This is a genomic window from Bartonella sp. AD24XZML (genome assembly GCF_042196485.1).
Classification (GTDB): Bacteria; Pseudomonadota; Alphaproteobacteria; order Rhizobiales; family Rhizobiaceae; genus Bartonella.
In genome coordinates this window covers 1-40,932 of sequence record NZ_JBHIQH010000041.1, presented here as the reverse complement: position 1 = coordinate 40,932, position 40,932 = coordinate 1, and the positions used below count along the sequence as shown (strand labels likewise).

34 protein-coding genes and 1 pseudogene are annotated in these 40,932 nt (G+C 36.9%); 28 read left to right on the top strand and 7 right to left on the bottom strand.

The window, feature by feature from the left end; translation table 11 throughout:
- Positions 1-332 precede the first annotated feature (332 nt).
- Positions 333-755 (top strand): nucleoside-diphosphate kinase, encoded by a 423-nt coding sequence (ndk, locus tag ACFIMX_RS03690; RefSeq protein WP_375617673.1) that lies wholly within the window; start codon positions 333-335, stop codon positions 753-755.
- 335 nt (positions 756-1,090) lie between these two features.
- Here the strand turns inward: ndk and pgsA are convergent, their stop codons facing one another.
- From pgsA to ACFIMX_RS03675, 3 genes are all read right to left on the bottom strand, one after another.
- Positions 1,091-1,672: a CDP-diacylglycerol--glycerol-3-phosphate 3-phosphatidyltransferase gene (gene pgsA / locus ACFIMX_RS03685; RefSeq protein WP_273723320.1), complete on the bottom strand. Its 582-nt coding sequence runs from the start codon at positions 1,670-1,672 to the stop codon at positions 1,091-1,093.
- Between the two features lie 72 nt (positions 1,673-1,744).
- Positions 1,745-3,724: an excinuclease ABC subunit UvrC gene (gene uvrC, locus ACFIMX_RS03680; RefSeq protein ID WP_375617675.1), complete on the bottom strand. Its 1,980-nt coding sequence runs from the start codon at positions 3,722-3,724 to the stop codon at positions 1,745-1,747.
- Positions 3,725-4,106: 382 nt separating this feature from the next.
- On the bottom strand, positions 4,107-4,970 hold the full coding sequence (locus tag ACFIMX_RS03675; protein ID WP_375639420.1) for a 23S rRNA (adenine(2030)-N(6))-methyltransferase RlmJ: 864 nt from the start codon (positions 4,968-4,970) through the stop codon (positions 4,107-4,109).
- Between the two features lie 1,634 nt (positions 4,971-6,604).
- Here ACFIMX_RS03675 and tatA point away from each other — a divergent pair.
- The 9 genes from tatA to ACFIMX_RS03630 all read left to right on the top strand — a co-directional run bounded on the left by tatA (position 6,605) and on the right by ACFIMX_RS03630 (position 15,372).
- Positions 6,605-6,907, top strand: coding sequence for a twin-arginine translocase TatA/TatE family subunit (gene tatA, locus ACFIMX_RS03670; RefSeq protein ID WP_375617677.1), 303 nt, complete (start codon positions 6,605-6,607; stop codon positions 6,905-6,907).
- Positions 6,908-6,962: 55 nt separating this feature from the next.
- On the top strand, positions 6,963-7,403 hold the full coding sequence (locus ACFIMX_RS03665; protein ID WP_375639421.1) for a twin-arginine translocase subunit TatB: 441 nt from the start codon (positions 6,963-6,965) through the stop codon (positions 7,401-7,403).
- Positions 7,400-8,182, top strand: coding sequence for a twin-arginine translocase subunit TatC (gene tatC, locus ACFIMX_RS03660; protein WP_375617679.1), 783 nt, complete (start codon positions 7,400-7,402; stop codon positions 8,180-8,182). Before ACFIMX_RS03665 ends, tatC begins: the two co-directional genes overlap by 4 nt.
- Before the next feature lie 61 nt (positions 8,183-8,243).
- Entirely contained in the window at positions 8,244-9,521 is a 1,278-nt protein-coding gene (gene serS, locus ACFIMX_RS03655) for a serine--tRNA ligase (RefSeq protein ID WP_375617680.1), read from the top strand.
- A gap of 133 nt (positions 9,522-9,654) precedes the next feature.
- The gene (locus tag ACFIMX_RS03650; protein ID WP_273791164.1) at positions 9,655-10,314 is read left to right on the top strand and encodes a protein-L-isoaspartate(D-aspartate) O-methyltransferase; all 660 of its coding nucleotides are present in this window, start codon (positions 9,655-9,657) and stop codon (positions 10,312-10,314) included.
- Positions 10,315-10,469: 155 nt separating this feature from the next.
- Complete coding sequence (locus ACFIMX_RS03645; RefSeq protein WP_375617681.1) at positions 10,470-11,651, top strand: peptidoglycan DD-metalloendopeptidase family protein; 1,182 nt, start codon at positions 10,470-10,472, stop codon at positions 11,649-11,651.
- Between the two features lie 684 nt (positions 11,652-12,335).
- A complete protein-coding gene (gene yajC / locus ACFIMX_RS03640) occupies positions 12,336-12,788 on the top strand; it encodes a preprotein translocase subunit YajC (protein WP_375633099.1) in 453 nt (150 codons plus the stop codon).
- 461 nt (positions 12,789-13,249) lie between these two features.
- A complete protein-coding gene (locus ACFIMX_RS03635) occupies positions 13,250-13,636 on the top strand; it encodes an Mth938-like domain-containing protein (protein WP_375617683.1) in 387 nt (128 codons plus the stop codon).
- Positions 13,637-14,511: 875 nt separating this feature from the next.
- Positions 14,512-15,372: a phytoene/squalene synthase family protein gene (locus ACFIMX_RS03630; RefSeq protein WP_375611260.1), complete on the top strand. Its 861-nt coding sequence runs from the start codon at positions 14,512-14,514 to the stop codon at positions 15,370-15,372.
- A gap of 833 nt (positions 15,373-16,205) precedes the next feature.
- On the opposite strand, the gene ACFIMX_RS03625 is transcribed toward ACFIMX_RS03630, so the two are convergent.
- Positions 16,206-18,095, bottom strand: coding sequence for a peptidyl-prolyl cis-trans isomerase (locus ACFIMX_RS03625; RefSeq protein ID WP_375694043.1), 1,890 nt, complete (start codon positions 18,093-18,095; stop codon positions 16,206-16,208).
- A gap of 154 nt (positions 18,096-18,249) precedes the next feature.
- Here ACFIMX_RS03625 and tpiA point away from each other — a divergent pair, with 154 nt between their 5' ends.
- The 14 genes from tpiA to ACFIMX_RS03555 all read left to right on the top strand — a co-directional run bounded on the left by tpiA (position 18,250) and on the right by ACFIMX_RS03555 (position 32,172).
- Positions 18,250-19,014: a triose-phosphate isomerase gene (gene tpiA, locus ACFIMX_RS03620; protein ID WP_375612907.1), complete on the top strand. Its 765-nt coding sequence runs from the start codon at positions 18,250-18,252 to the stop codon at positions 19,012-19,014.
- An 82-nt stretch (positions 19,015-19,096) separates the two neighbouring features.
- Positions 19,097-19,549, top strand: coding sequence for a preprotein translocase subunit SecG (gene secG / locus ACFIMX_RS03615; protein WP_375617686.1), 453 nt, complete (start codon positions 19,097-19,099; stop codon positions 19,547-19,549).
- A gap of 129 nt (positions 19,550-19,678) precedes the next feature.
- The gene (locus ACFIMX_RS03610) at positions 19,679-21,307 is read left to right on the top strand and encodes a CTP synthase (protein ID WP_375617687.1); all 1,629 of its coding nucleotides are present in this window, start codon (positions 19,679-19,681) and stop codon (positions 21,305-21,307) included.
- Positions 21,308-21,343: 36 nt separating this feature from the next.
- A complete protein-coding gene (kdsA, locus tag ACFIMX_RS03605; protein WP_375617688.1) occupies positions 21,344-22,180 on the top strand; it encodes a 3-deoxy-8-phosphooctulonate synthase in 837 nt (278 codons plus the stop codon).
- 71 nt (positions 22,181-22,251) lie between these two features.
- A complete protein-coding gene (eno, locus tag ACFIMX_RS03600) occupies positions 22,252-23,523 on the top strand; it encodes a phosphopyruvate hydratase (protein ID WP_375639425.1) in 1,272 nt (423 codons plus the stop codon).
- Positions 23,524-23,635: 112 nt separating this feature from the next.
- On the top strand, positions 23,636-24,043 hold the full coding sequence (locus ACFIMX_RS03595; RefSeq protein WP_375617690.1) for a TM2 domain-containing protein: 408 nt from the start codon (positions 23,636-23,638) through the stop codon (positions 24,041-24,043).
- Positions 24,044-24,414: 371 nt separating this feature from the next.
- Positions 24,415-24,540 (top strand): hypothetical protein, encoded by a 126-nt coding sequence (locus ACFIMX_RS03590; protein WP_375617691.1) that lies wholly within the window; start codon positions 24,415-24,417, stop codon positions 24,538-24,540.
- Between the two features lie 226 nt (positions 24,541-24,766).
- A complete protein-coding gene (locus tag ACFIMX_RS03585) occupies positions 24,767-25,078 on the top strand; it encodes a septum formation initiator family protein (protein ID WP_375617692.1) in 312 nt (103 codons plus the stop codon).
- Between the two features lie 135 nt (positions 25,079-25,213).
- Entirely contained in the window at positions 25,214-26,254 is a 1,041-nt protein-coding gene (pdhA, locus tag ACFIMX_RS03580; protein ID WP_375617693.1) for a pyruvate dehydrogenase (acetyl-transferring) E1 component subunit alpha, read from the top strand.
- Between the two features lie 16 nt (positions 26,255-26,270).
- Entirely contained in the window at positions 26,271-27,638 is a 1,368-nt protein-coding gene (locus tag ACFIMX_RS03575; protein WP_375639426.1) for a pyruvate dehydrogenase complex E1 component subunit beta, read from the top strand.
- Between the two features lie 14 nt (positions 27,639-27,652).
- Positions 27,653-28,996, top strand: coding sequence for a pyruvate dehydrogenase complex dihydrolipoamide acetyltransferase (locus tag ACFIMX_RS03570; protein WP_375639427.1), 1,344 nt, complete (start codon positions 27,653-27,655; stop codon positions 28,994-28,996).
- Between the two features lie 221 nt (positions 28,997-29,217).
- Complete coding sequence (lpdA, locus tag ACFIMX_RS03565; RefSeq protein ID WP_375639428.1) at positions 29,218-30,678, top strand: dihydrolipoyl dehydrogenase; 1,461 nt, start codon at positions 29,218-29,220, stop codon at positions 30,676-30,678.
- A gap of 67 nt (positions 30,679-30,745) precedes the next feature.
- The gene (lipA, locus tag ACFIMX_RS03560; protein WP_375639429.1) at positions 30,746-31,708 is read left to right on the top strand and encodes a lipoyl synthase; all 963 of its coding nucleotides are present in this window, start codon (positions 30,746-30,748) and stop codon (positions 31,706-31,708) included.
- Between the two features lie 2 nt (positions 31,709-31,710).
- The gene (locus ACFIMX_RS03555; protein ID WP_273791149.1) at positions 31,711-32,172 is read left to right on the top strand and encodes a type II toxin-antitoxin system RatA family toxin; all 462 of its coding nucleotides are present in this window, start codon (positions 31,711-31,713) and stop codon (positions 32,170-32,172) included.
- A 600-nt stretch (positions 32,173-32,772) separates the two neighbouring features.
- On the opposite strand, the gene ACFIMX_RS03550 is transcribed toward ACFIMX_RS03555, so the two are convergent.
- From ACFIMX_RS03550 to rirA, 3 genes are read right to left on the bottom strand one after another with little or no spacing between them, the layout of a single operon-like run.
- A complete protein-coding gene (locus ACFIMX_RS03550) occupies positions 32,773-33,261 on the bottom strand; it encodes a CinA family protein (RefSeq protein WP_375617698.1) in 489 nt (162 codons plus the stop codon).
- On the bottom strand, positions 33,258-34,448 hold the full coding sequence (locus tag ACFIMX_RS03545; RefSeq protein ID WP_375639435.1) for a bifunctional 2-C-methyl-D-erythritol 4-phosphate cytidylyltransferase/2-C-methyl-D-erythritol 2,4-cyclodiphosphate synthase: 1,191 nt from the start codon (positions 34,446-34,448) through the stop codon (positions 33,258-33,260). Before ACFIMX_RS03545 ends, ACFIMX_RS03550 begins: the two co-directional genes overlap by 4 nt.
- Positions 34,449-34,450: 2 nt before the next feature.
- Complete coding sequence (gene rirA / locus ACFIMX_RS03540) at positions 34,451-34,915, bottom strand: iron-responsive transcriptional regulator RirA (protein WP_375639430.1); 465 nt, start codon at positions 34,913-34,915, stop codon at positions 34,451-34,453.
- Between the two features lie 173 nt (positions 34,916-35,088).
- Between rirA and ACFIMX_RS03535 the strand changes: the two genes are divergently transcribed.
- The 4 genes and pseudogenes from ACFIMX_RS03535 (at position 35,089) to ACFIMX_RS03520 (ending at position 40,903) form a co-directional block, all read left to right on the top strand.
- Positions 35,089-37,356, top strand: a complete 2,268-nt coding sequence (locus ACFIMX_RS03535) for an ATP-binding protein (protein WP_375617699.1) — start codon at positions 35,089-35,091, stop codon at positions 37,354-37,356.
- Position 37,357: 1 nt separating this feature from the next.
- Entirely contained in the window at positions 37,358-38,716 is a 1,359-nt protein-coding gene (locus tag ACFIMX_RS03530) for a sigma-54-dependent transcriptional regulator (RefSeq protein ID WP_375617700.1), read from the top strand.
- A 4-nt stretch (positions 38,717-38,720) separates the two neighbouring features.
- Positions 38,721-40,097, top strand: a complete 1,377-nt coding sequence (trkA, locus tag ACFIMX_RS03525; RefSeq protein ID WP_375611279.1) for a Trk system potassium transporter TrkA — start codon at positions 38,721-38,723, stop codon at positions 40,095-40,097.
- Between the two features lie 10 nt (positions 40,098-40,107).
- Positions 40,108-40,903 (top strand): annotated as a pseudogene (locus ACFIMX_RS03520) (hypothetical protein).
- Positions 40,904-40,932 lie beyond the last annotated feature (29 nt).

Sequence of the window (40,932 nt, the reverse complement as noted above, 5' to 3'; positions counted from 1 at the left end):
TATTAAAGGGCGTAAAACAAAACAGTCCCTTCAGGGTATTTTAGGTGTACGCTATAGTTTCTAATTATATGGTTATTTTTTGATTGATTTCAATGATAATTTTGATAGGAAGCATTTAAGATTGTGAAAGAGGATTCAATATTTATTGAGATTCGGTAGCGCATCTTTATGATGGGATAAGCAATTGCAGGTATTTTTATTAAAGTTTTCTTTATAATTTATTCTATGTTTATGAGAATTTGTGTAGATTTTTGCAGAGTCACTTGGCAAAGGGCTCCTTGCTCGCTATAGAAATGGCTAGAGAATATTATAAATGAAATAAAGGTGGTTAAATGGCTTTAGAGCGTACTTTTTCGATGATTAAACCAGACGCAACCCGTCGTAATTTGACTGGCGCAATTACTAAAATGCTTGAGGATGCGGAGCTACGTGTTATTGCGTCTAAACGTGTCTGGATGAGCAGACGTGAGGCTGAAAAATTTTATGCTGTTCATAAAAAACGTCCTTTTTTTAGTGAATTGGTTGAATTCATGTCTTCTGGTCCAACCGTTGTACAAGTTTTGGAAGGTGAAAATGCAATAGCTAAAAACCGTGAAGTAATGGGGGCTACGAATCCTAGTGATGCAGAAGAAGGGACAATTCGTAAGGTTCATGCTTTATCGATTGGCGAAAATTCTGTCCATGGATCCGATAGTGCTGAAACGGCAAAAACAGAAATCGCCTTTTGGTTTCCTGAGGTAGAAATTGTTGGTTAATAAAGCGTTTATAATAATAAAGCGTATATAAGAAGCAAAAATCCGAAACACTATATTTCGGTTTTTTGCTTATGAGATTATAGGTTTTTTTGAAAGCATATGGAGCATTAATCGTTTTTTTTAGCTTTTAATATTGCAGCTGCTTTTACGAAAATATAAAGCCTATTTACTGTTTTCTGAAGAGTTTTTATCTACACGCTACCCTTACTTGTAATGTGCAAAAAAGTGTTTTATTGATTTATCATTAATAGATTTAAAATAAATCAATCTTATGCTATTCTCATCTCTTATTTAAGTACAAAAAGATAAATCATCATTATAAAATTCCATACTATTCATAGGATAACGTGTTTTAAACCTGCACGAAAATAATCCCACCCTGTCCACAATGTAAGGAGGGCAGAAATCCACAGCATAGTAATGCCAAACTCTACTGTGTAAGGGAAAATTTTATTACCGGCTGGTCCAGCTAAAAGAAATACAATAGCGATCATCTGTACAAAAGTTTTCCATTTTGCAAGACGAGAGACAGGAACACTAACTTTTAACTCAGCCAAATATTCACGTAATCCTGATACAAGAATTTCTCTGCAAAGAATGATAATAGCTGCCCATAGTGTCCACCCAGCGATGGTACTGTCTGCGGCAAGCAAGAGCAGACAAGCAGAGACGAGAAGTTTATCGGCGATTGGATCTAACATGCGACCAATATTGGATGTTTGTTCCCAAATACGAGCAAGGTAACCGTCAAGAAAGTCAGTAATGGATGCAACGATAAAAATGGAAACAGCAATCCAGCGAGTGATATCACTTGATTGTAGTCGCCCTTCTAAAAAAAAGCATGCAACAACCATTGGGACTGCAACAATTCGTGCATAAGTTAAAATATTTGGAAAAGAAAAAGTATGATTTTTCATGGAGCCATTTTTAATTCTTGTGAAAGAGAATATATTTCCTAAACGTAACAAGGCGAAGGTTATGAAACAAGCCTATTTTTCATGAAAATGGTTATGAATTTTTTGTGCAATTGTCATAGAGATTCCCGTAACTTTTTTTAAATCTTCAAATGAGGCACTAGCAACAGCTTTGGCACTTCCAAAATGATGAAGCAACGCACGCTTTCTTGTCGGACCGATATTTTCGATTTCATCAAGTGGGTTTTTGAATGTTGCTTTTTTTCGTTTTATCCTATGAGTTCCAATCGCAAAACGGTGTGCTTCATCACGCAGACGTTGCAAAAAATAGAGAATAGGATCACGTGGAGGAAGTGTAAAGGGGGAAATACCTTTTATAAAAAATCTTTCACGTCCCGCATGACGGTCAACACCTTTGGCGATTCCAACAACTGTGAAGAGATCATTTAATTGTAACTCAGCAAGTATTTCATGTACGCTGTTGATTTGTCCTTCACCACCATCGATTAAGATAAGGTCAGGCCAAATGGGAAAAAGATCATCATCTTTTATGTCATGACTTCTATTTGGCAGATCATACTCTTTGATAAGGCGTGAAAATCTTCGTTTAATCACTTCTTTCATCATGCCAAAATCATCGCCAGGCGTGATATCTGTTGAGCGAATGTTGAATTTTCGATATTGATTTTTAATAAATCCCATTTGACCAGCGACAATCATAGCCCCTACAGCATTTGTTCCCATGATATGAGAATTGTCATAGACTTCTATCCGGCGTGGACGAAAAGGTAGTTGGAATGTTTTAGCAAGACCTTGAAGCAATTTTGTATGGGTGGCTGTTTCAGAAAGCTTATGTTCAAGTGCTTCATGAGCATTGAGATAGGCACGATTAACAAGAGTTTTCCGTTCACCTTGTTTGGGTAAAGAGAGGGATACTTTGTGGTTTGCTTTGAGACTAAATGCTTCTGTAAGAAGTGCTTTTTCTTCAATTTCTTCAGATAAAAGGATACTTTTGGGAAGTGGTTTATTATCGTAAAATTGGGCAAGAAAACTCGCTAAAATTTCAGTGCGGGAAAAAGAGGGATCTGCTTTAGGAAAATAGGCACGGTTTCCCCAATTTTGCCCCATGCGAAAAAAGAACACTTGAATACAAGTCATTCCTTCTTTTTGCGCAATTGCAAATACATCCGCTTCTTTTATCGTTTGAGGATTAATACCTTGATGGCTTTGTATGTGAGAAAGGGCTGATAAGCGGTCACGATAGGAAGCTGCTTGTTCAAAATCAAGATTTTCTGCGGCTTTATGCATAGCTTGAACCATATCGCTTTTAATAGATTGATCTTTTCCCGAAAGGAACGCTTTTGCTCCTTTCACCAGTTCTTTATAATCACTGTCACTAATTTCATGAGTACAAGGTGCAGAACATCGCTTAATTTGATAAAGCAAACAGGGGCGTGTACGGTTTTCAAAAACTGAATCAGTACAGGTTCGTAATAAAAAGGCGCGTTGTAAAACATGAACTGTTTGTGTCACTGCACCAGCAGAAGCAAAAGGACCAAAATAGTGAGCTTTTCGTGTTCGAGCACCACGATGTTTGTAAAGTGCAGGCACTCGATGATCATCTGTAATCATAATATAAGGGAAACTTTTATCATCACGCAGGAGTACATTAAAATGTGGATGCAATCTTTTGATGAGATTGGCTTCTAAAAGGAGTGCTTCTGTTTCTGTATGGGTGACGATAAATTCCATATGATATGTTGCACGAATCATGCGGGTAATACGATTATTGTGTCCTTGTTCACGTGTATAGTTTGAAACACGTTTTTTGAGATTACGGGCTTTGCCAACATAAAGAATATCACCATTTTCACCAATCATCCGGTAAACCCCAGGCTTATGCGGAAGGTGTCTAACAAACTCTTGTATGAACTTGATACCCTGGAATTGATTTTTCTCATTGCTTTGATTGGCATTATGCCATGTAATATTAGAGAGAAAAGAAAGATTTTCCCGTTTATTTTGCGGATAATTTGTATTATTTTTCAGGACCATTCCGTTTATTACGAATATGTTGTTTGTTTAATATATGAAATATTCTTTTTTATTAAATAATGATTATTCATGTCTTTATAATTTTTTTCTATAAATAATATCTTATAACATAAGAGTATGATTTTAGAGAGCCGATCTTTCATAAAAAATATGAGAGTTGTTATTCTAAAACAGCTTTATGAATTTGCCTAATTTATCCATTAAAATGATTGAAATAAAAAATCCATGATGTAAGAGGATAGGCTTTCTAAAAAAATAATTCACGCTGATCGTTATTAGCTTACTACTATAATATGTTGGTATTATTCAAAGAACTTTATCATTCAAAGTCTTTATATCTTACAACATGATATTTGATTTAAGAAAAATATCAGAGAAAGATCTAAAATAATAGATGTTCTTTTTGAAGCCACTTATGAGTTATTTTGGTATTTTCATCTTGTCCAAGACGGTTGATAAGAAAGGGGCTGAGTTTTTTCATTTCTTCTTCCAAAAGGTAGGGAGGGTTAATAATAATCATACCACTTCCATTCATTGTCGGTGGACTTGAACTTTTTCGGATACGCATTTCAAGCTGTAGAATCTTAGGAATTCCGGTTTGATAAAGCGCGTGAAGAAAACTTTCAATTTCTTTGTCATATTTAACAGGATACCATAAAGCGTAGATCCCTCCAGAAAAGCGACGATAGGCTTTCGTTAATCCCTCAATAAGGCGGGAAAACTCTCCAGCTTTTTCAAAGGGAGGGTCAACAAGGATAAACCCACGTTTTTCTTTTGGTGGTACATGAGCATTTAAGGAAAGCCAACCATCTAAATGCAGAATTTTTGTCTGATAATCTCCTGCAAAGTTTTTTGCTAAAATATGATAATCTTCATTGTGCAATTCTATTGCGGTGAGGCGATCTTGTTTCCGTAATAATTGACGAATAAGAACAGGAGATCCAGGATAAAATACAATTTCTTTTTCCCCTTTATTGAGGGCATCAATGATATCACACCATGGACAAAGGAGTGTTCTTAAATCTTCTGGGATAGGAGTTGAAAAAAGTCGTTGGACACCTTCGCGCCACTCTCCTGTTTTATGTGCTTCTAAAGAAGAAAGGTCATAAATACCGATTCCAGCATGCGTATCTATAACGCGAAAAGCTTTTTCTTTGCGTTTGAGATATTCTACAATGCGAGTGACAATAATGTGTTTAAAAACATCAGCAAAATTGCCAGCATGATAAATATGCCGATAATTCATGGAGTAAACTCTATCATTATGTATAACTGTACCGGATTATTAGCATAGAATAATAGAATTGATATCCATAAAAATACTCTTGTAGAAATCAAACAATGCCCTCACCTCCCAATTATACACTACAGAAAAAATATTAATGTCATGGGAGCATTTATTCACAGAGCTATTTTTATATAATGAGATTAATCGTTAAAATTTTAATTTTTTATATGAAAGATAGACAAGAAGAGATCAAACATTTCAATAGAGATATTTATGTTGTAAGAGAATTTTTTATGATCGCGGACTCTTTTAGGAAAACTATAAAAACACTCAATTAACGAGAATATTAGTGAAGTTTGTTGAAAAATTGAAGGGTAAATTCATTCATAAATTTGCTTGTTTAAAGATTAAAGAATTTCAAATGCTTGATAAAAACATTGTTACATTGATCAGTTTTTTAGCGAGCGTAAAATTATGGAGAGAGCAATAAAGTGCTGGTGTTATAGTGATAGATTTTTGTAAAAGTATGAATGAATCTCATTGCTTTAAGTGGAGCCAAAGCTTTACATTATACACGCTAAATGGCTAGGTTATTGTGTATGACGCTAAAATAAAACTTTTGAAAATTGATATGCACTCTGCAAGCTATTTCAATAAAATGAGAATTTTAAACTAAAGTAAATAGGTTTATTTATCTCTAACACTGTATTATCGAGCGGCTTTATAAGGAAATCTTATAAAAAAGGCGAGGATAAGAAATTCTTTTTACATGAATTATGCTTCGATGCCATGCTTTTGATTGAATGTAATTTTCTATTAATGCCGATTCTGGTTTCAATACTGAGATAGGTTAAACACATGATATTATGAGAACGCATGCCCAGAATCCGGATACTTGTAATAGTTAGAGCATGCCGTGGCTTAGAGAGCTGGTTATATGGAGGTATTTTACTGAATAAAGGCACAAGCTGGTACCTTTTTTATTTTTTAGCAGTATTGCCATACCTCTTGGCACTTGAGTTGGTTCATAAAGTACATTTTTACTCTTTCCGCTAATAGTTTTTATTTACACGACAGATAGTTAACTGAATACAATGATGGCTCATATTTCGTATTGTATATGGAATAATGGATGATAAAATTCCCACCCCAACGCAAAGAATAAATGTTGTGCGTAAGATGATCGTTTTTGAAGAGACCGATGATGTGTTAAGAAAGTTTTTTAGAGATTTTTCTTTCTAATTTTTTTAATTGAATACGTAAAATGTTTTACAGCATGTTATGATTTTTATCAGTAAAGGATAATTTGGCGGAAATGTTTGTAATGATACGTACAACATTGTTTAAAAGGAAAGACATTGGCTATAATATTTACAGGAAGATGAGTAACCTAAGAGATCAGATGAAGTTATTTTAGAAAAGTTTTTAAGTGTTTTGAATTTTGTATGAAGTGGTTTATCATTTTTGAATGGTTTGTGTTATAATACGCTAAAAAAGGATGAGAGGATAAAAAGTTCTTTTTGCAATAAAAGCGTGTAATTGCTTTTAAGTTAAGAAGAAAATATATAAGTAAGATATTATATTTGATACATTCTTCAGAGGAAGCATGAATAAATGAAATCAAATTTAAAAGCATAAAGTTAGAGAGAATAATGGGTAATATTTTTTCACCAACGCATTTAATTATAATTTTATTGATTATCTTTGTGCTTTTCGGTCGCGGTAAAATTTCTGAATTAATGGGCGATGTTGCTAAAGGAATTAAAACCTTCAAAAAAAATATGAAGGAAGAAGATGATAGCATTGAGGATAAAGTTGAAATGGCTCCTACTTCCCAAATGATTGATGTAGAATCTCAACAATCTCAGCCGTTATCAGTAAAACATGCAACAGCGCGCAAAAAGGTTTCTTCTGCTTCTAAAAAAAGCAAAACATCTGTTGCTAAAAAACAGTAACAAAAACGCAATCATCATTATGCAATATTTTTTGATGAGAAAGTCGAATTAAGAGATGTTTGGGATTGACGGACCAGAGTTTATCGTAATCTTACTTGTTCTCATCATTGTCGTTGGACCAAAAGATTTACCTAAAATATTAAAGACAGTAGCAAAGATAAGAGCGTATGTGTATTCAACAGCAAATGAATTTCGTCATCAGTTTGATGATGTAATAAAACAAATCGAGCGCGATGATTTGCAAAAAGTATGTTCGGATATTAGCGATTCAAGCAAGAAATTGGCAGAAACTTTTGATCCCACTCAAAATATATTAGAGGATATCCACGATAATTGGGATGTTAAGGAAACACATCATAAATCAAAAAAAGATAAAGAAATTTTGGAATGTGATCAAAAGGTAATCAAGAAAGATATGACAGTTTCTATAGCTTTTCATCATTCTGAAAACATTTTTGTTTCTCCTAAAGATAAAGAAAAAGAAGATGTGTCATGAATGTAAAAAAAGATGAAGTTGATGCTAATATGACTCCACTTTTAGAACATTTAATTGAACTTCGTCAGCGAATTATTTCTGCTTTGGTTGCATTTATGATCGCTTTTATGATGTGTTTTCTTGTTAAAGATTATATCTTAAATTTTTTACTATGGCCATATCAGTGGGCAATGAAAATAGCAGGGGGTAACCCTGAGGGTATTCGTTTGCAATCAACGCAAGTATGGGAAACTTTTTTAACGAAGATGAAGCTTTCTGCTTTTGGGGGAATTATTTTATCTTTTCCCTATACGGCTTTTCAGTTTTATAGTTTTATTGCACCAGGGCTTTATAAAAATGAGCGGATGGCTTTTTTACCATTTCTCATTGGGGGGCCTATTTTATTTTGTATTGGGGGAGCGTTTGTTTATGGTCTATTAGCGCCAATAATACTATGGTTTAGCCTTTCTCAACAATTTCTTCCAGATGTTCATTTAAAAATAGAGTTTATAGTGCGTATTTCTGATTATTTGGGCTTTATGACATCATTTATCCTAATTTTTGGTTTGATTTTTCAATTACCTCTTGTCATCATTCTTTTAACAAAAATCGGATTTTTAACGTCTCATGATTTGGTGTCTAAACGAAAATGGGCTATTTTACTCTCTTTTATCATTGCGGCAATCATAACGCCGTCGGATTTTTTTACGATGTTTGCAGTGGCTTTACCAACGATAGCACTTTACGAGATTTCAATTTTAATTGCTTACAGTATAGAAAAGAGAAGAAAATCCGCTTAAGAAAAGTGTATAATCTTATGCGATAAGGAATGAATAAAAACAATATAAATGAGGAATTTTTATGCTTGATATTAAGTGGATTCGTGACAATCCTGAGAAATTAGATAAAGCACTCGTAAGTAGAGGTCTTGAGCCACAAGCTGAAAGGTTAATACAACTTGATCTTGCACGTCGGTCGCATATTGCTAAGGTGCAATTGGCGCAGGAACGTCGCAATGCTGTTTCAAAGGAAATAGGACAGGCTTTAGCGGTATCGGATCAGCAAATGGCTGAACGTCTTAGAGCTGAAGTTGAAGAGATTAAAGCTTTTCTTTCCTCTGCAACAGTGGAAGAAAAACAGCTGACGGAGAGTCTTGAGAAAATTCTTTCAGCACTTCCAAATATTCCATTAGATGATGTTCCAGAAGGTAAAGATGAAAGTGATAATGTCGTCATTCGACATTTTGGTACACCTCCAACATTTAATTTTACACCAAAGGAACATTTTGATCTTGGTCAAGATCTCAAACAGATGAATTTTGAACGAGCTAGTCGTTTGTCTGGAACACGTTTTACAGTACTTTCAGGGGCGTTAGCACGGCTAGAACGAGCATTAGGCCAATTTATGCTTGATGTGCATGTCAATGAGAATGGTTACACAGAAGTCTCAACACCTCTTCTTGTTCGTGATGAGATTGTTTACGGAGCAGCACAATTACCGAAATTTGCTGAAGACCTTTTTCGTACAACAGATGGTCGATGGCTTATTTCCACAGCAGAAGTGCCATTAACCAATTTGGTCAACGATGAAATTCTTGAAATATCAGATTTACCACTGCGATTTTCTTCTTTATCTCCCTGTTTTCGTTTAGAGGCGGGAGCAGCCGGTCGTGATACGCGCGGTATGTTGCGTCAGCATCAATTTTGGAAAGTTGAAATGGTCTCGATTACCAGTGAAGAGCAGTCTTTAATTGAATTGGAACGTATGACGGAATGTGCAGAAGATATATTAAAACGGCTTGGTTTGCCTTTTCGCACAGTGGTTCTTTCTACGGGTGATATGGGGTTTGCAGCGCGTAAAACCTATGACATCGAGGTTTGGCTTCCTGGTCAAGAATGTTATCGTGAAATTTCTAGCTGTTCAGTTTGTGGAGATTTTCAAGGTCGTCGTATGAATGCGCGCTATCGTAAAGACGGCGATAAAAAATTGCATTTTGTTCATAGCCTTAATGGTTCTGGTACGGCTGTTGGACGTTGTCTTATTGCCGTACTTGAAAATTATCAACAGGCTGATGGATCAATTATTATTCCAGATGTTTTACAACCTTATATGGGAGGCATGCGCTGTATTACTGCTTAATTTTACGAAAGGAGAGACAATATGCGTTTATTGCCAAGAGGTGATGATACACAGACGCAAGTTTTTGCCATTTTAAAAGAAGCAGTTTGTCAGTATGATAAAAGTGCACCTCCATTGGAGATTGAATGATATTATGGGGCAAAAGGGTATTTTACAATTTCGTGAGGAGTTAGCCGCTCTTGTACTGAAAATGCGTAGCAAAGGCATTGATGACGTGCGATTTTTTTCGGCATTAGAGAAAATTCCGCGTCAACAGTTTGTTGCTGCTCCTTGGTTCAATAGTGCTTATGATAATAAAGTTATTCCCCTTGAGTGTGGTGAATATATGGAACGTTTGGAAGAACAACTCTTAATTCTTTCGGCATTATCTTTGAAAAAAAGGCATCGTGTCTTAGAAATTGGTACAGGATCTGGTTTTTGTACTGCTCTTATGGCATGTCTGAGTGACCGTGTGACAACGATTGATCGTTATAAAACGCTTGTTGATTTAGCACGCCAAAAATTTCAAACTTTAGGAATTGAAAATATTGTTATACGGCAGATTGATGGAAGTCATAGTGTGACAGGCTTAGGATCATTTGATCGCATTCTTATTTGGCCATCACGTTTTGATGAACCAAAGGAATTTTTAGAACTTTTAGCTGAAAATGGAATTCTCATTCAGGCGATAGGACCTGACGAAGGGGTACAAACGGTGACGCGCTATACAAAAATTGGTAGTCGATTTGAGTGTTTAGAACTGTTCCAAGTGCGTTACCAACCTTTTATTAAAGGCATTGCAGAGATACTTTAATTTTTAAAAGCTAAGAAATTTCTGCAAATTGTCTACATTAAATTCATTTTGATCTTATATAAAGATATTTATGAATAAAACATCTCATTTTAACTCTTCGGTAATTTAAAAAAGCTTTAATGGAGTGAGTTGATTATTGATGAGTGAGCAAAACGATGTGTCTAAAAGCTTTGGATAATATTTTCCAGCATAATTTTCAGAGAATAACTTTTTTAGCGGTGGTAACTATTGTTGCTGGTTGTAGTTCTGGTACACAGCGTTTTTCCAATACGTTCTCTCATCGTGCGGTATCATCTCAATCAAATATATCAAGCACTATGTATACAGATCCGCGAATGCTATCATACGGTAGTGGTATGATACAAAGCACTGAATTGCCACCTGTGGAATCAAGCGATGATTCGTGGGGAGATGATAATTCCCTCTATAATTTTCCACATCAAGGTAGGATAACTTCTTCTGATGGTCGCGTTATGGGCGCCCCTCCACGTAATCTTGGAACACTTTCTCGTTCACAAATGGATAAATCTCCTATTTTTCGGCGGAGTTCTTATATTGTCCAGAGTGGAGATACACTGCTCAGTATTGCACGACAAGTAGGGGTTAGTGTTGAGGCATTAAAATTAGCAAATGGTATAAACAGCAATTCCATTTATATCGGTCAGGTCCTTGTTGTTCCAAGCAGGCGTACATTAGCAGCTTCAAATGCACACAATAATAACGATTGGGCAGTGTCAACAACAGAATCTGCATCCCAATCTCAAGTGATGTCCTCTATAAAAAACAAGAAGTCCTCTCCTATATATAAAGCTCCTGTAATAATGCCACCCTCTGCAAAGATGAACAAATCAAGCTCTGAGAAAAATTTTTCTAAACAGATGACGCAATTGAAACATGAGACTGGTTTGTCAAGTACTGTTACGAATACAGATAATATGACGACTCCGCAAGCCACAGGAATTTCTAAGATGCGTTGGCCAGTACGAGGGCGTTTATTAAGCCAGTTCGGTCAAAAAAAGGGAACAGTAATGAATCGAGGAATAGATATTGCAGTGCCTGAAGGGTCTTCGGTAAAGGCGGCAGAAAATGGTGTGGTTATTTATGCGGGAGATGGACTAAAAGAGCTTGGTAATGTTGTGATGATTCGACATGAAAATGATATTATCACTATTTATGGATGTAATAGTAAGCTTGTTGTTAACAAAGGACAAAGGATAAGGCGCGGTGATGAGATTGCTAAATCTGGTGTTTCAGGAAATGTTAAAACGCCACGTGTCTATTTTGAGATGCGTAAGAATTCATTACCTGTTGATCCCCTTAAATATTTAGAAAACTAATTTATTGATGACTTTTACATTTGAATAGTCTTACAGTTTATAGAAAATTCATGAAAAATAATTGATTTTCTTAAATCAATGACATTGCAGCAAAAAATCATTGGTTTTAGGAAAGTAGTTCGTTGGGGTCGGTAGATATTACCATTTTTGTATTTATGAAAGTGTAAGACAATAGTATCATACTATTTGTCAGCTTTGAGTGTTTCAATTGCTCTTGCATTTGAGAGAAGCATGAAAAAAGATATTTTCACCCCTTTCTTAAAAAGTTTTTATCTACAGGCTCATTTCATATGTGTGACGTGCAAGAAAATCGTTTTGATTAATTCAGGGTTTGAAATGAGAGCGTTTTATTGTATTTAGATCTGTCATTTGATATCAAAAACGATAAATTATCTATATAAATTAAGTTTATTCATTAGAAAAATTATCTTGTATAATTTATTGAGTTAGTGAAAAGATTTGTATTGTAGGATATACAATAGGGGAAAGTGAATCTATTTTTTAAGATTTTTCTCATTGTATTTTGGTATTCTGCCTCTTAAGGATTTATTGTATTTTTGTAAAGCTGTGATTAGATTATGTAGTTATTGCTTTTTATGATAAATTCTTTAGGAATTTTTTCTGTATCGGAATTTCATTTTAATAGAGTGGGAAATACCTGAGGTTTAACTATAGGAGATAAAAATGTTTATTACGAACGCTTATGCTCAAGTTGCAGGCGATGTTTCCGGTGGAATTTCATTTGCTAGCGCTGTCCCATTCATTTTAATTTTTGCAATTATGTATTTTTTTATCATTCGTCCACAGCGTGCCCAAATGAAAAAACGCCAAGAAATGCTTAATGCAGTACGTCGTGGTGATACAGTTATAACGGGTGGTGGTATTATCGGCAAGGTTACGAAGGTTCACGACGAGAGTGGTGAATTAGAGGTTGAAATTGGTGAGAGTATGAATATTCGTGTTATTCGCTCAACATTAGCTGATGTGCGCGTTAAAGGTGAGCCGATTGCAGAAAAAAAATCAAAACTTAATGCTAAAGCAAAAAGACCACAAAAGTCTAAATCTAAAACGACAACGAAAGAAGATATGAGTATCTCTAAAGAGAAAAAAGCTATATCAAAGGAAAATGCATCTTAAGGTGTAATGGCAGTTTATTACATTTTTTAAGCATTTTTATAAAAAGCTTGGCAAGATCAAGACAATTTCATTGAAAAAGGGGCTTTTATAGTGGCTACAGAAAATGGAGTTTTTGTTTTCTTTAGATGATTAAAATAGTTGTTTTATTTATGGAATATTACGCAATTTTTTCTGTTTTTTAAACAAGATCATTGTTTTTATAAAAAGCAATTTGTGAGTAAATAAGCTGAGGAAACTTTTTAAAAGATAGATTTATTTAAGCAGGTATAGCATTTTACTGCGGTTTATTCCAAAATTTTCATATATTTGTTGTATGAGAAGATTAGGGCATTATATAAAAATTTTCACTTCAATACTAGGCTATGTTTAACATATCAATGTTTATATCAGCCTTACTTTAATTTTTATGGTGAGAAGAAGCAAAGACAATTGGATTATTCAAAAATAAAAGGTGCATATTCATGTTCGATGCAATTCAAATTCGTGAAGCACATTTTCCAAGTCGCGCACCTATTGATGCTTATGGAAATGGTGGGTTTCGTTTTGCTGATATGTCTCATAGAGGTTCTATTATTTGTGTACCATCAGGTATTTATGGCATTGAGATGGCAGGGCCTGTTCCCACTCAAGGGGATATATCTCGTATTTTAGAAGAAGCTTCTGAAATCGAAGTTTTATTAATAGGTACTGGAATTGAATTATTACGATTACCTGAAGAGTTACGGGTGCTTTTATGGGAAAAACGTATTTCATCAGATACAATGAGTACGGGAGCGGCGGTGCGTACATTTAATGTTTTATTAGCTGAAGATCGCGCTGTTGCGGCGTTATTATTTGCGGTAGACTAGAGTATTGTTTAATAAAACAAAGGCTCTGGTCTAGCATGAAAGACTTGTGTGATTATTTTCTGCGCTGTAAAATACTGTCGTTTAAGGCGGTTATATAAGGGTATAGAATATACATAACTTAACACATTAAGTGTTTTTAAATACAGCAGCAAGTATTCAGGACAAAGTTTGCTCATAGTTCCTAATGAATCATATGAGTGATCAGCTCTTGGCACTTAAGACAGTTCATAAGAGGCATTTTAATTCTTTCTTATACAGTTTTACCTACAAGCCAGTTCCGCTTGTGACGTGCAAGGGAATAGTTTTTATTGATGTAATATGGAATTGGTTTGAAATGAAAGCATATCTACGATATTTGGGATTCTAATTTAACATACAAAACACAAAATTATCATTATAAATCAATGCGTTTATAGTAACAGAAATGCACCGAGAGCAATTGGATTTTTTACAAATTGGTGTTGGTAAGAACCTTTGTCTTTTAGGATGGGGAGGAGGTCAATGATTGATGAAGTTTTTGTGATCAGTGCATTTTTTATAAAATAACATTGTCATCTATCCACTGAAAAAGTGTTTTGCGTTGTTTGTTGTTCAAGTTTTACTATGCATGTTACGATTGGTTTTTAGCTTTTTTATTGCAAATGAAAACTTGAAGTGCGATAAGATAAGTTTTATCAGAAAAATTATTTATTTAATTTTTTTCTTTCTAAAACGAAAAGGGACTAGAAAAGAAATTTTAATTCATAATACAGTTAAGAGACACATTTAAAAATCTTATTTTCTGAACTGTATTTGCTTATCATTCATTTTTTAATATGAATAAAAAGAGGGTATTAATTTAATTGCTAAAAAAGGGACGTTAATAGGTTCATAGAATGATAGGCTCTCTTCCTTATTGTCTTGATATTTTACGTACCATAGATCGTGATCGCTATATATCGGTTTTATTTGCACCTAAAAAAAAGCGCCAAGCATTGGCTGCTCTTTATGTATTTAATGCTGAAGTTTCTCGTATCCGCGAAAGTGTACATGATCCACTCATAGGAGAAATACGGTTACGTTGGTGGTATGATGCTATTGCTCATGGTGAAATGCAAACGAGTGGAAACAATCCGATTTTGAATGATTTATTAAAAGCAATCACTCTTTTTAATTTACCTAAGACAGCTTTTTTACGTTATTGTGATGCGCAAATTTTAGATCTTTATCACAATCCAATAGAAACACTTCATGATCTAGAGCATTATTGTGGTGAGACAGCAGGCATAATTTTACAGCTTTCTTGTCAGATATTAGATCCTGAAACTGCACAAGAGTTTACAGATATCTATGAACACGGAGGGATTTCTCAAGGATTAAGCGGTGTATTGCGTCTTTTATCATTCATGCAATCACGATATCAATATTATTTACCCACTGATATATTAAAGGCTGTAGGAGTGAATAGGGAAGATTTGGAATCTCATCGTCTCAGCGATCAACAAAAGGGTTGTATTGTTGAAGCTATGGTAGCATTATCGCGCGATCATTATACCCAATTTTACGAGTATTCTTGTACTTTACCTAGAGTTCTTAAGCCAGCTTTTCTTCCATTGGTCATTGTACCAGCTTCTCTTCAAAAAGCTATACAGCTGGGGGCAGCAATTTTTCAAGAGAGTGCAACTTTGCCATTGATGTATCGCTATTGGTTGATAACAAGGGCAGCAATAAGCGGCAATTTTCCAAAGATATTGTAAAAGAATATTACTATGTTGGAATGCGTAACATGTAGACTGATTTTCTCATAGGAAGATAAAGGAGCTATTGTGATTCCAAACCATTTTTTTATTATAAAAAATGTTGATGTTTTGGTTGTTATGAACGCAAAAGAATAAGAAATTTTGTGATCTTGAAAATACGGTATATTTCTTCATCAGTAATATGTTTTATTCAGTGTATTGGATGGGTGAGATGCAGAGAAAGAAAAACATGAGGTAAAATTTCTATTTTATGAGAGAAGTTATCTTAGCAGTCTATAAGTCTATAAAAAACTCTTATTTTTGAGAAAATTATAACATCATAATTGATGACTGTTATGATTGATTAATATATTGATTTATAATGATAATTCGTTTTTTCTCATATTGAATGAGAGTCTTGAATAGAAAAAGATTTCTCCATTTTTATAATGAATTTTAAAAATAGTTTTTTTTATCTATTATAAGTTGGGTGTGTAAATGAAATCATTTAAGGAAGAAGCAATACGCTCCCTATAAATGAATATTAAGAGTAGCAAAATATGATGAGCTATGAATGAATGACGATAGGGATGATATTTATAGCTTAATGGGCGGCAACCTTTACAACCTTTGGATGGGTAATGTTTCTTAATGCATTGCAAAAACGATTCTACATTCCATTGACTATTTTCTCGCAAATCCATACATGCACTGTTTTGCGAGAAAATGAATCATTATACAAACGCTGATCCTAAGATATGCAGACAAGAAACCCGTCTTACCTCTTCAACTATAGACGAAGAGCTGATGAAAACTTTATCAATAAGTTCTTAAAATTATGCACAATCTTTTTATTGGAGAGCGTTAAAGATCTGATTATAATTTGTGCTATTAATTTCCAAAGGATGTTCTTTATTGGCAACTTGTAGCATTTCTAGCTTGAGATCTTCTCTTATCATCATATCTATATTGGCGCGGACCTCAGTTGAAAGAGTATGAGACGTGATATCTTTAGGCATGGTTACAGTCTTTATTTGATAAATGATACGGTTTGTTGCAACTGGACCTTTTATGATGCCATAATGGCCTTTGGGAGCAGAAAATAATGCTTTAATCCCTTCAACGCCAAGAGGGTCAGATGAGTCTTGACGCCGGAGGGCGGGTGTTGTTTGTTTTGTAACACCAAGGGCATGAGCAAGAGCAACAAGACTTTTTCCTTCCGTGAGCTGTTTGAGAGCATTTTGGGCTTTTTCATCAAGAAGACGTTGGATTTCTTCATTTTTCCATTGAGAAAGAACATCTAGCTTAGCCTCTTCAAGTGTTTTATCGCGGGCAGGAATAATTTTATCGACCTTGTACCAGAGATATCCACCATTTTGAAAAGAGAGAGGATCAAGATCGACTCCTTCGTTTGATTGATAGATGGCATTCAGTAAAATATCTTTTTGAGGTAAATCCGTGAGTATTGCACCTTCAAGCGTTTTTCCCGTTTTATCAATAGTAATTGTGCGCAAAGATAACTTGTATTGGTCAGCTAACTCTTTGAGAGAAGCACCCTCAAAACGAGCATTTTCAATGGCTACATAATTGTTACGGATATCATCAGTAGCACGATTTTTGGCAAGTATTTGGCGAATATTTTCTTCTACACTTTCAAAAGGAAGAGAGCTTGAAGGTTCAATATGCGTAACGCGAATGAGAACAGGTCCCTGTAAGTCATTTATCACAGGACTGACTTGGCCTTGTTGAAGTTCAAAAATTTCAGATGTCAGATGATTAGGGAGTTCATTTTCTGCGAGAGGTCCTTTTTTTATGTCATTAAGAGTCTTTTTTTCAGCTTTTACCAGTTCATCAAAACTCAATCCATCAGCTATTTTTTTTGCTGCATTATCGGCTTCTTCGCGTGAGGGGAATCGCAGTTCTTCGAATGTACGCTTTTCAGGCGTTACAAAACGTGAAGCATTTTGTGTATAATAGGCTTTCGCCTCATCTGTTGAGATATCTTTAGGTTTTACAAAATCATTAAGTTCCATAGATAGCAAAGAGACAGTACGGTATTCTGGAGCACGAAATTGACTTTGATGTGTTTCAAACCATTTTTGTAATGTTTCGTAATCAGGATCAGCAATTGTTTTCTTTTCTTTTAGATCAATAACGAGATAATCAGCAATACGCATTTCTCCTTGATAAAGAGCAAGTGCTTTATAAAAGAGATTTGGTGCCTTCATATCAGAAAGTAAAGCAGCAATCAGCTGATTACGCTTTTCTTGTTTGGTGTAATAATTAAGAAAAGCACTTTCACTAATACGTAAATGCTGAAGATAGTTATAAAACAAGTTTTTATCAAAAGTGCCATTTACCTGGAACATTTTATCAGAACCAATCGTATGAGCTATTGTATCTTTTGAAAGACTTATTTTCATTTTACGTGCTTGTTCATCAAGCAGTACATTTTGTTGTAATTGATTAAATACAAAAGCAGGAATTTGGTATTGCTGCATTTCATTTGTTGTAAACATTCGTCCAAGATGAGCAGCATATGCTAAACGTGCGCTTTGATCGGCGAGTGCAAGACGATAATCATCGACAGTTACTGTGGACTTTCCAGAAGTAATAAGATCTCTTTCACTTTTTTTGTGTAACTGCGGTACCCCCCATAAAAGAATGAAGCATAAGAGTAAAATAGCAAGGAAAATTCTAAAAATCCAAGAATTTGTAGCATTTCTTAAGATGTCAAGCATTGTTCAAGTCCATTTTTAATGTGAGTTATTATCAAAGCTGTAATGGAATTTGCAATAAAGAGATGAAAGATGCAAGCTTTAAAGACTTGCTTTCATTTTATAATTTGGTAACTACAGATAAACAATGTATTGTAAGAGCTCTTGAGGTGAAAATATGTCTCAAAATATTCGGCCTTTTCTTGCTGGAAATTGGAAAATGAATGGAACGAGTGAATCGCTTGGAGAGTTGCGTGCTATTGCTACAGGCGTTAGCTCTGATCTAGGTCATCTATTTGAAGCCCTAATTTGTGTTCCAGCAACGCTTTTATCGCGTGCTTCTAATACGCTGAATGGTGAAAATCTCCTTTTGGGAGGACAAAATTGTCACTTTGATGATCATGGTCCTTATACTGGAGATATTTCAGCTTTTATGCTTAAAGAAGCGGGAGCAAGTCATGTTATTATTGGGCATTCAGAACGTCGTACAGTGTACCAGGAAAATGATGCGATTGTCTGTGCCAAAGTGCAAGCTGCGTGGCGAGCAGGTCTTGTGGCTCTTGTATGTATTGGTGAAACATTGGAGGAGCGTAATAATAATAAAGTACTGGATATTCTCACGCAGCAGCTTGAAGAATCTCTCCCAGATGATGCAACAGCAGAGAATACCATTATCGCTTATGAACCAGTTTGGGCGATAGGCACCGGCAATACAGCGACTCCAGAAGATATTGCAAAAGTACATCATTTCATTCGTGATAGGGTGCGCTCTCGTTTTGGTGATGAAGGTAATAAGATACGTTTGCTTTATGGTGGATCCGTAAAGCCATCCAATGCATTTGAGCTTTTAAGCATTGCTCATGTTAATGGTGCTTTGATAGGTGGAGCAAGCTTAAAAGCGATTGATTTTTTAACAATTTGCGATGTTTGTCGTAAACTATAGCAGAGAAATTTGAGTTTCCCCTTGGATTGTGCGTTATTTATGTGTAAATAGCTATTAAAGAGTTATTTGAAGAGCAGGGTTTATGCAAACAGTACTTATAGTTATTCATTTTTTGATTGTGATTACTTTGGTTGGTATTATATTAATTCAACCTTCAGAAGGTGGTGGGTTAGGTGTGAGTAATAGCTCAGGGTTGATGAAAACTCGTGGATCTAGAAATCCTTTAACACGTTTGACTGCTATTTTAGCCTGTTGTTTTTTTGTTGTGTCTATTGGACTTACCGTGGTGAGTAATATATCAAATTCTAGTTCTGATATTTTAAAGCGTATACCGGTTAATTCAGAGCAGAATTCTACCAATAAAGACTCAGGATCAGTCCCATCATCAGATGGTGAGTCTTCCCCTTCTATTCTTGAACAGCTAGGAGGCACTTCGAATTCTCCGCAGGAACAGAAACAGTCCACAAATCCTGAAGCAGAAAGTCCAGTTCCTCAGGTTTTTGAAAATACAGTTCCGGATAACAGTACAAAATAGTTTTTTAAGAAAACATAGACTTTTTAAAAAAGGTGATTTTTTTCGCCTTTTTTATTTTAGAAGAAAAATTGTTTCTTTTTGCATTTTTTGCTGGAAAAATCATTATAAATTGCTTATCACCATAAGCCCATGGCACGTTATGTTTTTATTACTGGTGGTGTGGTTTCTTCCCTTGGAAAAGGCATCGCAGCGGCGGCGTTAGCAGCGTTATTACAGGCTCGTGGCTATCGCGTACGTCTTCGCAAACTTGATCCTTATTTAAATGTTGATCCAGGTACGATGTCACCTTATCAACATGGCGAAGTATTTGTGACCGATGATGGTGCAGAAACGGATCTTGATCTTGGTCATTATGAGCGTTTTACTGGGCGTTCTGCAAATAGCCAAGATAATATTACAACAGGGCGTATTTATCGCAATATCATTGAACGAGAGCGGCGTGGTGATTATTTGGGGGCAACAGTCCAAGTTATTCCTCATGTTACAGATGAAATTAAGAGATTCATTACGATGGAAAATGAAGAATTTGATTTTGTTTTGTGTGAGATAGGTGGAACGGTTGGTGATATTGAAGCAATGCCTTTTCTAGAAGCGATTCGTCAGCTTCGCAATGAGCTACCGAGACAAAATGTCGTTTATGTCCATCTCACATTAATGCCTTATATTCCTTCAGCAGGTGAATTAAAAACGAAACCAACACAACATTCTGTCAAAGAATTGCAAGCAGTTGGTATTTCTCCTGATATTTTGCTTGTACGTGCAGATCGATCTATTCCAGAAACAGAACGGTGCAAATTATCACTTTTTTGCAATGTTCGCTCCAATGCGGTCATTCAGGCATTAGATATGCCAACAATTTATGATGTTCCTATGGCATACCATAAGGAGGGTTTGGACTCTGAAGTTCTTTGCGCTTTTGGAATCGATTCGGCACCTTCCCCCAAGATGGATCGTTGGGAAGATATTACGCATCGTATTCACCATCCTGAAGGAGAAGTTACGATTGCTGTTGTAGGAAAATATACGGGCTTAAAGGATGCTTATAAATCTCTTATTGAAGCGATTGCACATGGTGGTTTAGCGAATAGAGTGAAGGTTAATATTGAGTGGATTGATTCGGAGCTTTTTGAAAAAGAAGATTCTGTTTCAACTTTACAAAAAGCCCATGGAATTTTGGTTCCAGGTGCTTTTGGGGCACGAGGGGCAGAAGGGAAGATTCGAGCAATTCAATTTGCACGAGAGCGTAAAGTTCCATTTTTAGGGATTTGTTTTGGGATGCAATTAGCTTGTATAGAAGCTGCGCGCAATATTGCACAGATTGAGAATGCTTCATCAAGTGAGTTTTGCGAAACAGACAATCCAATTGTAGGTTTAATGACAGAATGGCTTAAAGGAGACGTTCTTGAAAAACGTACAAGAAATGCTGATCTCGGCGGTTCAATGCGCCTTGGTGCTTTTGCTGCTGAATTAAAAGAAGAGAGTCATATTGCTCAAATTTATGGGATGACCAAGATTGTCGAGCGACATCGTCATCGTTATGAGGTCAATATTGATTATAAGGATAAGTTAGAACAGTGTGGTTTGATTTTTTCTGGGATGTCTCCTGATGGTATTTTACCAGAAACGATAGAATATGTAGATCATCCATGGTTTATTGGTGTTCAATATCATCCAGAATTAAAATCTCGTCCTTTTGATCCACATCCGCTTTTTTCTTCTTTTATTGAAGCCGCTGTAGAACAAAGTCGATTAGTTTAATGCGTAAATTGGATTACTTTGCTTTTGAGGGATAAAATGACTAAACCAAATGCCCGTGTGAAAGTTGGAAATATGATTTTTTCAAATGAAATGCCTCTTTCATTAATTGCAGGGCCGTGTCAGATGGAAAGTCGTGATCATGCTTTTGAAATGGCTGGTCGTATTAAAACAATTACCGATCAGCTTGGTATCAGGTTTGTTTATAAATCAAGTTACGATAAAGCCAACAGAACCTCTTTGAGTGCGGCACGTGGCATTGGTCTTGAAAAAGCAATGGCTATTTTTTCTGATTTAAAAAAAGAGTTTGATTGTCCCATATTAACTGATGTGCATACAGAAGAGCAATGTACAATTGTTTCTTCTACAGTTGATATTTTACAAATACCGGCTTTTTTATGTCGTCAAACAGATCTTTTGGTAGCAGCCGCCAAAACAGAATGTGTTATTAACATTAAAAAAGGTCAGTTTTTAGCGCCGTGGGATATGGAGAATGTTTTAAAAAAGGTTGTTTACAGTGGTAATCCGAATGTTATGCTTTGTGAGCGAGGCACGTCATTTGGTTACAACCGACTTATTTCTGATATGCGTTCGTTGCCTATTTTACGTTCATTTGGAGCTCCTGTTATTTTTGATGCAACGCATTCTGTTCAAGAACCTGGGGGGCAGGGGGCTTCATCTGGTGGACAGCGTCAATTTGTTGAAATTTTAGCGCGTGCAGCTGTTTCTGTTGGGGTAGCTGGTATTTTTTTAGAAACACATCAAGATCCAGATAATGCACCTTCTGATGGACCCAATATGGTTAAAGTTGATGATTTACAAAGATTGCTTGAGACTTTAATGGAATTTGATTATCTGTCAAAAAAGTTGAGTTGAGAAGAGAAAAAATATTTCATTAATAGGGCATTATAAATGAATCGAGACTTTTATTGGATAAGGAAACACATATGACTATAATTGTCGATATCATTGGGCGTGAAGTTCTTGATAGCCGTGGTAATCCAACGGTAGAAGTTGATGTTCATTTGGAGAATGGAGCTTTTGGTCGCGCTCTGGTTCCTTCGGGAGCTTCAACAGGAGCACACGAGGCTATAGAGCTTCGTGATGGTGGTTTGCGCTATCAAGGGAAAGGTGTTGAAAAAGCGGTTGCTGCAGTTAATGGCGAAATTCTTGAAGAACTTGGTGGGCGGGATGCAACAAATCAAATTGCTATTGATCAAGCAATGATTGCTTTGGATGGAACGCCAAACAAAGCCCGTCTTGGTGCCAATGCACTTCTTGGTGTTTCATTAGCTGTTGCAAAAGCAGCTGCGGATTCATTAAATTTACCTTTGTATCGTTATATTGGTGGTACACAAGCGCATATTCTTCCAACCCCCATGATGAATATTATTAATGGTGGCGTTCATGCTGATAATTTGATTGATTTTCAAGAGTTTATGATTATTCCTATAGGAGCTCCTACTATAAGAGAAGCGATCCGTTATGGCGCTGAGATTTTCCATGCATTGAAAAAGCGTTTAAAAGATGCGGGTTATAATACCAATGTTGGTGATGAAGGTGGTTTTGCACCTCAATTTAAAAGTGCTGATCAAGCAATTGATTTTATTATGGAATCTATCATGATATGTGGCTATAAACCAGGTGAACAAATTGCCATTGGTTTAGACTGTGCTTCAACCGAATTTTATAAAAATGGTTCGTATTTTTATAAAGGTGAGGGGAAATGCCGTGACACCCAAGAGCAGGTAAATTATTTAGCGCAGCTTGTGAAAAATTATCCTATTATTACAATTGAAGATGGAATGGCAGAGGATGATTGGGAAGGTTGGAAGCTACTTACTGACACAATTGGAGAAAAATGTCAGCTTGTTGGCGATGATTTGTTTGTAACAAATTCAGCACGTTTGCGTGATGGTATCAAAATGGGGGTAGGCAATTCTATTCTCATAAAAGTTAATCAAATCGGTACATTGAGTGAAACACTTGATGCTGTAGAAGTAGCACATAAAGCAGGTTATCGTGCCATTATATCTCATCGTTCCGGCGAGACAGAGGATTCTTTCATTGCAGATCTTGCTGTTGCAACGAATTGTGGACAAATTAAAACAGGTTCTTTTGCACGTTCGGATAGATTAGCAAAATACAATCAACTTATCCGTATTGAAGAAATGCTAGGAGCCCAAGCGCATTATGCTGGTGATTTATATCGTGTATAGTTGTGAGCAAAAAATATGAAAGTATAAGATCATTTAGATTATGAAATTGAGATTTCTTATCAAAGGCATATGCATAGTAATTTTATAGGTATTTAAATTTATAGGGATTAAGATGAGAGGTGTGATTATTACTCAAGATCAAGGAATGTATCTCGTTTCGGGTGATGACGGTAAGCGTTATCAGTTTGCGACTTGGGATTGGTTGGGAAAGAAACCACCAAGGATTGGTGATACTATTGATTTTGTCTATGAAGGCGGTGTGGTTAGTTCTGTTTTTCCATTGTTGAGACCAGGTACAGAGAACTCAAAGATAATGTTCGCACTCCTTTGTTGGTGTGCAGGTATCTTTGGTGTCCATCGTTTTATGGTTGGTAAAGTTAGGACTGGTGCTTTAATGCTGGTTCTATCTTTATCATTGTTTGGATTGATAATTACCGGAATTTGGGCAGTTGTTGATTTTATAGTCATTCTTGGAGGAAGATTTACGGATAAAGATGGGAATCAGATTACAGATTTTTAAAAATTTTATAATAAAGAGAAAGTAATTCAGTTCGCTTTTTATTTTTATAAATAATTAAGTTGCATCATGCAAAATTATTGTACTATATTTATTTAATATGAGATATTAAAAAACATGTACAGCTAAGTAAAAGTATTGAAAAAGACAATGCTATTTTATACGGGTAAAGCAAAGACGCAAATTAATTAAGGCGTGCATTGTTTTTCTGCTTATGGCAGTGGATAGCATTAGATTATTGGAGGCTCCAAACTATCCTAATTTCACGTTTATTACGGCTGCTATAAATTGTATTTACACCGTGAGGTTAATCCGCATATTATCAAATTAAAAATAATCTCTTTATGAATAACACATAAGGAGCGTGGGTAAGGATGAAGGGTGAAATTATTGTTCAAAATCAAGGGGTTTATCTCGTTTTGGGAGGTGATGATAAGCGTTATCAATTTGAGGATTGGAATTGGTTAGGAAAAACCACCAAGCATAGGGGATACCGTTGATTTTATCTTTATTTTAATAGGAAATTTTAGGAAAAGCTACAAATTAGAGGATATCCAATATTTATAATATAAAAGTAGGTCATTCAGCTTACTTTGATTGTATTAAGGGGGATAAATTGAAAATAACAAATTATTTAGTGTAGATTTGGTAATGAGGTATTAATCAAAATCATGCATAGTTGGGCAAAATATTAAGAAATTTGTGCTGTAAAGACTGTGCTATTTTATGTGGACAAAGCAGAAACGTCGATCAATCAAAGTACGCTTTGTACTACCTCTTATGACGGTGGGAGTCTTAAGCTATTTCAGTTATCACATTTATCATGGTGAGTATGGATTGTATTCACGCAGTGAAGTTAATCAGCATATTAGCGAATTAGAAAAGGAGCTTCATAAAATAGAAGCTGAGCGGATATTCATGGAAAAGCGTATTTCTCTTTTACGCAACGGGCATATAGAAAAAGATATGTTGGATGAGTATGTCCGAAAGAACTTGAACTTCTCTAAGTCAAATGAACTGACAATCTTAATACCTTGAAATGATACTAAAGGTAAATGAAAAATCACTTAATTTAAACAACAATCAGCAATGATATTGTTTAAGCCGATTGATAAGGCTTGTAACTTTTGTTCGTAAAGGTTATTCCTAAATAATCATAAAAGGGAGTTTAATATGGCAGAACGACTTAAAAAAAATTCTGCGTCGGTGGCGCGCACTGCATTATCAAGCACCACAAAGAAAGCACCAATAGCAGATTTTACAAAAGAAGAAGAAATTGATGCTTATCGTGAAATGCTTTTAATTCGCCGTTTTGAAGAAAAAGCAGGACAACTTTATGGTATGGGGCTTATAGGGGGATTTTGTCACCTTTATATTGGTCAGGAAGCCGTTGTTATAGGAACATTGAAAGCGGCAAAAGAAGGTGATCAGGTTATTACGTCTTACCGTGATCATGGACATATGTTAGCGGTTGGGATGAGTCCGCGTGGTGTTATGGCAGAATTAACGGGACGTCAAGGTGGCTTTTCCAAAGGGAAAGGTGGCTCGATGCATATGTTCTCTAAAGAAAAGAACTTTTATGGGGGACATGGTATTGTTGGTGCGCAGGTTCCAATTGGTTCAGGTTTGGCATTTTCGAATCAGTATCTTGGTAAAGATAATGTGACATTGGTTTATTTTGGTGATGGTGCTGCAAATCAGGGGCAGGTTTACGAGAGTTTTAATATGGCTTCACTTTGGAAGCTTCCTGTTGTTTATATTATTGAAAACAATCAGTATGCTATGGGAACGTCAGTTTCACGTGCATCTGCAGAAACTGATTTTTCCCGACGTGGTCTTTCTTTTGAAATTCCAGGTATTGTTGTTGATGGTATGGATGTTCGATCAGTAAAAGGAGCTGCTGATGAAGCAATTTCTTGGGCACGCTCAGGTAAAGGACCGATCATTCTTGATATGCAGACCTATCGCTATCGTGGTCATTCCATGTCTGACCCAGCAAAATATCGTTCAAAGGAAGAAGTCCAAAAAATAAAAGAGGAGCACGATCCGATTGATCAAGTAAAAAGTCGGATTCTTAAAAAAAATTGGGCGAGCGAAGATGATTTAAAATCTATTGAGAAAGAGGTCCGTGCAATTGTTGCTGATGCGGTAGATTTTGCACAAAGTGATCAAGAGCCAGATGCTTCTGAGCTCTATACTGATATTTTAGTTTGATGCGAGGGAAGCAAGTATGTCTATTGATATTTTGATGCCGGCGCTTTCACCAACTATGGAAGAAGGTAAACTGTCTAAATGGCTCAAGAAAGAAGGTGATAAGGTTAGCTCTGGCGATGTTATTGCTGAAATTGAAACGGATAAGGCTACAATGGAAGTAGAGGCCGTTGATGAAGGTACTCTTGGTAAGATTTTTGTGCCTGAAGGTTCGGAAGGCGTAAAGGTTAACACTGTTATTGCGATTTTGTTAGAAGAAGGTGAGCGTGCTGAGGATATTTCGCAACCTACTGATACAGCACAAAAACCTAAGGAAACTTCTCTTTCTCTGCCTTTGTCAGTTCCGCAGGCTGCTCCTACTTTTGATATATCTCCTAATTTTGATATTCCGGCGGGAACACAAATGGTTACAATGACAGTTCGTGAAGCGCTTAATCAGGCTTTGGCTGAAGAAATGCGGCGTGATGAAACAGTTTTTCTTATGGGGGAAGAAGTCGCGCAATATCAAGGTGCCTATAAGGTTAGTCAAGGTTTGTTGGAAGAATTCGGAGAACGCCGAGTTATTGATACCCCAATTACAGAGCACGGCTTTGCTGGACTGGCTGTCGGGGCTGCTTTTGGAGGGTTACGTCCTATTGTCGAGTTTATGACATTTAATTTTGCGATGCAGGCGATGGACCAAATTATTAACTCAGCAGCCAAAACACGTTATATGTCTGGTGGACAAATGACCGCTCCTATGGTTTTCCGAGGTCCCAATGGCGCGGCTACCCGTGTTGGTGCTCAACATTCTCAATGTTATGCTGCATGGTATAGTCATGTACCAGGTCTGAAAGTTGTCATGCCTTATAGTGCTGCAGATGCAAAAGGTTTGCTGAAAGCTGCTATTCGTGATGATAATCCTGTTATTTTCCTTGAAAATGAGATTTTGTATGGGTATCAATTTGATGTTCCTCAACTGGATGATTTTCTTTTGCCTATTGGTAAGGCACGTATTCATAAGTCTGGACAAGATGTGACGATTGTTGCATGTGGAATTGGGATGCATTATGCTGTTCAAGCGTTACCAGAAATTGAAAAACTTGGTATTGATGTTGAATTGATTGATTTACGAACCATTCGCCCGATGGATCTTCCAACAATTCTTTCGTCAGTTAAAAAAACAGGTCGTTTGGTAACAATTGAAGAGGGATTTCCTCAGTCATCTGTGGGAACTGAAATAGCAACGCGTGTTATGCAGCAGGCTTTTGACTATCTTGATGCGCCAATTGCTACGATTTCTGGCAAAGATGTTCCGATGCCTTATGCCGCTAATCTTGAGAAGTTGGCTTTGCCTAATACTGCTGAAATTATTGAGGCCGTTAAGGCTGTGACATACAGAGCATAACGGAGGAAAGCATAATGCCCATTAAAATTACAATGCCAGCGCTTTCCCCTACGATGGAAGAGGGAAATTTAACAAAATGGAATATTAAGGAGGGAGATAAGGTTTCCTCGGGTGATGTTATTGCTGAGATTGAGACGGATAAAGCGACAATGGAAGTCGAAGCCGTTGATGAAGGTAGGGTTGCTAAAATTGTTGTTCCTGCTGGAACACAAGGCGTTAAAGTAAATGCTTTAATTGTTGTTTTAGCAGAAGAAGGTGAAGATTTAGCTGAAGCTGCAAAAGTTACAGAAGAAATCTCTTCTTCTACAAGACAAAAACCAGAGGGCATCAAACAGACAGATTCTCTGAAACAAACGGACTCAAAGGGAATAAAAATGTCTCATGAATCATCAACTGGGCAATTAATACAGCAAGATAAAAAGGAAGTTCGTCTTTTTGTCTCTCCCTTAGCGCGGCGATTAGCATCTCAGGCAGGTCTTGATTTATCCCTTATTTCTGGAAGTGGTCCGCATGGGCGTATTATTAAGCGCGATGTAGAAAAAGCTGTGAGCAGCGATATGTCTAAAGTGTCTTATTCCTCACCGATAGGGGAGCTAATAGCTACAGGTGCTTCGGACAAACAGATATTGAAACTCTTCAAAGAGGATGAATATAGCTTCGCTCCCCATAATAATATGCGTAAAACAATCGCGACACGTTTGGTGGAATCAAAACAGAGAGTCCCACATTTCTATGTAACGGTAGATTGTGAACTTGATGCGCTATTAGCACTGCGTACACAACTAAATGCTGCTGCTCCAATGGTTAAGGGGCAGGAAGAAACTCAGCCTACTTATAAGCTTTCTGTTAATGATATGGTGATCAAAGCTGTCGCACTTTCTTTGAAAGCGATTCCTGATGCGAATGTTTCTTGGCTTGAAGGCGGGATGCTTCATCATAAACATTGTGATGTTGGGGTTGCTGTTTCTATTCCCAATGGATTAATTACACCGATTATTCGCCATGCAGAGGAAAAGCCGTTATCACTTATTTCCAAAGAGATGAAGGATTTTGCAAAGCGTGCGCGCGAGGGCAAGTTAAAAATGGAAGAATATCAGGGTGGAACAACAGCTGTATCAAATATGGGGATGTATGGTATAAAAAGTTTTTCGGCTATTCTTAATCCACCGCATGCGACGATTTTTGCGATTGGTGCAGGGGAGCAACGCGCCGTTGTTAAAAATGGTGCATTAGTTGTTGCGACAGTTATGTCAGTTACGCTTTCTGCGGATCATCGTGTTGTCGATGGTGCTTTAGCAGCAGAGCTTGCGCGGACTTTTAAGAAGATGATTGAAAATCCATTAGCAATGTTGGTTTGAACTGTTTAACAGTTCTTCACGTAAATTGTGAGAAAGCGTGTTAAGAGAATAGAAACAAATTTAAAGAGTTTAAAGAGCAATGTTATTGCTATTTCTGGTTTGGATAAAGCATTTGCGTGAAGTTTAAAGCAAAAGACATAAGATAATTCTGTCATGTTTTTTTACAGACTTAAGTTCAAAAAATGCATATCCATTTTATATATATCCATGGAGGAATTACTGTGGTAAATCTTTATGATGTAATTGTGATTGGATCAGGTCCAGGCGGATATGTAACCGCAATTCGTGCAGCACAATGTGGCTTTAAGACTGCGATTGTTGAACGTGAACATTTGGGAGGGATCTGTTTAAATTGGGGATGTATTCCAACAAAGGCCCTTCTCCGTTCAGCGGAAATGAAACATTTTGCTGAACATGCGACAAATTATGGATTAAAAATTAATGGTTCAATTGAGACAAACATCAAAGATGTTGTGGCACGTTCACGGGGTGTTTCAGCACGTTTAAATGCTGGTGTTGGTTTTTTAATGAAAAAAAACAAAATTGATATTATCTGGGGTGAAGCAAAGCTTACTAAAGAAGCAAAGGGAAGCCTTCCTGCGGAAATTATGGTTTCTTCATCCTCCAAACCGATTATGCAACCGCAAAATCCAGTCCCTAAAGGGACGTTAGGGGAGGGAACTTATCAAGCAAAGCATATCATTATTGCAACGGGCGCACGTCCTCGTGTCCTTCCTGGTATTGAGCCAGATGGAAAACTCATTTGGACTTATTTCGAAGCTATGATACCGCCAGCAATGCCAAAATCGCTTTTGGTTATAGGGTCTGGGGCTATTGGCATTGAATTTGCTTCTTTTTATCATGATATGGGGGCGACAGTAACTGTTGTTGAAATGATGCCCCATATCATGCCTGCTGAAGATATTGAAATTTCAACGTTTGCTCGTAAACAGTTAGAGAAAAAAGGTTTACGCATTCTTCGTCAAGCAAAAGTAACAAAGGTTGAAAAATCTTCCGATTCTGTAAGTGTACATATTGATGTTCTAGGTAAAATAGAGTCAATGACTGTTAACCGGTTGATTTCCGCTGTTGGGGTGCAAGGTAATATTGAGAATCTTGGTTTAGAAGCTTTGGGAATAAAAACCGATCGCGGGTGCATTGTAACTGATGAATGGAGTTGGACGGGGGTGGAAGGCATTTATGCTATTGGTGATGTAGCAGGTCCTCCTATGTTGGCCCATAAAGCAGAAGAAGAAGGTGTGATATGTATTGAGCATCTTGCAGGTTTGAAGAGTGCTCATCCGCTTGATAAAAGAAAAATTCCAGGGTGTACATATTGTACACCACAGGTTGCCTCTGTAGGGCTTTCAGAAGCGGCTGCAAAAGAAGCAGGTTATGATATACGTATTGGTCGTTATTCTTTTGCTGCGAATGGTAAAGCGATTGCTTTGGGTGAAGATCAGGGGTTAGTAAAAACGATTTTTGATAAAAAAACAGGACAGCTTCTCGGGGCCCATATGGTAGGGGCTGAGGTAACAGAATTGATACAGGGTTTTGTTATTGCTATGAATCTTGAAACAACAGAAGAAGAATTAATGCATACTGTCTTTCCACATCCGACCTTATCGGAAATGATGAAAGAAAGTGTATTGGATGCTTATGGTCAAGTTTTAAACGCTTGATGACTGGATTGTATGAAAAATTTTATATTTTTGATTGTTACTTCGTATTTATAAGGCAAAGGCTTAAATGGTTACGGTTGTTGATAGAGTTGCAAATAGACGATTGCGTCATCCTGAAAAAGCACATCGTCCTGATACAAGCGTTCAAAAAAAGCCAGATTGGATTCGTGTAAAAGCGCCAACATCACCAATTTATAAGGAAACACATGGTATTGTACGTACGCATAAGTTAGTGACTGTATGTGAAGAAGCTGGTTGTCCTAATATTGGCGAATGTTGGAGCCAGAGGCATGCTAGCTTTATGATTTTAGGTGAAATATGTACGCGCGCTTGTGCTTTTTGTAACGTTGCAACAGGTATTCCACTTGCCGTTGATGATAATGAGCCAGAACGTGTCGCTGATGCTGTTGCACGGATGGAATTAAAACATGTTGTCATTACATCTGTTGATCGTGATGATCTTGCTGATGGTGGTGCTGAGCATTTTGCAAAAGTTATTTATGCGATTCGTAAAAAAAATCCTAAAACAACAATTGAAGTTCTTACACCTGATTTTCGTCATAAGGATGGCGCTTTAGAAGTTGTTGTTGCTGCTAAGCCTGATGTTTTTAATCATAACTTAGAAACAGTTCCTTCTAAATATTTGAAGGTCCGTCCAGGGGCACGTTATTTTCATTCAATTCGTTTATTACAACGTGTTAAAGAACTTGATCCAACAATTTTTACAAAATCGGGAATTATGGTTGGCCTTGGGGAGGAGCGAAATGAAGTTTTGCAATTGATGGATGATTTGCGCGCTGCTGATGTTGACTTTATGACAATTGGACAATATTTGCAGCCTACACGAAAACATCATCCAGTTGTTCGTTTTGTGCCTCCTGAAGAATTTGAGTCTTTTGCCAAGATTGGTAAAGTAAAAGGATTTTTACATATGGCCTCCAATCCTTTAACGCGTTCATCTCATCATGCTGGAGATGATTTTGCCATTTTGCAAAAAGCGCGTGATGAAAAATTTTCCTTACAGAGATAATTATGCCGATTTTTACAATACATCGGCAGATCACCCATAGTGCCAGTGAAATGTTTGATCTGGTTTCAGATATTGAGCGTTATCCTGAATTTTTACCAATGTGTGAGTCTTTAATAATACGTTCTCGAAAAGAATATGGAAAAAAAATATTGCTTCTTGCGGATATGACCGTTGGCTATAAGATTATTCGTGAAACTTTTACGACTCAAGTATTTCTTCAGCCGGAAAAAAGTCTTATAGAAGTTAAATATATTGATGGTCCATTCAAATATCTTGAAAATCGTTGGGCCTTTCATGATATTGAAAATACCAATGCATGTAATGTAGAGTTTTTTATTGATTATGAATTTAAAAGTAAAACGCTTGGATTAGTGATGGGCTCAATGTTTGATATTGCGTTTCGTAAATTTACCGAGGCTTTTGAGAAGCGTGCGCATCAGATTTATGGCTCTACGGTAACATAGTCTGTTCTGTTATTTTTTAACAATACGTATTGCTTATAACAGCGTGAAGGTGAAAACCGGTTTCCATCTTTACTATTTGTTTTTAATTCAGCTGTCAAAAGCATATTGAAGGAACATCATTTTAAATGATGAAGATGATGCACAGCTTCATGCTTTTGTTTCTCTCTTTTTTAATAGATGCACATCCGTTAAACAGAACGCCCAAATAGAACATGCTTGCGTCATACCCATTTCATAATAGTGCTCATAATAAATAGTATATATTCTCGTAAAAGTATATAAAATCTACATCTGTACACTTATGAAGAAGTCCTCCTGCATCATTTATTTGCCATCTCTCAAGATGTTGCGCGCCAGCTCTTAGCACTTGAGAGAAGTACAAGTGTCTCTTTCTTTAATCATTTTATTTATACAGTTTTTTCTCTTGTGGCGTGTAAGTGAATAAATTTGATTAATTCAACCTACACAGGACTGAAGTGAGATAACTTTACGCTATTCAGATCGTTCATTTTCAAGTTGTGATACAATAAAAACTTTTCAAGATGTTGATGATTATAGACTCGATGGGGAATAAAGAATTTTGAAATTAGTATGGGGAATTCAGTGAAGCAATTCCAGAATCATTTGAAAAGCATTTTCAACAGTTGCATGGCGGATAGCATTGCGATTAAGATGAGCAAAGTGCATTTCTTTGTGCAGGGGCGAGTGGTTTTTATAAGCTACTGCGCAATGCACAAGTCCTACAGGTTTATCAAGACTTGCACCTCCTGGACCAGCAATTCCTGTTACAGAAACTGCAATGTCAGCTTGTGAATGTTTTAATCCACCCTCAGCCATTGCAAGAGCAACTTCTTTTGAAACGGCACCATAGGTTTTTATAAGTTCAGCACAAACGCCAACAAGGCGTGTTTTAGATTCATTTGAATAAACAACAAATCCACAATCGAGAACATCTGACGATCCTGCAATATTTGTGAGGCTTGCAGCAATGAGTCCTCCTGTACAAGACTCTACAGTTGTTAACAGTAAACCTTTTTGGCGAAAAGTATTAAGGACTTCATGTGCTTTTTTTTCACAAAGATATGTCATTGGGGAATTTTTCCTGAATAAAGGACGCTCGCTGTTGCAAGGGCAGCAATTCCCTCACCACGACCAATAAATCCAAGCCGTTCATTTGTTGTTGCTTTGATAGAGATTCGATCAGGTGTCATTGCAAGTATTGTCATAAGGTTTTCTGTCATGGCATGACGATAGGGACCAATTTTAGGATTTTCAGCGATAATTGTGATATCAACATTGGCGATACGACCACCTGCTTGTTTTATAATATCAAGAGCATGACGGAGAAAAATTTCTGATGATACATTTTTCCATTGAGGATCAGAGGGAGGAAAATGTGTACCGATATCTCCAGCACCTTGAGTTGCAAGAAGGGCATCTGTTAATGCATGAAGAGCAACATCCGCATCGGAGTGTCCATTTAATTTTTTATGAAAAGGGATTTTTATACCACATAATATAAGAAAATCACCATCCTCAAAAGAGTGAACATCATAACCATTGCCGGTGCGAATATCAGGAAATATTTGCATTTTCTTTTGGAGATATAAATGTGCAGTATTAAAATCTTCATGCCATGTAATTTTTATGTTGTTAGGATCCCCAGGAACGGTACGCATAGGAATTCCAAACCATTCGGCAATTGCAGAATCGTCAGTGAATTCTTGTTTGAAAGCTTGTTTTGCTTGTTTATGGGCCGCTAAGATATGTTCAAAGGGAAAACACTGTGGAGTTTGTGCACTATAAAGATGGGTACGGGGAATTGTTTCTAAAACATGCTGATTATTTATACGTTTAAGGGTATCAGAGATGGGCAGAACAGGAAGAACACCTTCTTGAGGCGTGATAGTGTTGTGAATGTTATTAAAAAGCTTGTTTTCGATAAAAGGGCGTGCACCATCATGAATATGCACATATTGGGGGGCAAATTTTTTGAGTGCCTGAAGTCCATATAAGGTAGAGATTTGACGTGTATTGCCTCCTTCAACGATAATAAGGCGCTCTTTAAAATCGCCAATAGCTTGTTCACAGATTTGACGATCTTCTGGATGAATAACAAGAATAATTGTTGTGATAGCTGGATGCTGCAAAAAACAATGCACGGTATGATAAATAATTGGCTTTTGTCCTAGAAGCCGATATTGTTTTGGAATTTTATGGGGAGATCCTGCTCTTTCACCCCGTCCAGCGGCTAATATTATTGCTGCAATAGAAATACTTAATCTCCTTGTATTATAATCTTAGTTTGCTTTTTGTCATTAATTTTAAAATGATTTTGAAAGGATGGTTGTTGTAGATCAGCAAGGGATATCACAGATAACACCTCAAAAAAAGCATTTAATGCTTTTTGAAGTGCGGTATTTAAACCACAAAAATCAAACAAGGGGCAAGTTGGTTCTGCAGTATCGAAACATTCTGCGAGGGAAAAGTTGTCTTCTGTTACTTTCACAACATCCGCGACTGAAATCTCTGCTGCGGGTTTAGCCAATCTAACTCCACCATTGCGTCCACGCACTGTTTGTATAAAACCTGCTTGAACAAGCAGCTGAAGGATTTTAAATAAAAAAAGCTCTGAAACGGCATATGCTTTAGCAATTTCTGGAACACGACTGAGAGTTCCCTGATTATCTGCACAATACATGAGCATTCGAAGAGCATAATTTGTTTGTTTTGTTAATCGCATCTCATTTCCTTCGTAAAGTATCGTCGAACACAGTCTATTTTAAAGATATTTTGCAAAATGTAGAAGTTTTTTCTCGTTGACTATATTTGCCCTATTTTAAATGTAGTATTAGTATTGTCAATTTTTGCTACAAAAGGTTATATGAGAATAATGGGATAAGGGTATGTAAGCTCATGACGAATATAACATCTGTGACGAATCTTCAAGACATAGATAAAAATACTTATAACGATGAGTTGTATCGTTTAAGTAAGGTATATATTTTTTTAGGGATTACAATTATTGTATTGGCTTTACTTACGGCCTCTGTTTCATTTATTATTCTTATTGGATTAACTCCTGTTGTTCCCAGTAGAACAGTAACCCTTATTCTTATAGGAATTAATAGTTTTTGGGTTTTAGGGCTTATTGTCATCGTTTTTTATGAGATGATACCGATCATTCGTGCTTGGCGTTCAAGGCGTGCAGGATCGCGTCTTCATGTGCGCCTTATTTCATTGTTTGCACTTGTTGCGACAATGCCAGCTGTTGCTGTAGCTCTTGTATCGGGTCCAGCACTAAATTTGGGACTTGATCGATGGTTTGATACAACAACGCGGCAAATTGTGGGCTCTTCTATTGATTTAGCAAATGCTTATGCAGATGAAATGCTTCAAAATTTAAAAAATTTATCCTACGCGATGGCATTTGCACTTGATAACAAAAAACTCTTAGAACGTAATCCAGCTGAATATAGGATGCAATTGACGCGTCATGCTCTAGGACGCAATTTGCGTGGTGCATTTTTGTTAAGTTCTAGCGGAGCTATTTTTGTATCGAGTGCTCTTGGTGATGAAGATAAACTGCCAATTCCTCCTTCTCATCTTATTGAACGTGCAACCAGTGCGAGCCCTTTTTCTTTTCAACCAGGCGTTCATGATTATTTTGGTATTATTTTAAAATTTACCAATATTCCAAACACATTTTTATATTTGGTGCGTGACGTTGATAAAGGTGTTTTATCTGCTTTGCGTTTGACAGAAGTTAATACAGATCGTTATCGTGATTTAAATGAAAATCGCCTGCTGACACAGATTGCATTTGGTATGCTTTATTTGTGTCTTTTTTTTAGTTTATTCTTATCAGCCATTTGGGCTGCTATTGCTGTTGCTGATCGCTTAGTACGTCCTATTCGTCTTCTCATTAGTGCTGCCGATGATGTTGCTTCTGGAAATATGGAAATTTTCGTGCCAGTACGAGCAAAAGATGGAGATATTGGGCAATTATCCAAAACTTTTAATTACATGGTCAGTGAATTGAAAAGTCGGCGTAATGAATTGATTGCAGTGCGTGATCAAATTGATGAAAGACGGCGTTTTTCTGAAGCTGTATTATCGGGTGTAACAGCGGGAGTAGCAGGTATAGATGATAATGGTGATATCACCATTATCAATCGGTCTATTGAAGCGATGTTTGATATTCGCTCTGAGCACGTTGTTGGAAAAAGTCTTTTATCTTTAAGCGCTGAAATTTGGCAGGTTTTTCAGTTTGTGCGTTCATTGGATCGTAAAAACCATCGTGAGCAGGTCACTTTAAATGTTGCAGGAAAAGAGCGTGTCTGTAATGTCCAAGTTACGATGGAGGAGGATGATGGACAGGGACAATCTTGGGTTCTAACAATTGATGATATTACAGACCTTGTTGCAGCGCAACGTACAGCGGCGTGGGCGGATATTGCGCGGCGTATTGCACACGAAATTAAAAATCCTCTTACACCTATTCAGTTATCCGCTGAACGCATTCGTAAACGTTATAACAAAGCTATTACACAAGATAGAGAGGTCTTTGAGCGGTGTATTGACACAATTATTCGGCAGGTTGGAGATATTGGGCGTATGGTTGATGAGTTTTCCTCTTTTGCACGTATGCCCAAACCCAAAATGCATATTTTAGATATACGAGAATTGTTGCGCGAAGCATGTTTCTTGATAGAAGTGACGCGACATGATATTCATTTTGAGCAAGATTTAGGAACTCTACCACTTATGGGTGCATTTGATAACCGTCTCATTGTACAGGCTTTTTGCAATGTTATCAAAAACGCGAGCGAATCCATAGATTCAGTTATGCGAGAGGAAAATATTCACGGTCATATTCTTATCCGTTCTTATCGTCAGGAAGAATGGGTGGTTGTGGATGTTGTTGATAACGGGAAAGGACTTCCTAAAGAGCAAAGACAAAAGTTATTAGAACCCTATATAACAACGCGGGAAAAAGGAACAGGGCTGGGGTTAGCTATTGTGCGCAAAGTTATTGAAGATCACGGTGGTTTCATGGAGCTTCATGATGCACCGGAGAGTTTTTATGAAGGTCGTGGTGCGATGATCCGTTTGATATTTCCAGCGGATGGGGGTAAGCAGGGTAATATTATACAAGCCATAAATCATAAGATAGGGGAATAGTATGGTATCAGATATCTTGATTGTTGATGATGAAGCAGATATTCGTGAGCTTGTTGCTGGTATTTTAGATGATGAAGGTTATGAAACGCGTGTTGCTTGTAACTCTGATGAAGCATTGGCTCAAATTAGTGAGCGTATTCCAAAGCTCATTTTTTTGGATATTTGGCTACAGGGTAGCCGTCTCGATGGTTTAGCACTGCTTGATGAAATTAAAACACAATATCCAGCTCTTCCGGTCGTTATGATCTCTGGTCATGGTAATATTGAGACGGCTGTTTCCGCTATAAAGCGAGGGGCATATGATTTCATTGAAAAACCTTTTAAAGCTGATAGACTTGTATTGGTTGCAGAGAGAACACTTGAAAATTCAAATTTAAAACGTGAGCTTTTAGAATTGCGAAAGCGTTCGAACGAGACATTAGAGTTGCTCGGAAAATCGACAGTTATAAAAAATTTGCGTCAAATCATAGAAAAAGTAGCACCAACCAATAGTCGCATCATGATAACAGGTCCTTCAGGGGCAGGAAAAGAGACTGTTGCACGAACTATTCATGCGCTCTCAACGCGTTCGAATGGGCCATTTGTTACAATAAATGCTGCAACGATTACTCCAGAAAGAATGGAAATAGAGCTGTTTGGCAGCGAAATGGAGGGAAGAGAGCGTAAAATCGGTGCCTTAGAGGAAGCTCATGGCGGTATCTTATATCTTGATGAAATTGCTGACATGCCGCGTGAGACTCAAGGGAAGATTCTTCGAGTTTTAACGGGGCAAACATTTGAGAGAATTGGCGGCACAAAACGTGTTAAGGTGGATGTCCGTATCATTTCTTCGACAGCGCAAAATCTTGAAAACCTCATTTCTGATGGGCGCTTTAGGGAGGATCTTTTTCACCGTCTTTCCGTTGTTCCTATTGTTGTTCCGCCCCTTTCAGCGCGTCGTGAAGATATTCCAGAACTTGTACATCATTTTGTAAAAACAATATCACAGCAGGTTGGGATTAAACCGCGTGCAATCAGTGATGATGTGATTGCTATTTTGCAAACGCACGCTTGGCCGGGTAATGTGCGGCAATTACGTAATAATATTGAGCGTCTTCTTATTCTTGTGCGAGATGGTGATGGTCCTATAACAGCGGACTTTCTTCCCAGTGAAGTAAGTGATTCTTTGCCACGTCTTCAAATGGATTCAGATGAAAGTATAATGGATTTGCCGTTACGTGAAGCTCGAGAATTATTTGAAAAGAGATATTTAGTGGCGCAGATTGGGCGTTTGGGTGGAAATATATCACGTACTGCTGAATTTATAGGCATGGAGCGTTCAGCTTTGCACCGTAAACTTAAAGCGCTTGGAGTTTCTTAAAGCGATGCGTATTATTATTTGTGGAGCAGGACAGGTTGGTTATGGGATAGCAGAGCGTCTTGCTGCTGAAAATCACGATGTTACTGTTATTGATATTGAAACGAGATTAATTGAAAAGATTCGCGATACATTGGATGTGAGAGGTTTTGTTGGTCACGGTTCACGGCCTGAAGTTCTTTTGGCAGCAGATGCAGACAAAGCTGATATGTTGATTGCTGTCACTTTGTTTGATGAAGTTAATATGGTAGCTTGCCAAGTAGCACATTCATTATTTAATGTGCCCACAAAAATTGCTCGTATTCGCTCACAATCTTATTTAGAACCACGTTATAAGACGCTTTTTTCCAGAGAGAATATTCCCATTGATGTGGTTATTTCGCCAGAAGTTGAAGTTGGGGAAATGGTTTTGCGCCGTATTGCTTTACCTGGTGCAATAGATGTTCTTTATTTTTGTAATGATGATATTGTGGCACTAGCTTTGGAATGCATGGAAGATTGTCCAGTTATTAATACACCTTTGCGTCAATTAACAGAGCTTTTTCCAGATCTTCATACGACGGTTACTGCTATTAAACGTGGCGCGGAATTATTGGTTGCACATTCAGAAACGCAATTACGCGTTGGTGATATAACCTATCTTGTTGTTTCTCGTGAACAGATGCGTCGTGCTGTTGGGCTTTTTGGTCATAAAGAACAAGATGCCCACCGCATGATTATTGCAGGGGGTGGTCACATTGGCCTTTATGTTGCACAGGCTATTGAAAAGCGTTTCCATAAATTAAAATTGAAGATTATAGAAGCGCATAGAGAAAGAGCCCTCACAATTGCTGATCAGCTTGAAAAAACAACAGTTTTATACGGTAACGTGTTAGATCCAGTGATTCTTCAAGATGCGGGAATTGATCAGTCCGATTTAATGATTACATTGACCAATCAAGATCAGGTTAATCTCTTAAGCGCTATTATTGCTAAAAGATTGGGCTGCAAAGCCAATATGGTATTGATTAATAATGTTGCCTATCAAGAATTTAGTCGTGCTGTTGGTGTGGATGCATATCTTAATCCCCATAGTGTTACAATATCGAGAATTTTGCAACAAATGCGCCGTGGGCGTATTCGTTCTGTTCATTCAGTTTTTAATGGCCGAGCAGAAATTATTGAAGCTGAAGTGATGCAAACATCTTCATTGGTTGGTAAGTCATTATCAGAGCTCAATTTATCAGATGGTTTGAGAATTGGTGCAATTTATCGCAATAAGACAATAATACAGCTTTCGGCAGATACGCGTATTTTGTCTGGTGATAGAATAGTGATTTTTGCTCTTGCTGATAGGGTTCGTGATGTTGAACAACTCTTTCGCGTAAGTTTAGAATATTTTTGATATATTATCTATGGATATTTGTACTTTTTGGTATAGTGGACAATTAAGATTGGTGGATAGGCTTTGTTTGTCCTCAATGGTTAAAACTGGACAGCGAGTTAAGCTTTTTAGTTATGATAAAAAAATAGATAATCTCCCTGCTGGTGTTGAGCTGCATGAAGCCGAATCAATTTTACCACGCTCAGCAATTTATCGCCTTGATCGCGATTTTTCTGATGATAAACTAGGGTGTACAATTGTTCAGTTCTCGGATTTTTTTTCGTGTTATGCTGATGAAATATCAACAAGGTGTTTGGTTAGATACAGATGTTTACCTTGTTAAACAATTTCATCCAGATGCGGATAAGGTTTGGTTGGTAAGAGAAAATAATATAAGAGTAGGCGTTTCTGCACTTTATTTTCCGCCCAATAACCCTATTATAAAAATATTTGAGGATTATTGGGCTGGCACAGAAATTATTCCTCATTGGCTTGGGTTTAAGCGTCGTGTTTGGAGACCGTTCTGGTTAAAGAGGAAAAAAATGCCGATTTTACCGGGAAATCTTGGCGTTACAATATTTGGCAATGATGGTATTTCACGATTAGCAAAACGATATGGTTTTTTTCATGAAGCAAAGGAAAAGGAAACTTTTTATTATTGGACTGGGCGAAAAACTGAACGTATTTTTGAACCAGCTTTTGGTGTAAAGCCGCTTACAGATTCACGCTTGATAGGCTTTCATATTCACAGAAAGACAAAGACTACGAAAAGACCTCATTGTAGTTTGACAGTAGGTTTTGTACTAAGTGGGAAAAGGTGGGATTAGGTAGGAATACGTGGTAATTTGTTGTTTTT

Coding starts and splice junctions, on each gene's coding strand:
- ndk (WP_375617673.1), top strand. CDS start 333: ATGGCTTTAGAGCGTACTTTTTCGATGATTAAACCAGACGCAACCCGT.
- pgsA (WP_273723320.1), bottom strand. CDS start 1,672: ATGAAAAATCATACTTTTTCTTTTCCAAATATTTTAACTTATGCACGA.
- uvrC (WP_375617675.1), bottom strand. CDS start 3,724: ATGGTCCTGAAAAATAATACAAATTATCCGCAAAATAAACGGGAAAAT.
- ACFIMX_RS03675 (WP_375639420.1), bottom strand. CDS start 4,970: ATGAATTATCGGCATATTTATCATGCTGGCAATTTTGCTGATGTTTTT.
- tatA (WP_375617677.1), top strand. CDS start 6,605: ATGGGTAATATTTTTTCACCAACGCATTTAATTATAATTTTATTGATT.
- ACFIMX_RS03665 (WP_375639421.1), top strand. CDS start 6,963: ATGTTTGGGATTGACGGACCAGAGTTTATCGTAATCTTACTTGTTCTC.
- tatC (WP_375617679.1), top strand. CDS start 7,400: ATGAATGTAAAAAAAGATGAAGTTGATGCTAATATGACTCCACTTTTA.
- serS (WP_375617680.1), top strand. CDS start 8,244: ATGCTTGATATTAAGTGGATTCGTGACAATCCTGAGAAATTAGATAAA.
- ACFIMX_RS03650 (WP_273791164.1), top strand. CDS start 9,655: ATGGGGCAAAAGGGTATTTTACAATTTCGTGAGGAGTTAGCCGCTCTT.
- ACFIMX_RS03645 (WP_375617681.1), top strand. CDS start 10,470: ATGTGTCTAAAAGCTTTGGATAATATTTTCCAGCATAATTTTCAGAGA.
- yajC (WP_375633099.1), top strand. CDS start 12,336: ATGTTTATTACGAACGCTTATGCTCAAGTTGCAGGCGATGTTTCCGGT.
- ACFIMX_RS03635 (WP_375617683.1), top strand. CDS start 13,250: ATGTTCGATGCAATTCAAATTCGTGAAGCACATTTTCCAAGTCGCGCA.
- ACFIMX_RS03630 (WP_375611260.1), top strand. CDS start 14,512: ATGATAGGCTCTCTTCCTTATTGTCTTGATATTTTACGTACCATAGAT.
- ACFIMX_RS03625 (WP_375694043.1), bottom strand. CDS start 18,095: ATGCTTGACATCTTAAGAAATGCTACAAATTCTTGGATTTTTAGAATT.
- tpiA (WP_375612907.1), top strand. CDS start 18,250: ATGTCTCAAAATATTCGGCCTTTTCTTGCTGGAAATTGGAAAATGAAT.
- secG (WP_375617686.1), top strand. CDS start 19,097: ATGCAAACAGTACTTATAGTTATTCATTTTTTGATTGTGATTACTTTG.
- ACFIMX_RS03610 (WP_375617687.1), top strand. CDS start 19,679: ATGGCACGTTATGTTTTTATTACTGGTGGTGTGGTTTCTTCCCTTGGA.
- kdsA (WP_375617688.1), top strand. CDS start 21,344: ATGACTAAACCAAATGCCCGTGTGAAAGTTGGAAATATGATTTTTTCA.
- eno (WP_375639425.1), top strand. CDS start 22,252: ATGACTATAATTGTCGATATCATTGGGCGTGAAGTTCTTGATAGCCGT.
- ACFIMX_RS03595 (WP_375617690.1), top strand. CDS start 23,636: ATGAGAGGTGTGATTATTACTCAAGATCAAGGAATGTATCTCGTTTCG.
- ACFIMX_RS03590 (WP_375617691.1), top strand. CDS start 24,415: ATGAAGGGTGAAATTATTGTTCAAAATCAAGGGGTTTATCTCGTTTTG.
- ACFIMX_RS03585 (WP_375617692.1), top strand. CDS start 24,767: ATGTGGACAAAGCAGAAACGTCGATCAATCAAAGTACGCTTTGTACTA.
- pdhA (WP_375617693.1), top strand. CDS start 25,214: ATGGCAGAACGACTTAAAAAAAATTCTGCGTCGGTGGCGCGCACTGCA.
- ACFIMX_RS03575 (WP_375639426.1), top strand. CDS start 26,271: ATGTCTATTGATATTTTGATGCCGGCGCTTTCACCAACTATGGAAGAA.
- ACFIMX_RS03570 (WP_375639427.1), top strand. CDS start 27,653: ATGCCCATTAAAATTACAATGCCAGCGCTTTCCCCTACGATGGAAGAG.
- lipA (WP_375639429.1), top strand. CDS start 30,746: ATGGTTACGGTTGTTGATAGAGTTGCAAATAGACGATTGCGTCATCCT.
- ACFIMX_RS03555 (WP_273791149.1), top strand. CDS start 31,711: ATGCCGATTTTTACAATACATCGGCAGATCACCCATAGTGCCAGTGAA.
- ACFIMX_RS03550 (WP_375617698.1), bottom strand. CDS start 33,261: ATGACATATCTTTGTGAAAAAAAAGCACATGAAGTCCTTAATACTTTT.
- rirA (WP_375639430.1), bottom strand. CDS start 34,915: ATGCGATTAACAAAACAAACAAATTATGCTCTTCGAATGCTCATGTAT.
- ACFIMX_RS03535 (WP_375617699.1), top strand. CDS start 35,089: ATGACGAATATAACATCTGTGACGAATCTTCAAGACATAGATAAAAAT.
- ACFIMX_RS03530 (WP_375617700.1), top strand. CDS start 37,358: ATGGTATCAGATATCTTGATTGTTGATGATGAAGCAGATATTCGTGAG.
- trkA (WP_375611279.1), top strand. CDS start 38,721: ATGCGTATTATTATTTGTGGAGCAGGACAGGTTGGTTATGGGATAGCA.